This is a genomic window from Mycobacterium sp. GA-1841 (assembly GCF_001954135.1).
Taxonomy (GTDB): Bacteria; Actinomycetota; Actinomycetes; order Mycobacteriales; family Mycobacteriaceae; genus Mycobacterium.
The window spans coordinates 1-56,283 of the sequence record NZ_MBEQ01000053.1 but is presented as its reverse complement, the minus strand read 5'-3'; the positions used below and the strand labels follow the sequence as shown (position 1 = coordinate 56,283).

At 67.0% G+C, this 56,283-nt stretch carries 59 protein-coding genes, 1 tRNA gene and 1 pseudogene (1 of these 61 only partly in view); 42 read left to right on the top strand and 19 right to left on the bottom strand.

Annotated elements, in window-relative coordinates; genetic code table 11:
• The 3 genes from A5740_RS12355 to A5740_RS12345 all read left to right on the top strand — a co-directional run.
• On the top strand, positions 1-146 hold the 3' end of the coding sequence (locus A5740_RS12355) for a glycosyltransferase family 1 protein (protein ID WP_076194420.1). The gene continues 2,476 nt to the left of window position 1, outside the view; the window shows 146 of its 2,622 coding nt (coding positions 2,477-2,622); the start codon falls outside the window, past its left edge; the stop codon is at positions 144-146.
• A 65-nt stretch (positions 147-211) separates the two neighbouring features.
• Positions 212-991, top strand: coding sequence for a virginiamycin B lyase (locus tag A5740_RS12350; RefSeq protein ID WP_254849165.1), 780 nt, complete (start codon positions 212-214; stop codon positions 989-991).
• A gap of 152 nt (positions 992-1,143) precedes the next feature.
• Entirely contained in the window at positions 1,144-1,821 is a 678-nt protein-coding gene (locus A5740_RS12345; RefSeq protein ID WP_083654081.1) for an MspA family porin, read from the top strand.
• A gap of 39 nt (positions 1,822-1,860) precedes the next feature.
• On the opposite strand, the gene A5740_RS12340 is transcribed toward A5740_RS12345, so the two are convergent.
• The 3 genes from A5740_RS12340 to A5740_RS12330 all read right to left on the bottom strand — a co-directional run bounded on the left by A5740_RS12340 (position 1,861) and on the right by A5740_RS12330 (position 6,743).
• A complete protein-coding gene (locus tag A5740_RS12340; RefSeq protein ID WP_076194425.1) occupies positions 1,861-3,303 on the bottom strand; it encodes a neutral zinc metallopeptidase in 1,443 nt (480 codons plus the stop codon).
• A 90-nt stretch (positions 3,304-3,393) separates the two neighbouring features.
• Positions 3,394-5,436, bottom strand: coding sequence for an ATP-dependent DNA helicase (locus tag A5740_RS12335; protein ID WP_076194417.1), 2,043 nt, complete (start codon positions 5,434-5,436; stop codon positions 3,394-3,396).
• Entirely contained in the window at positions 5,433-6,743 is a 1,311-nt protein-coding gene (locus A5740_RS12330) for a nicotinate phosphoribosyltransferase (RefSeq protein ID WP_076194416.1), read from the bottom strand. The genes A5740_RS12335 and A5740_RS12330 overlap by 4 nt, the downstream gene beginning before the upstream one ends.
• A 64-nt stretch (positions 6,744-6,807) precedes the next feature.
• On the opposite strand from A5740_RS12330, the gene clpS reads away from it, so the two are divergent.
• The 11 genes from clpS (at position 6,808) to rdgB (ending at position 14,169) form a co-directional block, all read left to right on the top strand.
• A complete protein-coding gene (gene clpS / locus A5740_RS12325) occupies positions 6,808-7,122 on the top strand; it encodes an ATP-dependent Clp protease adapter ClpS (protein ID WP_076194415.1) in 315 nt (104 codons plus the stop codon).
• Positions 7,123-7,128: 6 nt separating this feature from the next.
• Complete coding sequence (locus A5740_RS12320) at positions 7,129-7,707, top strand: DUF2017 domain-containing protein (protein WP_076194414.1); 579 nt, start codon at positions 7,129-7,131, stop codon at positions 7,705-7,707.
• 5 nt (positions 7,708-7,712) lie between these two features.
• A complete protein-coding gene (locus A5740_RS12315; RefSeq protein ID WP_076194413.1) occupies positions 7,713-8,732 on the top strand; it encodes a P1 family peptidase in 1,020 nt (339 codons plus the stop codon).
• A 12-nt stretch (positions 8,733-8,744) separates the two neighbouring features.
• A complete protein-coding gene (locus tag A5740_RS12310; protein WP_076194411.1) occupies positions 8,745-9,161 on the top strand; it encodes a Mov34/MPN/PAD-1 family protein in 417 nt (138 codons plus the stop codon).
• Between the two features lie 11 nt (positions 9,162-9,172).
• On the top strand, positions 9,173-9,445 hold the full coding sequence (locus A5740_RS12305) for a MoaD/ThiS family protein (protein WP_076194410.1): 273 nt from the start codon (positions 9,173-9,175) through the stop codon (positions 9,443-9,445).
• 2 nt (positions 9,446-9,447) lie between these two features.
• Positions 9,448-10,419 (top strand): cysteine synthase, encoded by a 972-nt coding sequence (locus A5740_RS12300; protein WP_076194408.1) that lies wholly within the window; start codon positions 9,448-9,450, stop codon positions 10,417-10,419.
• Positions 10,420-10,429: 10 nt separating this feature from the next.
• Entirely contained in the window at positions 10,430-11,104 is a 675-nt protein-coding gene (locus tag A5740_RS12295; protein ID WP_076194406.1) for a rhomboid family intramembrane serine protease, read from the top strand.
• Entirely contained in the window at positions 11,101-11,925 is an 825-nt protein-coding gene (gene murI, locus A5740_RS12290; RefSeq protein WP_076194404.1) for a glutamate racemase, read from the top strand. The genes A5740_RS12295 and murI overlap by 4 nt, the downstream gene beginning before the upstream one ends.
• 64 nt (positions 11,926-11,989) lie before the next feature.
• Positions 11,990-12,757, top strand: coding sequence for a cyclic nucleotide-degrading phosphodiesterase (locus A5740_RS12285; protein WP_076194403.1), 768 nt, complete (start codon positions 11,990-11,992; stop codon positions 12,755-12,757).
• A 17-nt stretch (positions 12,758-12,774) separates the two neighbouring features.
• Entirely contained in the window at positions 12,775-13,554 is a 780-nt protein-coding gene (gene rph, locus A5740_RS12280) for a ribonuclease PH (RefSeq protein ID WP_003880216.1), read from the top strand.
• Positions 13,555-14,169 carry an RdgB/HAM1 family non-canonical purine NTP pyrophosphatase gene (gene rdgB / locus A5740_RS12275; protein ID WP_076194401.1) on the top strand — a complete coding sequence of 205 codons (615 nt, stop codon included), beginning with the start codon at positions 13,555-13,557 and terminating at the stop codon, positions 14,167-14,169. It begins immediately after the preceding gene.
• Between the two features lie 200 nt (positions 14,170-14,369).
• On the opposite strand, the gene A5740_RS12270 is transcribed toward rdgB, so the two are convergent.
• On the bottom strand, positions 14,370-15,593 hold the full coding sequence (locus tag A5740_RS12270) for a multidrug effflux MFS transporter (protein ID WP_076194400.1): 1,224 nt from the start codon (positions 15,591-15,593) through the stop codon (positions 14,370-14,372).
• Positions 15,594-15,640: 47 nt separating this feature from the next.
• Here A5740_RS12270 and A5740_RS12265 point away from each other — a divergent pair, with 47 nt between their 5' ends.
• Positions 15,641-16,108: a MarR family winged helix-turn-helix transcriptional regulator gene (locus A5740_RS12265; RefSeq protein ID WP_254849162.1), complete on the top strand. Its 468-nt coding sequence runs from the start codon at positions 15,641-15,643 to the stop codon at positions 16,106-16,108.
• Here A5740_RS12265 and A5740_RS12260 read toward each other — a convergent pair.
• From A5740_RS12260 to A5740_RS29085, 3 genes are read right to left on the bottom strand one after another with little or no spacing between them, the layout of a single operon-like run.
• Positions 16,105-16,446: a DUF3817 domain-containing protein gene (locus tag A5740_RS12260; RefSeq protein WP_076194397.1), complete on the bottom strand. Its 342-nt coding sequence runs from the start codon at positions 16,444-16,446 to the stop codon at positions 16,105-16,107. The two genes, A5740_RS12265 and A5740_RS12260, sit on opposite strands and share 4 nt — an antisense overlap.
• Positions 16,443-16,826 carry a hypothetical protein gene (locus A5740_RS12255; protein ID WP_076194395.1) on the bottom strand — a complete coding sequence of 128 codons (384 nt, stop codon included), beginning with the start codon at positions 16,824-16,826 and terminating at the stop codon, positions 16,443-16,445. The genes A5740_RS12260 and A5740_RS12255 overlap by 4 nt, the downstream gene beginning before the upstream one ends.
• Before the next feature lie 42 nt (positions 16,827-16,868).
• The gene (locus A5740_RS29085) at positions 16,869-17,063 is read right to left on the bottom strand and encodes a hypothetical protein (RefSeq protein WP_254849161.1); all 195 of its coding nucleotides are present in this window, start codon (positions 17,061-17,063) and stop codon (positions 16,869-16,871) included.
• A gap of 503 nt (positions 17,064-17,566) precedes the next feature.
• Between A5740_RS29085 and A5740_RS12245 the strand changes: the two genes are divergently transcribed.
• Positions 17,567-17,649: transfer RNA gene (locus A5740_RS12245), tRNA-Leu, on the top strand.
• A 10-nt stretch (positions 17,650-17,659) separates the two neighbouring features.
• Here the strand turns inward: A5740_RS12245 and A5740_RS12240 are convergent.
• Positions 17,660-18,400: a potassium channel family protein gene (locus A5740_RS12240; protein WP_076194423.1), complete on the bottom strand. Its 741-nt coding sequence runs from the start codon at positions 18,398-18,400 to the stop codon at positions 17,660-17,662.
• A gap of 221 nt (positions 18,401-18,621) precedes the next feature.
• Here A5740_RS12240 and A5740_RS12235 point away from each other — a divergent pair, with 221 nt between their 5' ends.
• Positions 18,622-18,990 (top strand): STAS/SEC14 domain-containing protein, encoded by a 369-nt coding sequence (locus tag A5740_RS12235; RefSeq protein ID WP_076194387.1) that lies wholly within the window; start codon positions 18,622-18,624, stop codon positions 18,988-18,990.
• Positions 18,991-19,046: 56 nt separating this feature from the next.
• Here A5740_RS12235 and A5740_RS12230 read toward each other — a convergent pair whose 3' ends face one another.
• The 3 genes from A5740_RS12230 to A5740_RS12220 all read right to left on the bottom strand — a co-directional run bounded on the left by A5740_RS12230 (position 19,047) and on the right by A5740_RS12220 (position 22,956).
• Positions 19,047-20,870, bottom strand: a complete 1,824-nt coding sequence (locus A5740_RS12230; protein WP_076194386.1) for a fatty acyl-AMP ligase — start codon at positions 20,868-20,870, stop codon at positions 19,047-19,049.
• A 102-nt stretch (positions 20,871-20,972) separates the two neighbouring features.
• A complete protein-coding gene (locus tag A5740_RS29080; RefSeq protein ID WP_254849160.1) occupies positions 20,973-21,497 on the bottom strand; it encodes a DUF4333 domain-containing protein in 525 nt (174 codons plus the stop codon).
• A 19-nt stretch (positions 21,498-21,516) separates the two neighbouring features.
• Positions 21,517-22,956, bottom strand: a complete 1,440-nt coding sequence (locus A5740_RS12220) for a peptidase (protein WP_076194384.1) — start codon at positions 22,954-22,956, stop codon at positions 21,517-21,519.
• A 111-nt stretch (positions 22,957-23,067) separates the two neighbouring features.
• On the opposite strand from A5740_RS12220, the gene A5740_RS12215 reads away from it, so the two are divergent.
• From A5740_RS12215 to A5740_RS12190, 6 genes are all read left to right on the top strand, one after another.
• A complete protein-coding gene (locus tag A5740_RS12215) occupies positions 23,068-23,736 on the top strand; it encodes a nucleoside/nucleotide kinase family protein (RefSeq protein ID WP_076194382.1) in 669 nt (222 codons plus the stop codon).
• Positions 23,737-23,786: 50 nt separating this feature from the next.
• Complete coding sequence (locus tag A5740_RS12210) at positions 23,787-25,130, top strand: MFS transporter (RefSeq protein ID WP_076194380.1); 1,344 nt, start codon at positions 23,787-23,789, stop codon at positions 25,128-25,130.
• An 83-nt stretch (positions 25,131-25,213) separates the two neighbouring features.
• Positions 25,214-26,164: a LacI family DNA-binding transcriptional regulator gene (locus A5740_RS12205; protein WP_076194379.1), complete on the top strand. Its 951-nt coding sequence runs from the start codon at positions 25,214-25,216 to the stop codon at positions 26,162-26,164.
• A 114-nt stretch (positions 26,165-26,278) separates the two neighbouring features.
• A complete protein-coding gene (locus A5740_RS12200; protein WP_076194377.1) occupies positions 26,279-27,481 on the top strand; it encodes a cytochrome P450 in 1,203 nt (400 codons plus the stop codon).
• On the top strand, positions 27,478-28,554 hold the full coding sequence (locus tag A5740_RS12195) for a phosphotransferase (protein ID WP_076194376.1): 1,077 nt from the start codon (positions 27,478-27,480) through the stop codon (positions 28,552-28,554). Before A5740_RS12200 ends, A5740_RS12195 begins: the two co-directional genes overlap by 4 nt.
• Before the next feature lie 54 nt (positions 28,555-28,608).
• Entirely contained in the window at positions 28,609-29,346 is a 738-nt protein-coding gene (locus A5740_RS12190) for an SDR family NAD(P)-dependent oxidoreductase (protein WP_076194374.1), read from the top strand.
• Between the two features lie 72 nt (positions 29,347-29,418).
• Here A5740_RS12190 and A5740_RS12185 read toward each other — a convergent pair whose 3' ends face one another.
• From A5740_RS12185 to A5740_RS12175, 3 genes are read right to left on the bottom strand one after another with little or no spacing between them, the layout of a single operon-like run.
• Positions 29,419-29,721 carry a hypothetical protein gene (locus A5740_RS12185; RefSeq protein ID WP_076194372.1) on the bottom strand — a complete coding sequence of 101 codons (303 nt, stop codon included), beginning with the start codon at positions 29,719-29,721 and terminating at the stop codon, positions 29,419-29,421.
• Between the two features lie 25 nt (positions 29,722-29,746).
• Positions 29,747-31,237, bottom strand: coding sequence for a class I adenylate-forming enzyme family protein (locus tag A5740_RS12180; protein ID WP_076194370.1), 1,491 nt, complete (start codon positions 31,235-31,237; stop codon positions 29,747-29,749).
• Entirely contained in the window at positions 31,234-32,082 is an 849-nt protein-coding gene (locus tag A5740_RS12175; protein ID WP_076194369.1) for an NAD(P)-dependent oxidoreductase, read from the bottom strand. Before A5740_RS12175 ends, A5740_RS12180 begins: the two co-directional genes overlap by 4 nt.
• 268 nt (positions 32,083-32,350) lie before the next feature.
• On the opposite strand from A5740_RS12175, the gene A5740_RS12170 reads away from it, so the two are divergent.
• From A5740_RS12170 to A5740_RS12155, 4 genes are read left to right on the top strand one after another with little or no spacing between them, the layout of a single operon-like run.
• Positions 32,351-33,952: a methylmalonyl-CoA mutase family protein gene (locus tag A5740_RS12170; RefSeq protein ID WP_076194368.1), complete on the top strand. Its 1,602-nt coding sequence runs from the start codon at positions 32,351-32,353 to the stop codon at positions 33,950-33,952.
• Positions 33,953-33,985: 33 nt separating this feature from the next.
• Positions 33,986-34,387: a cobalamin B12-binding domain-containing protein gene (locus A5740_RS12165; protein WP_076194366.1), complete on the top strand. Its 402-nt coding sequence runs from the start codon at positions 33,986-33,988 to the stop codon at positions 34,385-34,387.
• The gene (locus A5740_RS12160) at positions 34,384-35,340 is read left to right on the top strand and encodes an LLM class F420-dependent oxidoreductase (RefSeq protein ID WP_076194364.1); all 957 of its coding nucleotides are present in this window, start codon (positions 34,384-34,386) and stop codon (positions 35,338-35,340) included. Before A5740_RS12165 ends, A5740_RS12160 begins: the two co-directional genes overlap by 4 nt.
• The gene (locus A5740_RS12155; protein WP_076194363.1) at positions 35,337-36,407 is read left to right on the top strand and encodes a CaiB/BaiF CoA-transferase family protein; all 1,071 of its coding nucleotides are present in this window, start codon (positions 35,337-35,339) and stop codon (positions 36,405-36,407) included. Before A5740_RS12160 ends, A5740_RS12155 begins: the two co-directional genes overlap by 4 nt.
• Here A5740_RS12155 and A5740_RS12150 read toward each other — a convergent pair.
• Positions 36,392-36,703 carry a 2Fe-2S iron-sulfur cluster-binding protein gene (locus tag A5740_RS12150; RefSeq protein WP_076194361.1) on the bottom strand — a complete coding sequence of 104 codons (312 nt, stop codon included), beginning with the start codon at positions 36,701-36,703 and terminating at the stop codon, positions 36,392-36,394. The genes A5740_RS12155 and A5740_RS12150 overlap by 16 nt on opposite strands.
• Positions 36,704-36,939: 236 nt before the next feature.
• Between A5740_RS12150 and A5740_RS12145 the strand changes: the two genes are divergently transcribed.
• Genes A5740_RS12145 through A5740_RS12130 form a run of 4 tightly spaced genes read left to right on the top strand, consistent with a single transcriptional unit; the run spans position 36,940 to position 40,905 of the window.
• The gene (locus tag A5740_RS12145) at positions 36,940-38,235 is read left to right on the top strand and encodes a class I adenylate-forming enzyme family protein (protein WP_371454749.1); all 1,296 of its coding nucleotides are present in this window, start codon (positions 36,940-36,942) and stop codon (positions 38,233-38,235) included.
• Entirely contained in the window at positions 38,213-39,058 is an 846-nt protein-coding gene (locus A5740_RS12140; RefSeq protein ID WP_076194358.1) for an acyl-CoA dehydrogenase family protein, read from the top strand. The genes A5740_RS12145 and A5740_RS12140 overlap by 23 nt, the downstream gene beginning before the upstream one ends.
• A complete protein-coding gene (locus A5740_RS12135; protein WP_076194356.1) occupies positions 39,045-40,136 on the top strand; it encodes an acyl-CoA dehydrogenase family protein in 1,092 nt (363 codons plus the stop codon). The genes A5740_RS12140 and A5740_RS12135 overlap by 14 nt, the downstream gene beginning before the upstream one ends.
• A 4-nt stretch (positions 40,137-40,140) precedes the next feature.
• The gene (locus A5740_RS12130) at positions 40,141-40,905 is read left to right on the top strand and encodes an enoyl-CoA hydratase/isomerase family protein (RefSeq protein WP_076194354.1); all 765 of its coding nucleotides are present in this window, start codon (positions 40,141-40,143) and stop codon (positions 40,903-40,905) included.
• Positions 40,906-40,980: 75 nt separating this feature from the next.
• Here A5740_RS12130 and A5740_RS12125 read toward each other — a convergent pair whose 3' ends face one another.
• Positions 40,981-41,721 carry an SDR family NAD(P)-dependent oxidoreductase gene (locus A5740_RS12125; RefSeq protein WP_076194352.1) on the bottom strand — a complete coding sequence of 247 codons (741 nt, stop codon included), beginning with the start codon at positions 41,719-41,721 and terminating at the stop codon, positions 40,981-40,983.
• Between the two features lie 12 nt (positions 41,722-41,733).
• Positions 41,734-42,498 carry an SDR family NAD(P)-dependent oxidoreductase gene (locus tag A5740_RS12120; RefSeq protein WP_076194351.1) on the bottom strand — a complete coding sequence of 255 codons (765 nt, stop codon included), beginning with the start codon at positions 42,496-42,498 and terminating at the stop codon, positions 41,734-41,736.
• A gap of 80 nt (positions 42,499-42,578) precedes the next feature.
• Between A5740_RS12120 and A5740_RS12115 the strand changes: the two genes are divergently transcribed.
• Positions 42,579-43,739 (top strand): thiolase family protein, encoded by a 1,161-nt coding sequence (locus tag A5740_RS12115; protein WP_076194349.1) that lies wholly within the window; start codon positions 42,579-42,581, stop codon positions 43,737-43,739.
• A gap of 11 nt (positions 43,740-43,750) precedes the next feature.
• Positions 43,751-44,620, top strand: coding sequence for a methylmalonyl Co-A mutase-associated GTPase MeaB (gene meaB / locus A5740_RS12110; RefSeq protein WP_076194421.1), 870 nt, complete (start codon positions 43,751-43,753; stop codon positions 44,618-44,620).
• An 8-nt stretch (positions 44,621-44,628) separates the two neighbouring features.
• On the opposite strand, the gene A5740_RS12105 is transcribed toward meaB, so the two are convergent.
• Positions 44,629-46,242 carry an FAD-dependent oxidoreductase gene (locus tag A5740_RS12105; RefSeq protein ID WP_076194347.1) on the bottom strand — a complete coding sequence of 538 codons (1,614 nt, stop codon included), beginning with the start codon at positions 46,240-46,242 and terminating at the stop codon, positions 44,629-44,631.
• A gap of 14 nt (positions 46,243-46,256) precedes the next feature.
• A complete protein-coding gene (locus tag A5740_RS12100) occupies positions 46,257-46,982 on the bottom strand; it encodes an IclR family transcriptional regulator (RefSeq protein ID WP_076194346.1) in 726 nt (241 codons plus the stop codon).
• A 130-nt stretch (positions 46,983-47,112) separates the two neighbouring features.
• Here A5740_RS12100 and A5740_RS12095 point away from each other — a divergent pair, with 130 nt between their 5' ends.
• From A5740_RS12095 to A5740_RS29075, 9 genes and pseudogenes are all read left to right on the top strand, one after another.
• Positions 47,113-48,024, top strand: a complete 912-nt coding sequence (locus A5740_RS12095; RefSeq protein ID WP_076194344.1) for an alpha/beta fold hydrolase — start codon at positions 47,113-47,115, stop codon at positions 48,022-48,024.
• On the top strand, positions 48,021-49,694 hold the full coding sequence (locus A5740_RS12090; protein WP_076194342.1) for a bifunctional 3-(3-hydroxy-phenyl)propionate/3-hydroxycinnamic acid hydroxylase: 1,674 nt from the start codon (positions 48,021-48,023) through the stop codon (positions 49,692-49,694). Before A5740_RS12095 ends, A5740_RS12090 begins: the two co-directional genes overlap by 4 nt.
• Positions 49,651-50,574: a 3-carboxyethylcatechol 2,3-dioxygenase gene (locus A5740_RS12085; RefSeq protein WP_254849159.1), complete on the top strand. Its 924-nt coding sequence runs from the start codon at positions 49,651-49,653 to the stop codon at positions 50,572-50,574. The genes A5740_RS12090 and A5740_RS12085 overlap by 44 nt, the downstream gene beginning before the upstream one ends.
• Positions 50,571-52,334, top strand: a complete 1,764-nt coding sequence (locus A5740_RS12080; RefSeq protein WP_076194339.1) for an FAD-binding protein — start codon at positions 50,571-50,573, stop codon at positions 52,332-52,334. Before A5740_RS12085 ends, A5740_RS12080 begins: the two co-directional genes overlap by 4 nt.
• On the top strand, positions 52,331-53,638 hold the full coding sequence (locus A5740_RS12075; protein WP_076194337.1) for an LLM class flavin-dependent oxidoreductase: 1,308 nt from the start codon (positions 52,331-52,333) through the stop codon (positions 53,636-53,638). Before A5740_RS12080 ends, A5740_RS12075 begins: the two co-directional genes overlap by 4 nt.
• 1 nt (position 53,639) lies before the next feature.
• Entirely contained in the window at positions 53,640-54,473 is an 834-nt protein-coding gene (locus A5740_RS12070) for a coniferyl-alcohol dehydrogenase (protein WP_076194335.1), read from the top strand.
• A 14-nt stretch (positions 54,474-54,487) separates the two neighbouring features.
• Entirely contained in the window at positions 54,488-55,474 is a 987-nt protein-coding gene (locus A5740_RS12065; RefSeq protein WP_139335089.1) for a cyclase family protein, read from the top strand.
• A gap of 6 nt (positions 55,475-55,480) precedes the next feature.
• On the top strand, positions 55,481-56,059 hold the full coding sequence (locus tag A5740_RS12060) for an NADPH-dependent FMN reductase (RefSeq protein WP_076194332.1): 579 nt from the start codon (positions 55,481-55,483) through the stop codon (positions 56,057-56,059).
• Positions 56,056-56,283: pseudogene (locus A5740_RS29075) on the top strand (alpha/beta hydrolase); the annotation flags it as partial. The gene A5740_RS12060 and the pseudogene A5740_RS29075, both read left to right, overlap by 4 nt.

The window sequence follows — 56,283 nt, the reverse complement described above, 5'->3', positions numbered from 1 at the left end:
TCGACTCGGCCGAGGGCGGTGCGGAGGTGTTCTCGACCACTACTCCGCTGCCGGTGGCCGGGCCGGTGGGCTACACCGTGCGGGTCCTGCCACACCACCGGTTGTTGACCGCCGACAACGAGCTCGGCCTGGTGGCACTGGCTTGAGTAAGGCGCTCAAAGTTGGGCTCGACGGCGGCCCGTATGCCTTGGCTGCCGGAAGCGACGGTGCCATGTGGGTGACCCTGGTGCACAGCGGCGCGGTGGCCAGGGTGTCGGCCACCGGTGAGGTTTCCACGTATCCGGTCGGGCAGGACTCGCGGCCGACGATCATCGCGGCCGGACCGGATGGGGCCCTGTGGTTCACCCGGTACGGCGACGACCGGATCGGCCGCGTCACCACCGCCGGAGAGCTGAGTTCTTTCGAACTGCCCTCGGGCAGTGGGCCATACGGCATCACCACCGGACCCGATGACGCGTTGTGGTTCACCACGACGTCGTCGGGTGAGATCGGCAGGATCGGCACGGACGGCGAGATCACCACCCAGGCCGTGGTCGGCGGGATGCCGTCGATGATCACCAAAGGGCCTGACGACGCGTTGTGGTTCACCCTCAACGAGTCCGGTTCGGTGGGCCGATTGACGGTCGAGGGGAAGCTCACCGTGCGCGAATTGCCCACTGCCGCAGCCGGTCCGGTGGGTATCGCGGCCACTCACGACGACGCGGTGTGGTTCACCGAGATACGGGCCGACAAAGTGGGCCGGATCCCGGTGCACGACGCCATCCAGGAGCTCGACCTGCCGGGCAAGCCGCATGCCGTGGTCGCCGATCCGACCGACGGCGTGTGGGTCAGCTTGTGGGGCGCCGACCAGATCGCCCGTATCAGCGGTGACGGCGAGGTGGTGACCATCGACCTACCGGCCGGCAGTGAGCCGCACGGACTGGCGATCGGCCCCGACGGTGCCTGCTGGGTGGCGCTGGAATGTGGGTTCGTTTTGAAAATGCCGACCTGAGTGATCGGGCGTGACGAGGTTCGGGTAAGTAGTTAGGCATTCTTGTTCCCGACGGAACGTGGCGATACGTTTCCGTCCGGAACTGTAACGAGAGGCCGCCCGTGTTGATTCGCTCGTTCGGACTGCTCGCCGCGGTGTCGTTGGCCTGTTTGATGTCGGAGGCCGCGGCGAAGGCCGAGCCCGTCATCGCCCCGGACAGCGAGGTGGCCGCCGGCATCGTGCCCACGCCAGGTGAACCCGGCCCTGCCGACCTTGTCGAGTCGACCCCACCGGCTGTCCTCACGACGCCCGACGGTTGGGAGCTGACCGTGTCGGCCGGCGACGAGACGCAGGCCGCGGTGCCGCCACTGACCACCGCGGTGTCGTCCCGGGAATACGTCGTCGGCGGAACCTATCGCGGTGCGATGACCGGGCCCGATACCGGTGAGGAACCGCGCGGCACGTTGAAGGCCGGCTACCAGATCGGTTGCGGCATCGACATGAGTACGTCCAACGGTGTTGCGTTGACCGGCACCGCCGGGCTCAACAGTTCGATCGGAGTGCTCGGCACCGACGTGATCTCACCCTGGCCCGAGGGCATCCTGCCGGGGGTCGGCGCGAACATCGGCGGCGGCATCACGATCGGGCTCAAACCGGGTCTGATCAACCTCGTCCCGGTGGTGGAAAAGGAGTTCAAGGGCACCGAGCCGTGGGTGATGATCAGTAACTTCCGGGTGAAGATCGACGGTTGTGTCGGGCAGTCGTTCATCCGGTCCTACGCCGTGCTGACCCGTTCGACCGATGAATCCGAGGCGGTGCTGGCCTGGTACGGAACGACGAAGGTGGTGTGAGCCGCACGCGGCGAGCGGGAGACGGCCGCGCAGGCAGCGTCAGGCGAACCGCTTGAGGCAGCGCTCCTCGTCGCCGAGTATGCCGACCCGGAAGGCGTCGATACGGGCGAAGCCCGAGGGCACCGATTCGCCGTTGACGTCACTGGCCGCCAGCCCGTTGGTGAGAATGCCCGACACCGCCTCGTCGACGTCGCCGGCGGTCAACAGAATCGTGTCGCCGTTGGGCAGTCGCACCGGCTTGATCATCTTGGCCGTGGCCACCCCGGTCAGGCAGGCGGTGCGCAGGGCGGCCTCCGCGTTGTCGAGCACGAGCCCGCGGGCGTGTTGCAGGGCCACCATGTAGCGCGAGATCAGCACCGAGTAGGCGTTGTTGTCACCGCCGGCCAGCCCGCCGGAACCGAAGTCGTCCGGTGGCGCGGCCAACACCTGCAGTTCGGCCAGGTCGATCACGAGGGCGTTGGTGTCCGGACAGTAGGAGACCGGGGGGCTGGGCCGCGCGCTCGGGCAGTCGACGGCGGCATCGGCCTGGAAATCGAGCGTCGGCGGCACGGCCGGTTCGAAGACGATGTTGAGGGCGTCGACCATCGAGCGGACCCACCGTTCGGTGATGTCCAAATCGCCACTCTGATTCTCGGGCAACAGGACCGGGAGATCGCCGCGCCGCTGGTCGATCTCCTTGACGTCGATCGCCGCACAGGCCGCGGGCCCGTCGGTGAAGCCGAACTGGAACGCCGAGACCCGTTCGAACGCCGACCCGTGCTCGTCGATGCCGTATCGGGCCTCCGCCTCGGTGAGCAACGGATCGCGGAACGCGATCACGGCGGCCAGCAGGTTGTTGAGCCCGTCGCCGGTGTTGAGTGTGAACCGGGGGGAATCGCCCTGGGCCACCCACCGCATGTAGGCGCCGGCCAGGCAGTCGGCCTGCTGTTCGGCGACCAGGGTGGGGGTGGTGCGGTTGGTCAGGCCGGCCTGTTGCCCGATCGCGTGCCCGTATTCGTGCGCCAGCACCATGACGGCGCCCATATCGCCGTTCTGCCGGCGCAGGCCCGGGATCAGCACGCCGCGATCCCAGCCGATGGTGCGGTCCGGCTTGCAGAACGCGGCGTTGACCAGCCCGTAGGTCTCCATGCCGCAGAAGTCGCCGTCGAAACTCTCGGCGTCCCAGGAGATCAGGGCACGCGCCGGTTGGAACTCGCCATCGAATGCCTCCGAGTAGGAGGCGGACCAGAACTCTTCGAGATCGCTGACGGCGCTGGCGGCCAGCTCGTCCATCGGGCCGCCGTCGGTGTTCTTCACCGTCCGGGTGGGCTCCGCGGCATCGGGACGCAGCCCACTGGCGCCGTCGGTGGCAGGCATGCCGGCCACCGAGAACGGATCGCTGAACACCGATACCGGCGCGCCGGCCACCAGCGCGGAACAACCGGCCAGCGTCAGCACCATGCCCCCCGCGAGAGCGATGGCGGCCAGTGCGCGTCTGCTCATCTCGCTGCCTTCCGGTGCACTCGGGCGGCCGCAACCGTCCGCGCGGGTCATTGCCGCACAGACTAGTTAACCGAGCGTGGAGAAGTTGGGTTATCCGGCCGCGCCGCGCAGCCGCCGCAGTGACTGACGGACCCGGTCGGAGTCGGTGGTGGACCAGAACGGGGGCAGCGACGATCGCAGATAGCCGCCGTAACGTGCGGTCGCCAACCGGGAGTCCAACACGGCGATCACGCCGCGATCATCGGTGTGGCGCAACAGCCGCCCGGTGCCCTGGGCGAGCAGCAGCGCGGCATGGTTGGCGGCGACCGACATGAAGCCGTTGCCGCCGTGTGCACTGATCGCCCGTTGCCGGGCGGTCAGCAATGGGTCGTCGGGGCGGGGGAACGGAATCCGGTCGATCAGTACCAGCGACAACGACGGGCCCGGCACATCCACCCCCTGCCACAGCGACAGGGTGCCGAACAGTGACGTCTCGGGATCATCGGAAAACTGTTGCACCAGAGCCGATGTGGTGTCCTCACCCTGGCAGAGCACCGGGGTGGACAGTCGGGTGCGCATCACCTCGGCGGCCGCTCTGGCCGCGCGCATCGAGGAGAACAGGCCCAGGGTGCGGCCGCCGGCCGCGGTGATCAGTCCCTCGATCTCGTCCAAGGTGCGGGTGTCGGTACCGTCCCGTCCCGGCGGCGGTAAATGCTTGGCCACGTACAGGATTGCCGATTTGGCGTGGTCGAACGGTGAGCCGACATCCAGGCCGCGCCAGCCCGGTTTTGCGGATTCGTCATCGTCGTAACCGCCCAAACCCCAGTTGCGGGCCATGGCGTCGAAGTTGCCGCCCAGGGTCAGGGTGGCGGAGGTCAACACCGCGGTGGTGTTGGCGAACAGCCGGGTGCGCAATAGCCCCGAGACCGACATCGGGGCCACCCGCATCACGGTGCGCGCCCCGGCGCGCGGGGTGTTCCCGGCGGCCGGGGGATCGGGCTGTTCCACCCAGACCACGTCGAGGCGGTCGGGGATCGGTGGGACGAACGACGTGAGGATGCGGGTGGCGGTGTCGCTGACGTCGCTGAGCGCGGTGACCGCTTCGGTGCGTGCCGAGGCCGCCTGAGGATCACTGGGTGTGGTGTCGATGGCGGTGCGCGCCGCGTTGGCCGCATCGCGTAGTGCGGTCAGGTAAGTGCCCAACTCGTCGTCGAGCACGTCGATGCGGCCGGCGTCGACCTCGTGCAGCAGTGAGGAAAGCGTGGCGACGGTGGCCTCGAAGCGTTGGGCCAGTTCGTCATCCACCAACCGGGCCATCCGTCGGTGGGCCACCGCCATGGACGTCGGCGACAACTCGCCGGTGGCCACTCCGGTGACCCGGTCGGCCAGTTCGTGCGCCTCGTCGACCACCAGCAGCTCGTACTCGGGCAGCACCGAGAAGTCCGACAGCGCATCGATCGCCAGCAAGGCGTGATTGGTGACGACGACATCGGCGGCCCCGGCCTTTTCCCGCGCCCGCTCGGCGAAGCAGTCGGTGCCGAACGGACACCGCGACACCCCGATGCATTCCCGGGCCGAGACGCTGACCTGAGACCAGGACCGGTCCGGTACCCCGGGGACGAGTTCGTCGCGGTCACCGGTCTCGGTGTCCGAGGACCACTCGGTCAGCCGCTGGACGTCGCGGCCCATGGCACTGACCGCCATGGGGGAGAACAGCTCGTCCTGGGGAAGGGTGTCGGACGGCTCCGCGGCCGCGCCGCTGTGGATCTTGTTCAGGCACAGGTAATTTCCACGACCCTTGAGCAGGGCGAAGGTGGGTTTGCGGGGCAGCGCGTCGGCCAGCGAGTTCACCAGCCGCGGCAGATCACGATCGACGAGCTGACGCTGCAGCGCGATGGTGGCCGTCGACACCACCACGGGCTGCTCGGTCTGCAATGCCCGCGCGATCGAGGGCACCAGGTAGGCCAGTGACTTGCCGGTCCCGGTACCGGCCTGCACGGCCAGGTGTTGGCCGGTCTCGAAGGCGTTGGCGACGGCCTCGGCCATCTGGACCTGCCCTGGGCGGCTGGCTCCGCCGAGACCCTTGACAGCGATCTTGAGCAGGTTGGTCACCACGTTGGCCACCTGAGGCGATGGCTTCGATTTGGTCGTCATGGTTTGGGGGGCACGACCCGCGTGGGGATGGCGGGTTCTCCGCGGGAGAGTTTGAGTCCATCCCACGGCAGGCTGTGCAATCCGGTGGCAACGCGCTCGCGCGCGGCGGCCAGGGCTGTGGCGGGATCGTGTCCGTCGACGGGCACGCCGCCGGTCACCAGCGGCACGGTGAGCGGACGTACGGTGAGATCAGTGGGTTCAGCCGGCACCTGCCCGTAGGGGTAGACCACTTCTTCGACGATCGTGCCCGAGGCCTTGGCCAGTCGCAGCGCCTGTTTGCGACCACCATGGGATTCCTTGCGGCTGCTGCGTTTGGCCACCGGAATCCCGTCGACCTCGACCAGTTTGTAGACCATGCCTGCCGTCGGAGCGCCCGATCCGGTGACCACCGAGGTGCCGACACCGTAACTGTCGACGGGCTCGGCGCGCAGCGCCGCGATGGCGAACTCGTCCAGATCTCCCGACACCACGATCTGGGTGCCGGTGGCGCCCAGTTCGTCGAGTTGCCGGCGGACCTGGCGGGCCAGCACGCCCAGATCTCCCGAGTCGATGCGCACCGCGCCCAGCTGTGGGCCGGCCGCGGCGATCGCGTTGGCCACTCCCGCGGTGATGTCGTAGGTGTCCACCAACAAGGTGGTGTCGATGCCGAGGGCTTCCACCTGGCCGCGGAACGCCGCCTGCTCGTCGGGTCCGGACAGGGTCGTGTGCAGCAGGGTGTAGGCGTGCGCGGCGGTCCCCAGTGCGGGCACGCCGTAACGCTGCTGGGCCGCCAGGTTGGACGATCCGCTGAAGCCGGCGAGATAGGCCGCCCGCGCTGCGGCGACCGCCGCCGCCTCGTGTGTGCGGCGCGAACCCATCTCGATCATCGGCCGACCCTGCGCCGCGCCGGCCATGCGGGCCGCGGCCGAGGCGATCGCGGTGTCGTGGTTGAGGATTGACAGCACGAGGGTCTCGAGCACCACACACTCGGCGAAGGTGCCGTGCACCGAGAGAACCGGCGAGCCCGGAAAGTACAGCTCGCCCTCGGCGTAGCCGTCGACGTCGCCGCTGAACCGGTAACCGGCCAAGAAATCCAGTGTCGTCGGATCCAAGAAGTCCGACAGGGTATCGAGCTCACGGGACGTGAACGTGAACTCTGCCAACGCTTCCACAAACCGGCCCGTGCCCGCGACCACGCCGTAGCGACGCCCTTCGGGCAGCCGCCGGGCGAACACCTCGAACGTCGTGCGGCGGTGTGCCGTGCCATCGCGCAACGCGGCGGCGAGCATCGTCAGCTCGTACTTGTCGGTGAGCAACGCGACGGTCACACCAGCAACCGTAGCTGTTCACGGCTGTGTGAAGATCGCGCACCCCAGCCGGTATTGTGGGCCCATGGTTACACCGGCGAAGGCCCGACCGGGGACCCGCGAGGAACGCAGCGTCGGGACGGCGTCACGGGAAGATTCGGCCGGCGAAACTCCGTGGGTCACCATCGTCTGGGACGATCCGGTCAACCTGATGACCTACGTCACCTACGTGCTCCAGAAATTGTTCGGATACAGCGAACCGCACGCCACCAAGCTCATGCTGCAGGTGCACAACGAGGGCAAGGCCGTGGTGTCCGCCGGCAGCCGCGAGTCGATGGAAACCGATGTGTCCAAACTGCACGCCGCCGGCCTGTGGGCCACGATGCAACAGGACCGCTGATCGACTGTGCGCAAATGGAAAAGGATCGAGACCTCCGACGGTCTGCGGTTCCGCTCGGCCTTGGAAGCCCATGAGGCGGCCCTGCTCTCCAGCTTGAGCCTCTCGATGCTCGGGATGCTCGACGAGCGCGGATCATCTGGGCCCACAGATGAACTCGAGATGATCACCGGTATGAAGACCGGCAATCCAGAGCCACCCGAGGACGCCACGATGAGGCGTCTGCTTCCCGACTTCTACCGGCCGCAGACCGAGCATCCGGCCGGTTCGGGAACCGCCGAGAGCCTCAACAGCGCGCTGCGCGGACTGCATGAGCCGGCCATCATCGAAGCCAAACGTCAAGCCGCCCAACGTTTGTCGAACACAATTCCCGACGGCGGGGGCAAGTTCGAGCTCACCGAGGACGATGCAGAGGCCTGGGCGGCTGCGGTCAACGACATCCGGCTGGCCCTGGGGACGATGCTCGACATCGGCCCGCAGGGGGCGGATCAGCTGCCCGCCGAGCACCCCATGGCCGGGCATCTCGACGTCTACCAGTGGCTGACGGTGCTGCAGGAGTACCTCGTACTGGGCCTGATGGGGAAGTGAGTGCAATGGGTTCGATCACCGACGTCGGCGGCATCCTGGTCGGCCATCATCACCGCATCGACCCGGACGTGTCGTTGGGATCGGGGTGGGCGTCGGGGTCGACCGTCGTACTGGCCCCACCCGGAACCGTCGGGGCCGTGGACGGGCGTGGCGGCGCGCCGGGCACCCGCGAGACCGACCTGCTCGATCCGATCAACACCGTGCGTCACGTGGATGCGGTGGTGCTCACCGGCGGCAGTGCCTACGGTCTGGCGGCCGCCGACGGCGTCATGACCTGGCTGGAGGAACAGGGTCGCGGGGTGGCGATGGACGGCGGTGTGGTGCCGATCGTGCCCGCCGCGGTGATCTTCGACCTGCCGGTGGGCGGCTGGGCCAACCGGCCGACCGCCGAATTCGGCTACGCGGCGGCGCAGGCAGCCGGCCGGGACTTCGCGCTGGGCACCGTCGGCGGCGGGGTCGGGGCGCGTGCCGGGGTGTTCAAGGGTGGCGTGGGCACCGCGTCTGTGACGCTCGACTGCGGTGTCACCGTGGGAGCGTTGGTGGTGCTCAACGCCGCCGGCGATGTGGTGGACCCGGCCACCGGTCTGCCGTGGATGGCCGCGCTGATAGAGGAGTTCGGTCTCGTCGCGCCCCCGGGAGATCAACTCGCCGGCTATGCCGCCCGGCATCGCGAACTCGGTCCGTTGAACACCACGATCGCCGTGGTCGCCACCGATGCCGCGCTGAGCCCGGCGGGGTGCCGTCGCGTGGCGGTCGCCGCGCACGACGGGCTGGCCAGGACCATCTCGCCGTGTCACACCCCGCTGGATGGCGATACGGTGTTTGCGCTGGCGACCGGCGCTGTCACCGTCGAGCCGGACGAGAAGACGCCGGTGGCGATGTCACCGGAGACGGCGTTGGTCACCCGGGTCGGGGCGGCCGCGGCGGACTGTTTGGCCCGCGCTGTGCTGGTCGGGCTGATGGCCGCCGAGTCGGTGGCCGGAATACCGACCTACCGTGACATGTTGCCCGGAGCGTTCGAGTGAGAGGTGTGAGCAGTGCTGGTGATCCGGCGGGATCTGGTCGAGGCCATGGTGGCGCACGCCCGCGCCGACCATCCTGACGAGGCATGCGGCGTGATCGCCGGCCCGGACGGGTCCGATCGCCCCGAGCGGTTCATCGCGATGGTCAACGCCGAACGGTCGCCGACCTTCTACCGGTTCGATTCGATGGAGCAGTTGCGGGTGTGGCGGGCGATGGACGAGGCCGACGAGGTGCCCGTCGTCATCTACCACTCGCATACCGGCACCGAGGCCTACCCGAGCCGCACCGACGTCGCGATCGCCGCAGAACCCGATGCGCACTACGTGCTGATCTCCACGCGCGACCCGCAAGAGCACGAGCTGCGCAGTTACCGCATCATCGACGGGGTCGTCACGGAGGAACCCGTCACTATCGTTGAGCAGTACAGCTAAGGAGCTTTGACATGGCAGTCACCGTTTCGATTCCGACCATCCTGCGTCCGCACACCGGCGGGCAGAAGCGGGTCACCGCGTCCGGCGACACACTGGCCGCGGTGATCGGCGACCTGGAGGCCAACTACTCCGGCATCTCCGACCGGCTGGTGGATAACGGCAAGCTGCACCGCTTCGTCAACATCTACGTCAACGACGAGGATGTGCGGTTCTCCGGCGGCCTGGACACCACGCTGTCCGACGGTGATTCGGTCACCATCCTGCCCGCGGTTGCCGGCGGATAAGAATGACCCGGCACGACTCACTGCTGCAGGCCCTGGGCAACACCCCGCTGGTCGGGCTGCAGAACCTCTCGCCGCGTTGGGACGATGGTGAGGACGGGCCGCACGTGCGGTTGTGGGCCAAGCTCGAAGATCGCAACCCCACCGGCTCGATCAAGGACCGGCCGGCGCTGCGCATGATCGAGCAGGCCGAGCGTGACGGACTGCTCAGTCCGGGCGCCACCATCCTGGAGCCCACCAGCGGCAACACCGGCATCTCGCTGGCGATGGCGGCAATGCTCAAGGGCTACAACATGATCTGCGTGATGCCCGAGAACACCTCCATCGAGCGTCGGCAGATCCTGGAACTCTACGGCGCGAGGATCATCTTCAGCGCCGCCGAAGGCGGATCAAACACCGCCGTGGCGACCGCGAAAGAGCTTGCCGCGGAAAACCCTTCGTGGGTGATGCTGTATCAGTACGGCAACCCGGCCAATACCGACGCGCACTACTACGGCACCGGCCCCGAGTTGCTGGCAGACCTGCCCGAGATCACCCACTTCGTCGCCGGTCTGGGTACCACCGGCACCCTGATGGGCACCGGGCGGTTCCTCCGCGAGAACGTGCCGGGGGTGCAGATCGTGGCCGCCGAGCCGCGTTACGGCGAGGGCGTGTACGCACTGCGCAACATCGACGAGGGGTTCATCCCCGAGCTGTATGACCCCGACGTGTTGACCACCCGGTTCTCGGTGGGCTCCTACGACGCGGTCAAACGCACCCGTGATCTGGTGACCCGCGAAGGCATCTTCGCCGGCATCTCCACCGGCGCGGTGCTGCACGCGGCGCTGGGCATGGCGGCCAAGGCCGTCAAGGCCGGAGAGCGCGCCGACATCGCGTTCGTCGTGGCCGACGCCGGTTGGAAGTATCTGTCGACCGGTGCCTACGCCGGTAGCCTGGATGACGCCGAAGACGCGTTGGAAGGGCAGCTATGGGCGTGAGCGGTCGGATATGACGAATCCTGGTCAGCTTCCGGGGGCCGGCCCGAAAAAGCGGCCGGCCTGGATCGTCGGCGGTCTGACGATCATCAGCTTCATCGTGTTGTTGTATGCGATCGAGATCGTCGACACCGCGATGGGGCACCGGCTCGACCAGGACGGCATCCGTCCGCTGCAGACCGATGGGCTGTGGGGCATCTTGTGGGCGCCGCTGCTGCACGGCGGCTGGCCACACCTGATCGCCAACACCGTGCCCGCGTTGGTGCTCGGCTTCTTGATGACGTTGGCGGGGATGGGGCGGTTCATCGCCGCGACGGCCATCATCTGGTTTCTCGGCGGCTTCGGCACCTGGCTGATCGGCAACATCGGCCTGCACTGTCCCTATGTGAACGTGCAGTGCACGAGCACGCACATCGGCGCCTCGGGCCTGATCTTCGGCTGGCTGGCCTTCCTCATCGTGTTCGGCTTCTTCACCCGCAAGGCGTGGGAGATCGTCGTCGGCGTGGTCGTGTTGTTCGTCTACGGCGGTGTCCTGCTCGGCGTGCTGCCGGGCAATCCAGGGGTGTCCTGGCAGGGTCATCTCAGTGGGGCCGTAGCCGGTGTGGTGGCGGCATACCTTTTGTCCGGGCCGGAACGCAAGGCGCGGGAAGTCAAGAACCGGCCCGCTGCGCCGCGTCTGACGGCGTGAACGACCAACTCGCGCCGGTCGGCGTCTTCGACTCCGGCGTCGGCGGGCTCACCGTGGCCCGGGCGATCATCGATCAGCTGCCCGACGAGGACATCATCTATGTCGGAGACACCGGCAACGGCCCGTACGGGCCGTTGAGCATCCCCGAGATCCGGGCCCACTCCCTGGCCATCGGTGACGACCTGGTGGCCCGCGGGGTCAAGGCCCTCGTGATCGCCTGCAACACCGCGTCGTCGGCCTGCCTGCGTGACGCCCGCGAACGCTACTCTCCAGTGCCGGTGGTCGAGGTGATCCTGCCCGCGGTGCGGCGTGCGGTGGCCGCCACCCGCAACGGCCGCATCGGGGTGATCGGCACCGCCGCCACCATCGCCTCGGGCGCCTATCAGGACGCGTTCGCCGCCGCGCGTGACACCGAGGTGTTCGGGGTGGCCTGCCCCCGGTTCGTCGACTTCGTGGAACGCGGGGTGACCAGTGGACGTCAGGTCCTCGGACTGGCCGAGGGATATCTGGAACCGTTGCAGCGCGCTGAAGTGGACACGCTGGTGCTGGGCTGCACCCACTACCCGATGCTGTCGGGGCTCATCCAGTTGGCCATGGGGGACAACGTCACGCTGGTGTCCTCGGCCGAGGAGACCGCCAAGGACCTTCTGCGGGTGCTCACCGAACTCGATTTGCTGAAACCCCACGAATCCGGCCCGGCCCGACGGGTGTTCGAGGCCACCGGAGATCCGGAGGCGTTCACCACCTTGGCCGCGCGATTCCTGGGTCCGGGGCTGGACGGGGCGCGTCAGGTTCGGCGTCACGCGGCGGCGGGAAAATGATCTGCGTCGCCCAAAGCGGCGATGTCTTGGCAACGCGCACATCGGGCATGGCAAGCTAGACACTGTGCGATTGACGATCCTGGGATGCTCCGGCAGCGTTGTCGGCCCGGACTCGGCAGCCTCTGGCTATCTCGTCACCGCACCTGACACGGTCCCGATGGTGGTCGACTTCGGTGGCGGCGTCCTGGGTGCACTGCAGCGCTACGCCGATCCGAACTCCGTCAACGTGTTGCTGTCCCATCTCCATGCCGACCATTGCCTGGATCTGCCCGGCCTGTTCGTCTGGCGCCGCTACCACCCCAGCCCGGCCACCGAACGTGGCCTGATGTACGGCCCCGCCAACACCTGGTCGCGCCTGGGTGCGGCATCCTCGCCCGAGGGCGGGGAGATCGACGACTTCACCGACATCTTCGAGGTGCGGCACTGGGAGGATCGCGCCCCGGTGCAGCTGGGTGCGCTCACGATCACGCCGCGCCTGGTGTGTCACCCGACCGAGTCCTACGGCATGCGGTTCACCGATCCGTCCGGAGCCGTCCTCGTCTACAGCGGTGACACCGGATACTGCGATGCGCTGGTGGAGTTGGCCCGCGGGGCGGACCTGTTCCTGTGCGAGGCGTCGTGGACCGACGATCCGTCACGACCGCCGAAGCTGCACCTGTCCGGCACCGAGGCCGGCCGCGCGGCACGCGAGGCGGGGGTGCGTGAGCTGTTGCTCACCCACATTCCACCGTGGACCTCGCGCGAGGATGTGATCAGCGAAGCCAAGGCCGAGTTCGACGGCCCCGTCCACGCCGTGGTGTGCGGCGAGACCTTCGACGTCACGCGCGACTGACCCGCTAGGGTTGGCGGGTGTCCAAGCGAGAAGACGGCCGTCTCGACGACGAGCTGCGTCCGGTAACCATCACCCGCGGTTTCACCTCACATCCCGCCGGCTCGGTACTGGTGGAGTTCGGCCAGACCCGCGTCATGTGCACCGCCTCGGTCACCGAAGGTGTGCCGCGCTGGCGGAAGGGATCCGGCCAGGGCTGGCTGACCGCTGAATACGCCATGCTGCCGGCCGCCACCCATGACCGCTCGGACCGTGAATCGGTCAAGGGGCGCGTGGGTGGACGGACTCAGGAGATCAGCCGGCTGGTCGGGCGCTCGCTGCGGGCGTGCATCGATCTGGGTGCGCTGGGGGAGAACACCATCGCGATCGACTGCGACGTGCTGCAGGCCGACGGCGGCACCCGCACCGCGGCCATCACCGGTGCGTACGTGGCGCTGTCCGATGCGGTCACGTATCTCGCTGCGGCCGGGCGGCTCTCCGATCCGCGCCCGCTGTCATGCGCCATCGCGGCGGTGTCGGTGGGCGTGGTCGACGGGCGCGTCCGCGTCGACCTGCCTTATGTCGAGGACTCCCGCGCCGAGGTGGACATGAACGTCGTCGCCACCGACACCGGCACCCTGGTGGAGATCCAGGGCACCGGCGAGGGCGCGACGTTCCCCCGCTCCACGCTGGACAAGATGCTCGACGCCGCGCTCGGCGCCTGTGAGCAACTGTTCGTGATCCAACGCGAGGCGCTGGAGCTGCCGTATCCCGGCGTGCTGCCCGAGGGGCCGGCACCCAAGAAAGCGTTTGGAAGCTGAGTGCCCTCCCTTCTGGTTGCCAGCCGTAACGCCAAGAAGCTGGCCGAGCTGCGGCGGGTGCTCGACGCTGCCGGCATCGTCGGTTTGGAGTTGTTGTCGCTGGCCGACGTGGCTCCCTACGACGAGGCACCCGAGACCGGGGCGACCTTCGAGGAGAACGCGCTGGCCAAGGCTCAGGACGGGTTCAGGGCCACCGGAATCGCTTGTGTGGCAGACGATTCCGGGATATCGGTGGATGCGCTGAACGGGATGCCCGGGGTGCTGTCGGCCCGCTGGTCCGGTGTGCACGGCGACGACGCGGCCAACACCGCGTTGCTGCTGGCCCAACTGGGCGATGTGCCCGACGAGCGGCGCGGCGCGGCCTTCGTCTCGGCGTGTGCGTTGGTCTACGGTGCCGGCGCCGAAAAAAGTGTTGTGGTGCGCGGCGAGTGGCCCGGCACGGTTGTCCGGGAGCCCCGCGGTGAGGGTGGATTCGGGTATGACCCGGTGTTCCTGCCTTCCGGGTCTTCGTCGACCGCGGCCGAGCTGACACCGGAACAGAAAGACGCGGCGTCACACCGTGGCCGGGCGCTGGCGTTGCTGGTGCCTGCGTTGCGGGAATTGGCCGAGTCTTAGTCGTTCAGCGTCTTAGCCCGCGGTTGTCAGGGCCCCGCCATTGTCACGCTGGAGTGGCGATCGAGCCCGAGCGTCACGCTAGCGTGCGTGAAATCCTTTGCCGCCTCGCCATTGTCATGCTGGAGTGGCAGTCAAGCTCGCGCGTCACTCCAGCGTGACAATCGCGGTCGGTCAAGTGACGACGGCGGGCGCAGGCAGTGTCAAGCGGTGGCGTAGGCCGCACTCCGACGGGTCAGCAGCAGCGCCGCCGCGGCGACGACGGCACTGACCACCATGGCCACCGCCATGGGCAGTGCGGTGTGATCACCGCCGAGCCCTACGATCGGCGACACCACTGCGGCCAGGCCGAACTGCAGGGCGCCCAGCACCGCGGAACCGGTGCCGGCGGCGTGGCGAACTTCGTCGAGCGCCAATGACGTCGCATTGGCAGCGACCAGGCCGAGGCTGGCGACGGCGCCCCACAGCAGCACCAGAGATGCCCACAACACCGGGCCGAGCAGTGCGTCGATCACCAACAGTGCCGAGAGCAGCACGAGCAGACCGATGCCCAGGTGCATCAGGCGACGCTGACCGAACCGGCCCACGATCCTGGCGTTCACGGCATTCACGATCACGATGCCCGCCGCGTTGGCGGCGAACGCGAAGGAGTAGTGCAGCGGCGAGAGCCCGAGCACATTCTGGAGCACGAACGGCGACGCCGAGATGTAGGCGAACATCACGGTGAACCCGAATGCGAAGGCCAGCGTGTAGCCGATGTACCCGCGATTGGTCAGCACGGATCGGGCGTCACGCAACATCGCGGCGACGCCGCCGGTGTTGCGGTTGTCTTTTGGGTGGGTTTCGGGCAGCACGAGGGCGACCCCGATGAACATCGCCGCGGCGAGCCCGGTGAGAATCCAGAAGACGCCACGCCAACCGATCACACCCATCAGTGATCCGCCGATCAGGGGTGCGAGCACCGGGGCGGCGCCGTTGATGATCATCATCAAACTGAAGGCCCGCGCGGCTACCGCGCCGTGTGCGCGATCGGCGACCACGGCTCGGCTCAGCACCACACCGGCCGCTCCGCTGAAACCCTGCACGAAGCGAAAAGCCGTCAGCAGGGCGATATTTGGTGCCAGGGCACACGCGATTCCGGCCAGTACGCACACCAACGTGCCGGCGAGCATCAACGGCCGTCGGCCGAACCGGTCGGAGAGCGGACCGATGATCAACTGCCCGCTGGCCAGCCCGATCATGAACGACGTCAGCGTGAACTGGATGGCCGACGCGGAGGTCCCGAACTCATCGGCCATCGCCGGGAAGGCCGGCAGGTACATGTCGATCGACAGCGGTGCGACGGCGGTAAGCAGGGCAAGGACACCGAGCCAACTCATGGGCAGGGCCGGCGCCTGGGTCGGGTTATTGATCGTTCGAGTGCTCATTCACGCCTTAACGGTTTAGGTATAAATTTATAGGTAATATAGCCGATGTGACGCCGCCTCGAGTACCCAAAGCGACGCGTGATGTGCATGACATCGCCACCGCGGTGCGCACACTTGCCTGGTCGTTGCGGCGCTTCGGTGAAAAACAGGTGGGGCTGGAACCGTTGCCGCACTCAGAGTTCGAAGTGATCCGCACGGTCGGCGATCATCCCGGTATCAGTGTGTCCGAGGTGGCTCACGCCCTGGGTCTGCAGCCCAGCAACGTCAGTACGACGGTGCGAAAACTGGTGGAGCGTGGCTTGGTTGACCGCGTGCCCGACGCACGCGACCGGCGCTGCATTCGGTTGCACCTGACCGCCAGGGCTGCCGAGCACAAGAAGATGATCGACGCGGCGTGGACCGCCGGGGTTCGCGATCAGCTGGCGGCGATGACCGAGGACGAGGTCGCGACGTTGGTCAAAGCCGGGCCGCTGCTTCTGCGGCTCGCGTCGATGGGGCAGCCGGCTGAGCCTTAAATGCCGAAGCGTTCCTTGATGTCGCGCGTGTTGAAGTGCTCGGCGATGATGCCGACCAGCGGGATCGTGCCGGCCAGCAGGACGCCGATGGTCTTGCCGATGGGCCAGCGGATCTTGACGGCGAGGTTGGCCGTGAACAGCAGGTAGATGAAGTACACCCAGCCGTGCACGACGCCGATCCAGCCCGGCGGGTTGTCCACCTGCACGATGTACTTGAGCACCATCTCGTAGCACAGCGCGATGAGCCAGAGACCGGTCGTCCACGCCAGCACGCGGTAGCCCAACAACGCCTTGCGGATGGTCTCCTTGGGCGTGGTGACGGCCTGCGGTTCGGTCATCTGTCGGTCCTGTCTTTCTTCTCGGGCTGGGCATCGGACTTGGCCAGCTCGGCAAGGTAGGCGTTGTACTCGGCGAGCGTCTGGTCACCGTCATCGTGGGCTGCCGCTCTGGGCCGTTCCGGGAGCAAGCCCGCGGGGATCTCGGTGACCTCATCCTTCGGCGACTCCGGCGGCGCTTCTTCGAAGCGGACGAACTTGTAGTACGCGTAGAAGCAGAAGCCGGCGAACATCGGCCACTGCAGCGCATAGCCCAGGTTCTGGAAGGTGCCCGAGGCCGATTCATAACGCGTCCACTGCCACCAGGCCAGTGCCAGGCAGCCGGCGGCGCCGAGAATCACCAGCAGGATGAGCGCTGGTCTCCTACGCCGTGTAGTGGACATTCGTCCATGGTACGGCGAGGTGCTTCCGGCCAGCTCACGGCACTAGATCTTGGGGCCGATGAACTCATCGAGGCGAGCAGTGGCGGCCTTGCGGTAGATCGAGACCACGTACTTGGTGGAACGTGTCCACGGGATGGCCAGATGGTCCAGCGCGCCGGTGAACAGGTTGAGGATGTCCTCTGAGTGATTCGTGAAGTGGTAACGGACGCTCTTGACGCCGCGGTCGTTTGCGACCACTCGGCAGCCGTCGCTGTGGATAAGGCCGCGCACGAAGTCCTCGGTGGCTTGGCCACGAGACCTGCGTGTTGACCAGGCATAACCGACTCGATTGCCCGGCGACATTGGTCGATTATTTCTGGATACTTTTTGTCGAGCGTGATTCGCAAGCGCCAGACCCGTTTGTTACGCGATATGTCGCCGTCTCCCAGATAGAGGCCAAGGACATACGAATATGCGGAGATGGGTAGCGCACCGAAGTCATGGTCTACGCCGCATGGTGACGACGCCGATGTCTGCAATCGCTTTGGTGGTTGGCTGCGCCAGTCTCGCACGGTTGAACGAGGTATGCCCGTTTGCCGAGCGATCTCGCAGTCGTTGATGCCAGCGGTGATGAGCTCCTGAGCCTTGTTGAACTCGTCTGCCGACCGCATGACGCACCCCTCTCGACGGGCGATGCCTCGACGATATTGATGGCCACCGACAGACTCGGCCACTTGCAGACCGGTAGGATCAGGACCCTTGCGGGCGTGATGGAACGGCAGACATGCCGGCTTTAGGTGCCGGTGCTCGAGAGAGCGTGTGGGTTCGAATCCCACCGCCCGCACTCTTTAAGGTCAGCGATCGGCTCCCGAGTCTTCGGCTGTCGGCACCCGCCGCAATTCCTCGCGGAGCGACGCGATCTCGGCACGCAGCTCGTTGATGTGCGCGGCGGTCACGGCCGCGGACGCAGCGTCGTCCACGGCCACGCTCTGCACGATCCACGACGCGATCGTCGCGGTGATCGAACCGACCAGGCTGATCCCGCCGATCATCAACAGCGCCGCGATGACTCGTCCGGTCGTGGTAACCGGGTACATGTCGCCGTAGCCGACCGTGGTGATGGTGGTGATCGCCCACCAGACCGCGTCGCCGAAGTCGGTGATGTGTGCGTCGGGCTGACCACGCTCGGCCTGCAGCACGGCCAGCGACGCGACGTACACCAGCAGGACCGCGCCCGAGATCGTGTACAGCACGACTTTGCCGCGGATCGCATGTCCGACGGCTTTCTGGATGACGCCGATCAGCACGATGAGACGCAGCAGACGCAAGGGTCGCAGCAGCGGCAAGACCACGATCGCCAGGTCCACGAGGTGGGTGCGGAACCAGTGCATGCGGTTGTCGGCCAGATACAGCCTGGCCACATAGTCCGCGGTGAACACGGCCCAGGTGAGCAGGGTCGCGAGCTCGACGATTCGGGCCGCCAACCCGTGGGGCTGGATCAGCACCTCCACCGAGTAAGCGGCCAGGAACACCGCTGCCACCGAGGCCAGCGGCCACTCGGCGCGGGCCTCCCATCTGTCGAGGCGCTGCTGCATGGTCACCGCAAAAGTGTGCGGCACCACTGCGCGAAGCGTCAGGCCACCCCGTCAATCCGTTTGGATGACGCCGGTCTCCGGGCACACATCATGCCGCAGTCGCGTCGGTAACGCTGTGGCGTGGGTTGGCGCTCAAAACCGCCACAGCGTTACTTACGCGAGTGCGCCTGGCTCGGCGCACACTGGGTGTGAAGTGATCACTCACGTCGGAAGGAGAACCGATGATCGATGTCCTTCCTGATATGCCCAACGGCGTGTTCGGGATTCGGGTGGCCGGGCGCATTCGTGGGGACGATCTCAAAGAGTTCCGACCGACGATGGATGAGTTGCTGAACAGCGGTGAGATCCGGATTGTCGAGGTCATCGCGCCGGATTACGAGGGTTTTGGACCGGGTGGGCTTGTCGAGGATTTGAAGCTCGGCCTCGGCTCATTGCTGCGTCATCACTCGGCGTTCAAGCGAATCGCGGTCGTATCCGACATGGAGTGGGTTGCCGACGCCATACATGCTTTTGCGTGGATGGTTCCCGGTGAGCTCAAGGTGTTCGGGCTTGGTGAACTCGAGGCCGCGAAGGAGTGGGCCGCGGGTTGATCTCGGCGCACAATCGCGCCATGCCGGCGAGAACCAAACCGCCCCGACACCAACCCCTACTTGTCGAACTTCCCACTCAAATACTCAGCACGGCAGGCATTCCGGGCCAGTTTGCCGCTCGTCGTGCGGGGGATGACGCCGGCGGCGACCATGCGCACATCGGAGACCCGTACCTGATGGTGACGCGACACCGCTGATCGGATGGCCTCGACGATCGGCCCGGGTTCGGCGCGGCCGGCACCCGCAGCCCGTTCGGCCACGACCACCAGCTCCTCACCGCGTTCACCGGGCACCGAGAAGGCGGCGACGTAGCCGGAGCGCACCGCGCGCGAGGCCAGGCTGACCGTGGTCTCGATGTCGGTGGGGTAGTGGTTGCGGCCGTCGATGATGATCATGTCTTTGATCCGGCCGGTCACGTACAGATGGCCGTCGAGGTAGACCCCGAGATCGCCGGTGGCCAACCACAATCCATCGTCTCCCACCCCCTCGGCGTGGCTGCCTGATTCGAGGCGGGTCTGCAGCTTGTTGCCGAAGACTCGTTGGGATTCGTCGGGACGGCCGAAGTAGCCGCGGCCGACGTTGTTGCCGTGCAGCCAGATTTCTCCGACCTCGCCGTCGGCCCGCTCGCCGCCATCGGAGCCCGCGATCACGACCCATTGGTTGGGGATCGCGCGGCCGCATGACACGTGTGCCACGGCGCCCTCGGCGTTCGCGTCGACGATGACGGCGTGCCCGGCATTGAGCTGTTCGCGGTCCAGATGGATGACGCTGGCGGTCTCGTTCGGGGCGATGCTGGCCACCGACAGTGTTGCCTCGGCCATGCCATAGGACGGTTTGACGGTGGTGGCAGGCAGTCCGTACGGGGCGAACGCCGTCGTGAATTCCTCGATCGAGGACATGGTCACCGGTTCGGATCCGTTGAGCAGCGTGACGACGTTGCTCAGGTCGATCGATTCGCCTTTTGGCGGCAGGCCGCGTTGCGCGCACAGCTCGAAGGCAAAGTTCGGCGCGGCCGCCAGCGTCGGCCCGGTCGCGGACTCCTCGGCGAGGCGCTTGATCCAGCGGTAGGGCCGGCGCACGAACGCCATCGGGTCCATGAGGGTGATGTGGTTGCCGCACAGGGCCGGGAACATGATCATGATCAGACCCATGTCGTGGTACAGCGGCAGCCAGCTCACGCCGCGGATACCCAGCTCGAGATCGCCGGCCAAAATCATCTGCAGCACGTTGGTGCACACGTTGCGATGGGTGATCTCCACCCCGGCCGGGATACGCGTCGATCCGGACGTGTACTGCAGGTAGGCGATGTCGTCGGTGGCGCGTGCCACGTCGGTGAACATCGGCGCGAGCGAATCCGGGACCGCGTCGACGGCGATCATGCGTGGCCGCTCGGTGGCCGGCAGCGTGCGCAGGAAACTGCGTACCGATTCGGATGCTGCGGTCGTCGTCAACACCACCGTCGGTTTGGCGTCGTTCAGCACCGCGGCCAGCCGTTCGGCATGGCCGGCCAGGCTCGGCGCGAACAGCGGCACCGCGATGTTGCCGGCGTGGACGGCGGCGAAGAACGCCGAGACGTACTCGACACCTTGGGGCGCGAGGATCGCCACGCGGTCGCCGGGAGCGGTCACCTGCTGCAGCCGGGCACCCACCGAGCGCACCTGCGTCCACAGCGCGTTCCAGCTGAGTTCGACCACGCGGCCGTCGGAATCCGACGAGTAGTCCACGAAGCGGTAGGACGGTGCCTCGCCGAACCTCGCCCGGTTCTGATCGAGGAACGACGTCAGTGTGATGCCGTCAGGCACGACGATGGTGCCGTCGGAGTTGACATAGTCCCCAATGTTGGACTCAACGGCAGTGTTACCCAAGGCATCCCGACCCATAGCACAGACTCTAATAGCGGTGCTAAGTAACCAGGGAACCGGAGTGGGATGACAGTTCTCACTGCCGTGGGTCAATGTGATCTTGATCGCATTTGGCGAAGGTTATCGCGGGCCGTCCACGGCGTATGTGCCGTCGTCGTCGGTGAACTCGACGATCACCCTTCGCAGCGTGTAGTTGATCTCCACCGCACATTCGAACGTCGCGCCTGTGCGTACGACCGGATTGTCGCCGTTGTTGCAGGCCACCGCCGCGATGCGGTTGGCCCCGTACCCGTTGATCGGATCCGACAGGATCTGGGCGACGCCGGCCTCGGCCTGACGGACATCAAGGTGGGTGCCGTTGCGGTCGGCGCTGCTCCAGGCCCACAGCGCCGCGCCGATCACCGCGACGACCACCACGGCGACGGCGCCGAGGAGAAGTCGCCGGTCGATCGAGCGCGGTTGCGGCGGCACCGGCGGGCGCGGAGGCGGCTGAGGCGGGCGTGGGGGCCGCGGTGCCGGTGCGCGTCGGGCCTGATGCGGCGGCGGAGGCCCCGGCGGCGGCGTCCATGCCCGCCGCGCTCGGCTCGCGCCTGGTGGCGGCGCGCCCCCCGGGCGCACCCACCACGGCTGCTCGGGCCCGCTCATCGGCTCTCCTTCACCGGGCTCATGGCTCACGGAACCGTTGGTAGCACTGCGTGTCATCGCCTTGAAGGCCGGAGCGGTAGGCCAGGATCCGGGTGAATCCGGCCGGCAACACCCTGCCGTTGACGTCGCTGGCCGCCAGCCCGTTGGTCAGCAGGCCGCTGATCGCCTCGTCGGTGTCCCCGGCCGACAGCGTGATCGGCTGATTGGGTTCGGCCATTCTCGCCTGGCCGACGCCGGTCAGGCAGCCGGTGCGCATGGCGGCCACCGGCGTATCGAGGGGCAGGCCTTTCTCGTGTTGTACCGCCAGTGCGTATCGAGAAGTCAGCACCGAGATCGCGGAGTTGTCGCCTTGGAGGAGCTCGCGCTCGTCGTTCTCATTCCTGCTCTCGCCCAGGGCTTTCATTCCGTCCAGATCGACCACGATCGTGTTGGTCGCCGGACAGTAGGAGGCCGGAGGGGACGGGCCGGCATCGGGGCACGGGGCAGGCTCGGTGCTCAGGCTCGGGGGATCGGTGGGTGCGTAGATACGCCGTAGGGACTGCATCGTCGTGTCCAGCAGATCGGCGGTGACGGTGCTGTCGCCACGCTGCGTGCCGCTGAAGAGGTCGAGGAATTTGGGGAGGTCGCCGCGGCGCTTCGTGATCTCCTCGGAGTCCATGGCCGCGCACTGGTCGACATTGCCGCTGAAGCCGATCTGAAACGCGCTGACCCGGTCGAGTGCCGAGCCGTGTTCATTCCCGGTCAGGGTCGCGTCCAGCCGCGTCATCAGGGGATCGCGGATGTAGATGAGCCCGGCCAGAACGTGGTTGAGCCCATCTGACGTGCTCAATTCGAACCGTGGGGAGTTACCCGCGGCCACCCACCGCAGGTACACCCCGGCCAGGCAATCGGCCTGTTGTTCGGCAACCAGTACCGGCGTGCTTTCGTTGACCAGGCGGGCCTGTTGCTGGACGGCGTGGCCGTACTCATGGGCCATCACCCCGACCACGCCCATCTGGCCGAAGTATTGGGCGGCAACAGGAATCGCCACACCGCGATCCCAGGCCAACACGTCGCTCTTGAAGCAGTAGAAGGCGTTGGTCAATCCGACCGTGCTTTCGCCGCAGAGCTCAAGGCCGGGGGATACGTCGGAGTTGAACGACACCACTCGCGACACGGGAGTGAAGGTCCCTGGCAATGAGCCGCCGCTGTAGTTCTGCGACCAGAAGTCTTCGATGTCGTCGATCGCAAGCAGCGCCAGATCGTCGAGTTGGCCGCCGTCGGTGTTCTCGGCATGACGCTTCGGTGCGGGAGCGTCAGGACGGGTACCGCTGTGGCCGTCGGTCACCGGCAGGCCGCCGACCCGGTCGGGCAGGAACAACATCGAGGTGGCCCGACCGCCGATCACCGTGGCATCCCCGCACCCCGCCAGCAGCACCGCACAGCAGGCCAGGCCGATCCACCAGCGAATTCTCGCCAATTGCGCCGCCTTCCGTGCGATACACCTGGTGAAAGTTCTACCCCGTCGGGCCGACGTTGGGCACCTGCCGCCGTAGAACCCGGAGACGGTTCGCGCGACAATGGCACCGCTATGCCCACGTTCGACGAACTCCTGGCCCGGGTGTCGGCCCGCGCGGCTGCGCCGGGGACTTCCATCGTGGGGATCGCCGGGGCGCCCGGCGCCGGCAAGTCCACTCTGGCTGCAGCGCTCACTGTCGCCGCCCGGACCCGGTTGGGTGAGGCCGCGGTGGCACACGTCCCGATGGACGGCTTCCACCTGGCCGATGTTGAACTGCGCCGGTTGGGACGGCTGGAGCGCAAGGGCGCACCCGACACGTTCGACGTTGCCGGCTACGCGGCGCTGCTGCGCCGGATCCGGACCACGACGGAGGTCGTCTACGCGCCGGGCTTCGAGCGCGAGATCGAGCAACCGATCGCCGGCGCGATCCCGGTGTTCCCGCACACGGCGGTGGTGCTCACCGAGGGCAATTACCTCCTGCTCGACGATCCGGCGTGGTCGACGGTTGCCGCAGAGATCGACGAAATTTGGTACTGCGCAATCGAAGACGACGAGCGGATCGCGCGCCTGATCGCCCGCCACGTCGCCTTCGGCAAGTCGGAGGAGGCGGCCCGACGTTGGGTCGACGAGGTCGACGAAGCCAACGCACGGTTGGTGGCGGCGACGGCGGTTCGGGCTGATCTGGTGGTCACTTCGGCGACCGCGGCGACCGAGCCTCGAGAAAGAGACTTACGCGCATAACCGAACAGATAAACTCGCCTCTCGCGATCCGAGAGGCGAGTTTTCTGTTGATGTCACCGAACAGCGGCACCACCGGCTCCCATTTCAGCCCGGCCGTGCGCAAGGCGATCACCGGCGCGTCCATAGGCAACGCGGTGGAGTGGTTCGACTTCGCGATCTACGGCTTCCTGGCGACCTACATCGCCACGAACTTCTTCCCGGCCGGCAACGAAACGGCTGCGCTGCTCAACACTTTCGCCATCTTCGCGGCCGCGTTCTTCATGCGTCCGCTCGGCGGATTCGTGTTCGGCCCGCTGGGGGACCGGCTCGGGCGCCAGCGCGTCCTCGCCGTGGTGATCCTGTTGATGTCGGCCGCCACGCTCGGCATCGGGGTACTGCCCACCTACGCCACCATCGGGGTGGCCGCGCCGTTGCTGCTGCTCTTGCTGCGCTGCCTGCAGGGGTTCTCCGCCGGTGGCGAATACGGCGGCGGCGCAGTCTATCTCGCCGAATATGCGACGGATCGGCGGCGCGGTCTGACCGTCACCTTCATCGCATGGTCAGGGGTGCTGGGCTTCTTGCTCGGCTCGGTCACCGTCACGCTGCTGCAGGCACTCCTGCCGTCCGACGCGATGGAGAGCTACGGCTGGCGCATCCCATTCCTGGTGGCCGCGCCGCTGGGCCTGGTCGGGCTCTACATCCGGCTGCGGCTCGACGACACTCCCGAGTTCGCCAAACTCGATGACGCCGATCGGGTGGCCGCCTCACCGCTGCGTGAAGCGATGGGGACCGCGCGTCGCGCGATCCTGCAGGTGATCGGCCTGTTCATCGTCTTCAACGTCGGCTACTACGTCGTCTTCACCTTCCTGCCGACGTACTTCATCAAGACGTTGCACTTCAGTAAGACCCAAGCATTCGTCTCGATCACCTTGGCCAGCCTGGTGGCGTTGATCCTGATCCTGCCGCTGGCCGCGCTTTCCGATCGGGTCGGACGTAAGCCGCTGCTGATCGCCGGATCGTCAGGGTTCGCCGTGATGGCGTATCCCCTGTTCCTGCTGATGAATTCGGGTTCGGTGGCGGCGGCCATCGCCGGACATTGCCTGCTGGCTGCGATCGAGTCGGTGTATGTCGCCACGGCGGTCACCGCCGGCGTCGAGCTGTTCGCCACCCGCGTGCGCTACAGCGGGTTCTCGGTCGGCTACAACATCGCGGTGGCCGTGTTCGGCGGGACCACGCCCTATGTCGTCACCTGGCTCACCGCGGCGACCGGCAACGCCCTGGCCCCGGCGTTGTATCTGGTCGCCGCCGGCGTCGTCTCGGTGCTCACCGTCCTGACCTTGCCGGAGAACGCCGGACGGTCCCTGTCCGGTGTGGATGAGCCCGACGGCCGGCAACGTGCCACGATGGGATCGTGAGCACCACACGAGGCCGTCCGGCGGGATCGAAAGTCGGGCGCCCGACACGATCGAAGGTCGGGCTCCGGCCAACGAAAGCCGACGTGGCCAGACTGGCCAACGTCTCCACGGCGACCGTCAGTTATGTGCTCAACAATGTGGAAGGGCAACGGATCTCGGAGCAGACCCAGGCGGCGGTGCGCAAGGCTGCGGCCGATCTCGGTTACCGGCCCAACCTGGCGGCACGCAACCTCGCGGTCGGCGGCAGCGGTGTGGTGCTCTACATCGTGCCGCGCACCGACCTCGGCGAGTTGCCTCTCGAGGTCGGCAGTCGGCTGACCACGGCGCTCGGCCGGCACGGCATCGTGCTGTCGATGCAGCTCGAAACGGACGACGGTCAGAACATCGTCGACGCGGTGGCCAACCTCAACCCCGTCGCGGTGGCCGGCGTGTTTCCGTTGACCGGCGCTGCCGCCGCGGCGGTCGAGTCCGCGAAGATCCCGCAGATCTACCTCGGCAGCGAGAAGCTGCGTGCGCTCGGGTCACTGCATCTGACCGTCGGAGCGATGCGGGTGGAGCACCTCATGTCGCGCGGGCACACCCGCCTGGCCTTCGCCTATTCCGGCGCCGAGGTCCTGCGGCCGCTCGGCGATTACTGGTTGTCCGGTCTGCGGGTGGCCGCAGCCGAGCACGGTCTGCCCGAGATCGAGGTGGGCAGCGTGGCCACCGATGGATCCGATGCGGCCGGCGTCGTGGCGACATGGGTGTCGGCCGGCGTGACGGCCGTGTGCGCGCAGAGTGACGAGACCGCGTTCGTGGTGCTGCACGGGCTGCGCGAGGCCGGCCTGAGGTGCCCGGATGATCTCGCGGTCATGGGGGTGGACGCGATACCGCTGGGTGCGGTGAGCTCTCCGCCGCTGACGTCCGTCGTGTTCGACGCCAAGACGATTGTCGACGCCGCAGTGCCGGCAATGATGGCCGAGCTCGGATATCCCACCGTGGGTGACGCCGACGGCAGCGACCCTGCCGCACTCATCGTGCGCGACAGCACCTGAGCATTACAGGCGAACGGTAAACCGTAAGCGCATGGGGCCTTGGCAGGCGCTTGTCCCGGCGTGTAACTTACGCGGGTAAGTAACTCTCCGCAGCCCTCAGAGAGGTGGACCGCCGTGAGCGTGAGCACCACCAGTGACGTGTACTTCGACCCGTACGACGTCGAGATCAACGCCAACCCGTATCCGACGTTCGCCCGGCTCCGCGAGGAGTCGCCGCTGTATTACAACGAGCAACACGACTTCTACGCCTTGAGCCGGTTCGCCGACGTCAACAAGGGCCTGGTCGACCATGAGACCTTCAGCTCGGCTCGCGGCGCGATCATCGAACTGATCAAGGCCAACATCGACATCCCATCGGGCGCTTTGATTTTCGAGGATCCGCCGATCCACACCGTGCACCGCAAGCTGCTGTCCCGGATGTTCACCCCGCGCAAGATCAATGCGCTGGAACCCAAGATCCGGGAGTTCTGCGCGCAGTCGCTGGACCCACTGGTCGGTACCGGCAAGATCGACTTCATCAAGGATTTCGGCGCGATCATGCCGATGCGGGTGATCAGCGCGCTCCTGGGCATTCCCGAAGAGGATCAGGAGAAGATCCGCGACCACGGCAATGCGCAGATGCGTACCGAGGCCGGAAAGCCGATGGCGGCGGCGCAGGACGGTCTGGTCGACGGCTCGATCTTCGAGGCCTACATCGACTGGCGCAAGGACAATCCGTCCGACGACATCATGACGGATCTGCTCAACGTCGAGTTCACCGACGAGCACGGTGTCACCCGCAAGCTCACCCGCGAAGAACTGCTGATCTACATCAACGTGGTGGCCGGAGCGGGTAACGAGACCACCACACGGCTGATCGGGTGGGCGGCAAAGGTTCTCGCCGAGCACCCCGACCAGCGTCGACAACTGGTGGAGAACCCCGCGCTGATCCCGCAGGCGATCGAGGAACTCCTGCGGTTCGAGCCGCCGGCGCCGCATGTCGCCCGCTACGTGACCCGCGATGTCGAGCTCCACGGCCAGACGGTTCCCGAGGGCAGTGTGATGATGATGCTGATCGGTGCGGCCGTGCGGGACAGCCGCCAGTTCCCGCCTGACGGTGAAATTTTCGACATCCACCGCGAACAACGTCAGCACCTGGCGTTCAGTGTGGGCACCCACTACTGCCTGGGCTCGGCCTTGGCGCGGCTGGAGGGGCGGATCGCCCTGGAAGAGATGCTCAAGCGCTTTCCCGAGTGGGACGTCGATCTCGAAAATGCGGTGTTGTCGCCGACTTCGACTGTCCGCGGCTGGGATTCGATGCCGGCGTTCGTCCGGTGACCACCGCGCTGACGGTCCCCAAGGACTGGGCCGAGGTCACGCCGGACTGGTTGACGGCAGCGCTGGCCGACCACCATCCCGATGCGGTGGTGGAACGCGTGTCCGTGGACATGCGCGACGACGGGACCAACCGTCGTGCGCGCCTGTCGGTCACGTACAAGCCAGGCCCGGCTGGTCCGTCGACGGTGTTCGCCAAGGCCGTCGATCCCGGCCACAAGGAGATGATCAAGTACACCAGCGGGCTGCTGCACGAGCCCAGGCTGTTCAACTCCAAAGTCGAGCTGCCGCTTGAACATCCGACGGTGTACGCCGCCCCGATCGACGAGGGGGACGACGACTTCGTGCTGGTCATGGAGGACCTCACCGCTCGTGCCGCCGACCCGCGGGATGCCACCAGGCCGTTGACTGTGGAGCAGGCCGCGCATGGGGTGCGCGGGCTGGCCCGGTTGCACGGGGCGTTCTGGGGCGAGCGGGTACGCCGGCCGGGTTTGGAGTGGCTGGAGCCGTTCGAGCCGTGGGACGGCATGCAGTGGGCTCCGCTGCCTGCGGCGCTGGAGCGTCTCGGTGACGATGCTCCCGCCTCGGTGCATGCGCTGAGCATCGATCAGCTGGTGGAGGGCACCTGGAAGCCTTTCATCCGGACGCTCACCACACCCGGCACCTCGCAGACCCTGTTGCACGGCGACCCGCACATCGGCAACACCTATGTGGTGCCCGACGGCGATGTCGGCTTCCTGGATTGGCAGGTGGCCCGTCGCGGCAATTTCTCGTTGGATCTCGGCTATTTCCTGCAGGGCGCGCTGACCACCGAGGACCGCCGGGTCGCCGAGCGTCAGCTCCTCGAGGAGTACCGCGACGCGCTCGGGCTGCCGGCCGACGAGCTCCCGTCGCCCGACGAGATCTGGTTGCGGTACCGCGCCTCGGTCGCCCACGGGTTGATGACCTGGCTGGCCACCGCGAGCGCGGGGGAGTTGTGGCAACGCCCGGACATCGCGCTGGCGCTGGCACAGCGGTACTCGGCGGCCTATGAGGATCTGCAGACCGCGCAGGCGCTGGCCGATCTCGTCGATTAGCCCGTATAAGCAAAATCGCCCGCGACGGGCTGCGGTGCCCCTAACCTGTCCGCCATGACAGGTGTGGTGGTGACGGGTGCGGCGTCAGGGATCGGGCGGGCCAGTGCGGAGGCGCTGATCGCGGACGGCCGACGGGTTGCGTTGTGGGACATAGCTTCCGAGGTTCGTGATGTGGCCGAAGGCCTGGGTATGCCCGCGACGGTGATCGACGTGTGCGACACGAGCGCGCTGTCGGTCGCCGTCGAGGAGGCGGCCCAGGTGCTCGACGGGATCGACGGACTGGTGCACGCAGCGGGCAGGGTGCTTCCCGAACCGGTGGGCGCCTATACCGAGGAATCCTGGGACGCCGTGCTCGATGTGAACCTGCGGGCGCAGGCGCTGCTGATGCAGTTGCTGTTGCCTCATCTGGAGAAGGCGGCGGCCGACGGCGGATCACCCGCGGTGGTCGGCATCTCGAGCATCGAAGGTCTGGCCGCCAACCCGTTCATCCCGGCCTACTGCGCGTCCAAGGCGGGGCTGCTCGGCATGACCCGGTCGATGGCTGCTCAGTTGGGCCCATTGGGTATTCGCGTCAACGCGGTGTGCCCCGGTTTCATCCACACCCCGATGCTCCAGATCGCGCTTGATGTGGAGGAGATTCGGGCGGGCTTCGAGCAGGCCGCGCCGCTGGGCCGGCTCGGCCGGCCTGAGGAGGTGGCGGCCGCGGTGGCCTTCCTGATGTCGCCGAAGGCGTCGTTCGTCACCGGCACGCAATTGGTGGTCGACGGCGGAGTGACCAGCCGTCACCCCTGACCGCGAGCAGACGCGGAGGTACCCAAAACCACGTGAAATGGCGTACTTCCGCGTCTGTTCGCGGAGGAAAAGTCAGTCGCTGGCGGGCAGCGGCTTGGCTTCTTTGAGGCTGAGCGCGGTGTCCCCGACCGACAGGGTGCCGGCCCCGGCCTTGGTGACCAGGACCTCGGCGCCACCGTCGTCGACGTAGCGCTTGCCCATCAGATTGCCGTCGGAGAACGCCGCATCAATCGTTGCGCTCGAATCCTTCTCGGCGTCCAGGGCGATCATCGCCACGCCGCCCGCGCGCAGGTCGTCGAGGCTGTCGGCGCTGCGCACGACGATCACCTGGGTGTCGCACACCTGGCTCTGCAGGCGGGTGCCGTTCTTGATCACGATGCTGACTCCTTACGGGGTGGGGCTATGAGATGGGGGCGAGTTCGTCGACGAGTTGCCGGCGCAGCACCTTACCGGTCGGGTTGGTGGGCAGCTCGTCGCGGAACACCACCCGGTCCGGGGTGCGGGAACCGCGCAGCTGCTTGCGCACATGTTCCCGCAACGCGTCGGGATCGGGGGAGGTGCCTTCGACGGGTACCACGACCGCCACGATGATCTGTCCCCACTGGGGATCTTCGGGGCCGACGACCGCGACGTCGCGCACCTCGGGATGTTCGACGAGCACGTCCTCGATCTCGGCGGGGGCGATGTTCTCCCCGCCGCGGATGATGGTGTCGTCGGAACGACCACCGATGAACAGATAGCCGGCCTCGTCGAGCATGGCGACGTCCTTGGTGGGGAACCAGCCTTCGGCGTCGAGCACCGATCCGATGTCGGTGTAGCGACCCGACACCTGCTCGCCGCGCACGAACAGTTCACCGGTCTCGCCGGCGCCCAGCACGGTGCCGTCCTCGGCCCGGATCTGCACCTCGATACCCGGCACCACCTGGCCGACCGAGCCGAGCCGTCGGGCGGCGGCTGCGTCTTCGGCGGCCAGCGCCTCACGATGATCGTCGGGGCCGAGAACTGCGATGGTGGAGCTGGTTTCGGTCAAACCATAGGCGTTGACGAAGCCGACGTTCGGCAGCAGCTGCAGCGCCTTGCGGACCAGGGGCAACGCCACCTTCGAGCCGCCGTAGGCGAGATTGCGCAGGGAGGGCAGTTGGGCGCCGGCAGCCTCGAGGGCGGTGACGATGCGGTCGAGCATCGTCGGCACGACGGTGGCTGAGGTGACGCCTTCGGTGCGGACCAGTTCCACCCACCGGTCGGCGTCGAAGTGCCGCAGATACACCATCTTTCGCCCGGCGTACAGGTTCGACATCGCTGCGCTGACACCGGCGATGTGATAGGGCGGCACGCAGATCAGCGCTGCGTCTTCCTCTGCTGCCGAGGCGAATTCGACGGTGCCGGTGATGTAGCTGGTCAGGTTGTTGTGGGTGAGCTCGACGGCCTTGGGGCGTGAGGTGGTCCCCGAGGTGAACAGCACTACCGCGACGGCGTCGGGATCGGCGAACTCGGCTGCAGGTTCAGCAGTTCGGGCGGAAGCCAGGAACTCTTCGGACGTGACGACCTGCTTGCCCACTCCGGCGACGACGTCGGCGTACTCGGCATCGGCGACCACCAGGGGCTCGGGCAGGCGCTCGATCAGCTCGTGCAGGCCGTCCTTGCTGAGCCGGTAGTTCAGCGGCGTGAACGGCACAGCAGCACGCGCCGAGGCGAACAGCAGCAGTGGCAGGAGCGCGCCGCCGGTGCCCACGTAGGCCACATGCGCGGCCCCGGAGGCGGCGATGACGCCGGCGCCGCCGTCGGCCAGGGTGCTGAGTTCCTCGGTGGTCAGCCGCAAATCGTCGGACACCACGGCGGTGCGGTCGGCCCCGCCCGAGACCGCCATTTCCAGCAGCAGCGAGATACTCACAGGCCCTGTCCCGGCGCGTCGATGAAGATGTCGATGATCGGATCGTCCCCGCCGCCGTAGCGCGACAGGTCGGTGACGCCGGAGCCGGTGAGCACCTCGGAGTCGATGAAGGTCTTGCCGTTCACCTCGGCGGCCGGGCGGGACAGGATCTCCACCGCCGCGTCGGCCATGATCTCGGGCTTGCGGGACGACTGCGCCAGGTTCTGCCCGTCGGCCAGGTTCGTGACCGCGGAGGTGACGATGTAGGTCTCGGGCCACAGACAGCTGAATCCGATCCCCGCATCGGCATATTCGGACGCCCAGCCCAGCGACAGCAGCGTCATGCCGTACTTGGACAAGGTGTAGGACGGATGGGCGCCCAGCCAGTACGGGTTCATGTTCATCGGCGGGGCCAGCGTCAGGACCTGCCCGTTGGTGGACTTGCGCAGGTACGGCAGCGCGGCCTTGGTGAGCAGGAACGTGCCGCGGACGTTGATGTCCATCATCAGGTCGAACTTCTTGGCCGACAGGGCCTCGGTGGGTTCGGTCGAGATGGCGCTGGCGTTGTTGATCACGATGTCGACGCCGCCGAAGTGCTCGACGGCAGTTTCGACGGCGCGGACCACGTCCTCTTCTTTGCGTACGTCGCCCACCACCGCGACGCCCTTACCGCCGGCGGCCTCGACCTCGGCGACGGCGGTGTGCACGGTGCCGGGAAGCTTCGGATGGGGCTCGGCGGTCTTGGCCAGCAGCACCACGTTCGCCCCGCGGCGGGCCGCGCCGAGCGCGATGGCCAGGCCGATTCCGCGGCTCCCACCGGACACGACCAGCGTGCGGTCGGTGAATGACTCTTGCTGGCTGGACATGGTCCTCCTCGTCGAGCGCAGCAATCCGCTGTTGCGCCGTCGTCAACGGTACTGTCAACCGTACCCAAATGGTATTGGCATTCTCATTTTTAGCAAGTCTCGTAATCGGATGACGCAGTGCCCGCGGAACCGTCGCTCACCACATCGGTTCGGAGGCGACGCCATGGGTCCTCGGTGCGCAGGTCGCAACGCTCCCGGCCAGTACACGGCCCACATTTCCACCCGGCGGTATTGGCATTCTCATTTTTAGCAAGTACGTTATCCACTGATGAGCGAGCAACCTGTCCCTCCGGTAGAGACTCCGTCCGGCATCCCGCTGGAACCGGTCTACGGCCCGAGTGACCGTGCGGTCGAGCCGCCGGCGCCCGGGACGTATCCCTTCACCCGCGGCAATTTCGCCTCCGGCTACCGCGGGAAGACCTGGACGTTCCGGCAGTACTCGGGTTTCGGTACCGCTGAGGAATCCAACCGCCGGTACCGCTATCTGCTCGATCAGGGCGGCACGGGCCTGTCGGTGGCGCTGGACCTGCCCACCCAGTGCGGCTACGACTCCGATGACGAGGAGTACGGCGAAGAGGTCGGTCGCGTCGGCGTCGCCGTCGACACCCTGGCCGACGCCGAGATCCTGTTCGACGGCATCCCGCTGGACAAGATCAGCACCAGCTTCACCATCAACGGCACCGCGGCCATCCTGCTGGCGTTCTATGTCGCGGCCGCGGAGAAGAAGGGCGTGCCGCGCGAGAAGCTCACCGGCACGATCCAGAACGACATCCTCAAGGAGTACGCGTCCCGCGGCACGTGGATCTGGCCGCCCGAGCCGTCGCTGCGCCTGATCGCCGACACCATCGAGTTCTGCGCCGCCGAGGTGCCGCGGTTCAACGCGATCTCGGTGGCCGGCGCGCACTTCCGCGACGCCGGCGCCAACGCCATCCAGGAGATGTCGTTCACGCTCGCTGACGGCGTCACCTACTGCGACACCGTTGTCGAGCGTGGGCGAATGACGATCGACAAGTTCGCCCCGCAGATCTCGTTCTTCTTCTACACCCACGGCGACTTCTTCGAGGAGATCGCCAAGTATCGGGCCGGCCGTCGTCGCTGGGCCACGATCGTGCGGGAGCGCTACGGCGCCACCACCGACAAGGCCTCGATGTTCCGGTTCGGCTGTGTGGCCGGCGGCGCGTCGCTGTACGCGCCCCAGGCGCAGAACAATCTGGTGCGCGTCGCGTACGAGGCCATGGCTGCCGTCCTCGGCGGGGTGCAGTCGATGTTCACCGCAGCCTGGGACGAGCCGTTCGCACTGCCGTCCGAGGAGTCGGCCACGCTGGCCCTGCGTACCCAGCAGATCCTGGCCTACGAGACCGGCGTGACGAAGGTGGCCGATCCGCTCGGCGGGTCGTACTTCGTCGAGGCGCTCACCGATGCCACCGAGGCCAAGATCATCGAGATCATGGACGACCTGGAGAAACACGGCGGCATGGTCCGGTGCATCGAGGACGGCTACCTGCAGGGCCTGATCGCCGACGAGGCGTTCAAGATCCATCGGGAGACCGAGTCCGGGGTCCGGCCCGTGGTCGGGGTGAACAAGTTCGTCGTCGACGAGCCCGCACCGGACATCGCGACGTACGAACTCGACGCCGAGGGGCGCGATCTGCAGCTCAAGCGACTGTCGAAGGTCAAGGCCGAGCGTGACGACGTGGCGGTCAAAGAGACATTGGCTGCATTGGCCAGAGGAGCCGAAGGCAGTGGACCGGGGGCAGACAACCTCATGCACCGGTTGATCGACTGCGCCAATGCGTATTGCACAGTGGGAGAAATGGTGTCGACGTTGAAGTCGGTGTGGGGCGAGTTCCAGCAGCCGGTGGTGTTCTGATGAGCGCTTGCGCGAAGAAGCGAGGGCTTTGAGATGGCCACCCGCGTACTTGTCGCAAAGCCGGGCCTGGACGGTCATGACCGCGGCGCCAAGATCGTCGCGCGCACCCTGCGTGACGCCGGATTCGAGGTCATCTACACCGGCATCCGCCAGCGTATCGAGGACATCGTGTCGATCGCATTGCAGGAAGACGTGGCCCTGGTCGGACTGTCGATCCTCTCGGGTGCGCACGTCGCGCTGACGGCGCGCACCGTCGAGGCGTTGCGGGCCGCCGATGCCGGTGACATCGCCGTCGTCGTCGGCGGCACCATTCCACAGTCCGACGTGCAGAAGCTGCTGGATGCCGGTGCGGCAGCGGTGTTCCCGACGGGTACGTCGCTCGACACCTTGGTGACCGACGTTCGCGCACTGACGGAAAAGGCGGCCAACGCATGAGACTGGGCGTGATGATCGGGGCCGAGCGGGGCGACATGGCCCGTAAGGTCTCCAAGCTGGTCTCCGACATCCAGTGGGCCGAGTCGGCCGGACTGGACAGTGCGTGGATGCCGCAGGTGCCCAACGACTTCGACTTGCTCACCATGGTGGCGTTGATGGCGTCGAACACGTCGCGGATCGAACTCGGCACCGCGGTGGTGCCGTTGCAGGCACAACACCCGATCGCGCTGGCACGCCAAGCGCTGTCGGTGCACGCCATCTCGGGCGGGCGGCTGGTCCTGGGTGTCGGGCCGAGCCATCACTGGATCGTGCAGGACATGCTGGGCCTGCCCTATGACAAGCCGGCTGCCTACACCCGGGACTACCTCGAGGTGCTGAACGCGGCCATCTCCGGGCCCGGAGATGTTGACGTGGAGAACGATTCGTTCACCGTGCACAACCCGACGGTGTTGGGCGCCGACACTCCGATGCCGGTGCTGGTGTCGGCGCTCGGCCCGGTGATGTTGCAGATCGCCGGCGAGCACGCCGACGGCACCTCGCTGTGGATGGCTGATGAGAAGGCGATCGGCGAGCACATCGCCCCGAAGATCAACAAGGCCGCCGCCGACGCGGGTAAGCCCGCTCCGCGGATCGTTGCCGGCATCCCGGTCACGCTGTGCGCCAACTCCGAGATCGACGAAGCCAAGGACCGGGCCAACCGTGTGCTCGCCGAGGCCGAGACCTCGCCCAACTACCAGCGATTGCTGGACCGGGGCGAGGCCCGCAACGTCGGCGATCTGCTCGCCGCGGGCGACGAGGAATCAATCCTCAAGCGGTTCAAGCAGTTCGCCGACGCCGGGGTGACCGATCTGTCGGTGCGGTTGCTGCCGATCGGGGACACCCGCGACGAGCTGATTGCGTCGAAGTACCGGACCCGTGAGGTGATCGCCGAGCTCGCCAAGGCAGTCAGGTGACTTCGAACGGCCCTTTGGCGGGAATCCGCATCGTCGAGGTCGGCGTCATGCTGGCCGGGCCCTATGCCACCATGATGCTGGCCGATCTCGGCGCTGAGGTGATCAAGGTCGAGCCGCCCGGCGGGGAGATCTCCCGTCAGGTCAGTGACAGCTACTTCGCCAGCCTCAACCGGGGCAAGCGCAGCATCTGCCTGGACCTGGCCTCGGAGGCCGGGCAGGCGAGACTGCATGAGTTGGTGGCGGATTCGCATGCGTTGCTGGTGAACATGAAGCCATCGGTGATCCGCCGCCTCGGCCTCACCTACGAGCATCTGAGTCGTTTCAACCCCAAGCTGGTCTGTGTCGCGATGACCGGTTTCGGCCTGGACGGGGGAGATGACCCGGCCTTCGACTACGTCATCCAGGCGGCCACGGGAGTGGCGGCGATGACCGGAGATCCGGACGGTCCGCCCACGCTGCCGGGCTACTCGTCGGCGGACAACTCGACCGGATTGACCGCCGCGCTGGGCTTGTTGGCGATGATCGTCTCGGGCGAGGGTGGCCAGGTGGATGTCTCGTTGCGCGATGTCATGCTCTCGCAGCTGAACTACCGGGCGTCGGCTTACCTCAATGACGGTGCCGAGCCACGTCGTCACCCGTTCGGTGCGCACTCGTATTACGTTCCCGCTCAATTGTTCCCGACTGCCGACGGTTACCTTGCGCTGTTCATCACCCACGACGGGTTCTGGAAGTCGTTCGCCGGAGAAGCCGGGATCGAGGGTTTCAAGACCATGGCCGAACGGGCCGCGCGTCGCGACGAGGTCCTCGACGTGGTGACGGCGGCGTTGGCCACCGATACCGCCGCCGGCTGGGAGTCGCGGCTCAAGCCACTGGGTATCCCGACGGCTGCGGTGCGGACGCTGCCGCAGGCCCTGGAGGCAACACCGGAAATGCTGGCGATTGCGGGAGATTTCCGCCTGGTGGGGTCGCCGGTACACGTCGCCGGATACACGCCCGACTACCGGCCCGCGCCGGAGTTCGACGAATACGGGCCGACGGTTCAGTCCCCGGCTCAATCCTCGTCGTAGGAAACCGTCACCGCGTCGCAGTCCGGGACGGCCTGGCAGGTCAGGACATAGCCGTCGGCCACCTCGTCGTCATCGAGAGCGTCGTTGACCCGCATGGTGGCGGTGCCCTCCAGGAGCTTGGCCATGCAGGTGCCGCAGTTGCCGGCCTCGCACGAGAACGGTGGTGTCATACCGGCTCGGCGCGCGCTCTCCAGCAGGGTTTCGCCCGGCCTCCGTGGCACGGACAACTGCTCGCGGTCGAACACGATGGTGACCTTGCCGTCCGCGTTGCTGCCGGCCATCGGTTCTGCGGTCATGTGACTCCCCTGTGCACTATCATTCTGACTTAGCGAGAATACCATTCTCCATAAATGATAGTATCCTCTCAACCCGGCCGAGGCGCTCGCCGGGACTCACTTGGCAGTCTTCACGGAAAGGTCGGTGCGATGTGCCAGCGGGGTCGAATTCGGTGACTGTCACCGATACCGGCGCCGTGCTCGCGTTCGACGACCGCGAGTACACATTGGCCGATCTCGACGCGCTGACCAGCGGGATGGCGACCGCGCTGGAAGAACGAGGGGTGCGCGCCGGCGATCGGGTCGCGATCATGTCGTCCAACCGTCCGGAGTTCGTCGTGGCGTTGCGGGCGATCTGGGGCCTGGGGGCGACGGCCGTGCTGATCAGCCCGGCTTGGAAGGGCGCCGAGGTGGGCCATGTCCTGGCCCTCACGCAACCCGCTCACGCGGTGGGCGACCACGAGGTGCTGGCGTCGCACATGCCGATGCTGCACCTGGACGAGCCGATCACCCCGGGTCTCCGGCAGTTCGACGCACCTGATCCGGACTCCGACGCGTTGTTCGTCTTCAGCTCGGGTACCACCGGCCTGCCGAAGGCGGTCCGGCATACCCATCGTGGCTTCGCCGCGGCCATCGACCATTGGCGCGACGCCCTGGGCTTCACCCGCGACGACCGGATGCAGATCATGACGCCGCCGTCGCACATTCTCGGATTGCTCAACATCGCCATGGTGCTCGACACCGGCGCGTGGATGCGGCTACACCGCCGCTTCGACGTCGAGACCATGCTGCGGCACATCGAATCCGACCGGATCACGATCGAAATGGCCGTGGCGCCAATCGCTTTGGCGCTGGCTGGACACCCCCAGCTGGAGAACCACGACCTGTCCTCGCTGCGTTACGTGATGTGGTGTGCCACGCCGGTGACCCGCAGTGTCGCCGAGACCGTCACCGCGCGGGCCGGGGTGCGCTGGCTGACCGCATACGGCACCACCGAGCTTCCGGTGATCGCCTGTAATCCGCTGGATGACACGCGGATCGACACCGTCGGCACCCCCGTGCGGGGCGTGTGCGTCCGTATCGGCGAGAACGGTGAGATTCAGGTGCGGTCGGATTCGGTGATGGCCGGGTATCTACCGAAGGACGCGACCGCGGGGGCCGTCTGCGACGGCTGGTACCGCACCGGCGACATCGGCTACCTCGATGGCGACGGCTATCTGCACATCACCGACCGCTCCAAGGAGATGGTCAAGGTGCGCGGTTTCCAGGTCGCGCCCGCCGAAGTCGAAGCCGTGCTGCACGGGCATCCTTCGGTCGACGACTGCGCCGTGTTCGGCGTTCCCGATGCGGCTGACGGCGAGGCCGTGGTGGCCGCCGTGTCGACCAGTTCTGCCGTGTCGGCCGAAGAACTCATCGATCTGGTCGGTGAGCGGCTGGCCTCGTACAAGCGGCCCAGCCGCGTGGAGTTCGTAACCGAGATACCGCGGTTACCTTCCGGAAAGGTATTGCGACGAGTGCTGAAGGAGCGGCATGGACGTTCGTCTGACGTCTGAACAGCAGCAGCTGCGAGAGGCCGCAGCGAAACTGGCCGACGACCTCGGACCGGATGCGGTCGGGGAATTGTCGGATGAGGGCCGGATCTCCCGGCTGGAAAGCACGGTCGCCGCAACAGAATGGCGCACCTTGCGGTCCGACGGGGCCTCTGGCGTGGAAGTGGCGATCATCGCCGAGGAGTTCGCCCGCGGGTTGGTTGACGTGCCGTTCCTCGGGCCGGTGCTCGCCGACGATCTGGCCCAGCGGCTCGGTCGTGAGGTGACGGTTGGCTCGGGGCAGTCCGGCGCGGTCGAAGCCGCCACTGCCGGCGTCGATCTGACCCGTAGCACGGTGGGCGTGGTCGAGTCGCCGGCCGGACTCGCCGAACTGTCGGCCGACGATGCTTTGCGCTGGCAGGCTTTGGCGTTGGCCGCCACCAGCGCCGATCTGGTCGGGGCCGCCCGCGGCGCCCATGCGCTGGCTGTCGACTACGCGAAAGTCCGTGAGCAGTACGGCTCGACGATCGGCTCGTATCAGGCCATCGCGCACCTGCTGGCCGAGGGGCTCGCGTTGATAGAGGGGTCGATCAGCGTGCTGCGCCACGCGGCGTGGGCCGTTGACGAGCTGCCGGCCGAGGAAGCCGTGCGGGCCGGCAAGATCGCGAAGGTCTACTGCGCTCGAGCCGCGCGCACGGTGTGCGAGACCGCGATCCAGGTACACGGCGGTATCGGCAACACCTGGGAATGCCTGGCGCACGTATACCTGCGCCGGGTGCTGACCGCTACTGAACTGTGGTCCGTGAAGCTGGAGGACTTGGAGGTTACCGATCTTGGACTTTCGTGACTCAACCGAGGAAGCTGCCTTCCGGGACCGGCTGCGGTCCTGGCTGACCGACAACGTCGCGTCCTTCAAGGCCTCCGGCGACGATTACTGGACCCGGATGGGGGAGTGGCATCAAGCCCTCTATGCCGCAGGGTTTTTCGGTACCTCGTGGCCCAAGGAGTTCGGCGGCCAGGACCTGCCACCGGTCTATGACGTCATCGTCGACGAGGAGTTGGCCCGGGCCGGCGCCCCACCGCGTCCGAGCCTCGGCTACCTGGTCGTCGGCCTGGGTCACCACGGCAGCAAGGAACTGCAGCAGCGGTTCCTGCCGGGGATGATCAACGGCACCGAGCGCTGGTGCCAGGGCTTTTCGGAGCCGGGCGCGGGCTCGGATCTGGCGTCGTTGACCACAACCGCTGTCCGCGACGGCGACAACTACATCATCACCGGGCACAAGATCTGGACCAGCTACTCCGATGTGGCGGACTGGTGTCTGGTGCTGGCTCGCACCGACAAGGATGTGGCCAAGCACAAAGGCATTTCGGCGTTCATCGTGTCGATGCACCAGGACACCATCGAACAGCGGCCGCTGCAGATGATCAACGGTGTGACGACCGAGTTCGGTCAGGTGGCCTTCGACGGCGCCGTCGTGCCGGCCTCGAACATGGTCGGTGAGCCGGGCGACGGGTGGCGACTCGCCATGACCGTGGTCAGCCATGAGCGGGAACCGTCGACGCTGGGGTACTCGGCCCGTTACGGAAAGCTGGTGCGCGAGATGGCGTCCCGCGTCGGTGATGCCAAGGCGCCGGAGGACCTGGCGTGGGCCGGGGTACAAGCCGAGATGTTGCGGCTACACGTGCGCCGACGGTTGTCCGAACAGCTCGACGGCATCACCCACGGCCCGAATGGTTCGCTGGACAAGCTGCTGATGACCTGGGTCGAGCAGTCCGTCGGGCACGCTGCGCTTTCGGTGACGGGGACGACGGACCCCGAGCTGCTGGAGGCCTATCTGTACAGCCGGGCGCAGAGCGTCATGGGCGGCACGTCGCAGATCCAGAAAAACATCATCGCTTCTCGAATCCTCGGACTGGGGGTCTGACCACATGTACGGAATGCCAGACGAAATCGACGTGCAGGCCGACGGTGCCCTGCGCATCATCACGCTGAACCGCCCGGACGCGCTCAACGCGGTCAACGACAACCTGCATGTCGGGCTCGCGAAGATCTGGGAGGAGCTCAACGAGGACGCTGACGCGCGGGCCGCGGTGATCACCGGTGCCGGGCGGGCGTTCTCGGCCGGTGGCGACTTCAACTACCTCGACGAGCTGCGGCGCGACGAAGCGTTGCGGCAGAAGACGATCAAGCACGGTCGGGACCTCGTCATCGGCATGGTGCGCTGCCGCATCCCGGTGATCGCGGCGGTCAACGGTCCGGCGGTCGGGCTGGGCTGCAGCCTGGCCGCGCTGTCCGACGTCGTCTACATGGCCGAGACTGCGCACTTCGCCGATCCGCACGTGCAGATCGGCCTGGTGGCCGCCGACGGCGGTCCGCTGGTGTGGGGTTCGCAGATCAGTTTGTTGCAGGCCAAGGAATTCGCGCTGACCGGCGTGCGGATCAAAGCGCAACGGGCGCTGGAGCTCGGTCTGGCCAACCACGTCGTCGAAGACCCGCTCTCCGAGGCGATCGCCTGCGCCAAGAAACTGATCGACCTGCCCAAGCAGGCGGTCGAGGCCACCAAGCGGTTGATGAACATCCAGCTCGAGCAGCAGGTGATGGCGTCACTGGATTACGCCAACCTCGCCGAGTACGTGTCGTTCGGCACGGCTGACTTCAACCGGATCGTCGATGGCCTGATCGCCAAGAACTGATCCCCTTTCCACCGCGAGCAGACACAAAACTGCCCATTTCCGCTGGGAAATGGGCAGTTTTGCGTCTGCTCGGCGTCAGAAGGTGAGGGCCTCGGAGCGCTGGACGGTACCCGTGACGCCGCCGGCATCTTGACCGGCCAGGCGTACTGCGGCCAGCCCCATCGCTTCGGGCGGCTCGACCATCTCCGACGGGATCTGCAAACCGTTGCCGCCGGCCTGCCAGCCTTCGGTCAGCACGACGCGTGACGGGCTCAGGCAGTTGACCGCGATGTTGTCACCGCGCAGATCCGCGGCCAGGCCCAGGTAGAGACGTTCGGCGGCGGACTTGGACACCCAGTAGGCGTTCGCGCCGTGTTCGATCATGTCGACGCCGGTGGTGGTGATCGCGATGAGCGAGCCGCCGCCGCGTTTGCGTACCTCGGGGATGACGGCCTTGGTCACCAGGAACACCCCGGTCAGGTTGACGTCGAGGCACAATTGCCAGCGCTTGAGTGGTGTGTTCTCGATCGGTCCCAGCCACAGCACGCCGGCATTGGCCACCAGGATGTCGATGCCGCCGAACTCCGAAACCGCCGTGGCAACAGCCTTGTTCACCGATTGTTCGTCGGTGACGTCGCAGCTGACCGGCAGCGCGCGACCGCCCGAATCATTGATCGCCGCGGCCACCGATCCGATGGTGCCGGGCAACTTTCCGGGTTGTTCGGAACGGGCGGCCACGGCCACGGCAGCACCTTCGGCGGCCAGCGCCGCGGCGATGGTGGCGCCGATGCCGCGGCTGGCGCCCGCCACGAAGGCAACCTTTCCGGCCAGGTTCATCGCGACAGACTATTACTTCGGCGGGAAGCGCAACGCCCCGTCGAGGCGGATGATCTCACCGTTGAGGTAGTCGTTCTCGATGATGCTCTGTGCCAGCTGCGCGTACTCGGTCGAGCGGCCCATGCGCTTGGGGAACGGCACCTGCGGACCCCAGTACTGCTCCAGTTGATCGGCGGCCTTGCCGTAGGCGGGGGTGTTGATCGTGCCGGGGGCGATGGTGCACACCCGGATACCCAGCGGCGACAGATCGCGTGCGGCCACCAGCGTCATGCCGAGTACGCCACCTTTGGCGGCGGAGTAGGGCAGCTGGCCGATCTGGCCCTCGTAACCGGCGATCGAGGCCGTGTTCACGATGACGCCACGACCGCCTTCCTCCAGCGGCTCGGATTTGGCGATCGCCGCGGCCGACAACCGCATGACGTTGAACACGGCGGTCAAGTAGAACTCGATCGTCTTCTTGAAACCGTCGAGTTCCAGCGGGGATCCGTCCTTGCCGACCAACCGGCCACCGCTGGCGGGCCCACCGTGGGTGTCCACCGAGATCCTCAGGGGGCCAAGGGCTTCAGCCTCGGCGATGGCGGCGAGCACGGATTCCTCGGAGGTGGCGTCGGTGCTCACGTACCGCACGCCGAGCTCCTTCTCCAGGGCCGCGCCCTTCTCGTCGGCGAGATCCGCGACGACGACCTTCGCGCCTGCGGCCTGGAGGCGACGGACGGTTGCTTCACCCAGGCCACCCGCTCCGCCGACGACGAGCGCGGAACTACCGGCGATCTGCATATTGCTCCCCTTCTTGCAACACGGACTCTCTGGCTGAGAGAATAACATTCTCATATCGTGCAAACCAGGGAGCCAGATCAATGCCCGAAGCCGTCATCGTGTCCGCATTACGTACTCCCATCGGCACCGCCAAGAAGGGCACGCTGCGCGATACGGACGCCTACGCGCTGGCCGATCACGTGGTGCGGGCGGCGCTGGACACCATCCCCGCCGAGTTCACCGACACGATCGACGACCTCATCCTGGGTGAGGGGCTTTATGGCGGTGGCGTCATCGCCCGCCATGCGGCCATCACCGCGGGGTTGACCACGGTGCCGGGCCTGGCCAACAACCGGCACTGCGCTGCGGGGCAGGCTTCCGTGCAGAGTGCGGCCGCCGGTATCCGGGCCGGAATGGACCAGTTGGTCCTGGCCGGTGGGGTGAACTCAGCGTCTACCTCACCGCGCTTTGTCCGTGCCGCGAGCAGCGCCAAGGATGCCGAGTGGGTGAACTGGTTCCCGCCCACGCACCCGGACCGGCCGGATGCACCGAACATGGACATGTCGATCACGGTCGGCTGGAACGCGGCGGTCAAGGCCGGGGTGAGCCGTGCAGAGATGGACGAGTGGGCGTTGGGTTCACACCGGAAGGCCCTCGCGGCGATCGACGAAGGCCGGTTCAAAGAGGAGATCGTCGCGATCGAGACTCCCCATGGCCTGTTCGACACCGATGAGCACCCCCGCCGTGACACCACCTTGGAGAAACTGGCCGCGCTCAAGCCGCTGCACCCCGAGATCGAGGGATTCTCGATCACCGCGGGCAATGCATGTGGCGCGAACGACGCCGCCGCACTGCTGACCATCGCCAGCGACGAGCTGGGCCTGCCGGCCCTGGCCACCATCAGATCCTGGGCCTCGGTCGGTGTCGACCCCGCCTCCACCGGTCTGGCGCCCGTCGAAGCGATCACGAAAGCGCTTGGCCGGGCCGGGCTTTCGCTGTCGGATGTCGATCTCTTCGAGATCAACGAGGCGTTCGCCTCGATGTGCGTGGCCACCGTCAAACTGCTCGACATCGACCCCGAGATCGTCAACGTCAGCGGTAGCGGGTGTTCCCTCGGCCATCCGGTGGCGGCCACCGGTGCGCGGATGCTGGCCACCATGGTCCACGAACTGCGCCGGCGCGGTGGCGGTATCGGCGTGGCCGCTATGTGCGCCGGGGGCGGCATGGGCTCGGCGACGGTCATCGAGGTGCCTTCGTCGTAGTGTCGACCGTGATGCCGAAACACAACATCGAAGAGCTCATCACCGCCGCGCGCGGCGGGTCCCAACGCGCCGTCGGGAGATTGCTGAGCCTGGTCGAAAGCGACCGTCGCGACGAGGTTCTCGCGGTGCTGGGCTCGGCTGCTCCGCGTGTCATCGGCGTCACCGGACCGCCAGGGGCCGGCAAGTCGACGACGGTCGGGGCGCTCGTCGGGGCCTATCGCGAGCGCGGTCTGCGGGTCGCGGTGCTCGCCGTGGATCCGTCCTCGCCGTACAGCGGCGGCGCCCTGCTGGGCGATCGGATCCGGATGGCCGCCCACATCAACGACCCTGACGTGCTGATCCGGTCGGTGGCCACCCGCGGACATCTCGGTGGTCTGGCCGCGGCCGTGCCCGCGGCGATCCGCCTGCTGGCTGCGCTGTCCTATGACCTGATCGTACTGGAGACGGTGGGTGTGGGGCAGTCGGAGATCGAGATCGCCGCGATCGCCGACCCGACGGTGGTGATCCTCAACCCCGGTGCCGGTGACGCGGTGCAGGCCGCCAAGGCAGGGTTGCTGGAGGTCGCCGATCTGGTGGTGGTCAACAAGGCCGACCGAGACGGCGCCGATCAGACCGTCCGCGACTTGCGGGCCGAGGCTACGGTACCGGTGCTCAAACTCGTTGCGGCACAAGGTGAGGGCTTGACCGAGCTGGTCGAGGCCATCGACGCGCATCACCGCGCGGACACCGGGCAGCGACGCACCGCGAGGGCCCGCACCCAGATCTTGTCGCTGGCACAGACCTTGTTGCGCAACCACTCTGAGTTGGATCGGTTGGCCGCGGCCGTGGCGGACGGCAGCACCGACCCCTACACCGCTGCCGAGCAGTTGTTCGCCGACTGACCGGCGGCTCAGCCGACCGACTTGCCGGTCGCCGCGGTGTATCCGCTGCGGTAGCCGAAGACCATCGCCGGCCCCAGGGTGCCGCCGGCGCCGCCGTAGGCCTTGCCGGTCACCCCGCCCATGGCGTTGCCCGCGGCGAACAGGCCCGGTATCGGCTCGCCGTTGACGTGCAGCACGCGGCCATCCCGGTCGGTGCGCGGTCCGCCCTTGGTACCCATGGCGCCGACCTTGACCGGCACCGCGTAGTACGGTGCGGTGTCGAGCGGGCCGAGCGTCTGGCCGGCCGGTGTGGTAGCCGAATTGTCGCCCCAGTAGCCGTCATAGGCGCTGGATCCGCGCCCGAAGTCGGGGTCCACCTCGCGTGAGACATTGTCGTTCCAGCGCTGCAGCGTGGCGGCCAGGCCATCGGGGTCGATACCGGTTTTCGCGCCGAGCTCGGCGAGTGAGGCCGATTCGCAGAACCAGTCCGGTACCGCGCCACCGGGTTCCACACCGAGGAAGCCGTAGCGCTGCAGGTGCACGGAGTCGAACACGATCCAGGCCGGGTCGTTGGCATAGCCGAGTTTGGGGTCGAGGTACTGGAAGGCGCCGGCCATGGAGTTGTATTCGCCTGCCTCGTTGAGGAACCGCTTGCCGGCCCGGTTGACGATGACGCTGCGCGGCCGGGTTCGTTCCAGCCGCACGCTGCGGCTGCGGGGGTGCCCGTCGATGGTGTCGCCGGGGATCTGCACGATCGGCACCCACCACGCTTCACCCATGTTCGCCAGGTCGGCGCCGTGTGCCATGGCCATCCGCAACCCGTCACCGGTGTTGTTCGGCGGAGACACCGCGCCGCGCATGGGACCGCGCAGATAGGCCTCCACCAGGGTGGCGTCCCATTCGAAGCCGCCGGTGGCCAGTACGACGCCGCTGCGGGCGCGAACCCGGACGTCGGCACCGTCGACCGACAGGCGTACCCCGGTGATACCGGTGGCGTCACCGATCAGCTCGACCGCCCGAGACTCGGTGACCGGTTGTACGCCTCGGTCGAGCAGGCCGCGCAGCAGACCGGCGATCAGTGCGGTACCGGCCACGCAGAGGTCGGCATCGGGGTCGTCGTAGACGGCGTGGATGCGGGCGCGGGTCTCCGCGTCGATCCCGACGTTGCTGAAATCCGCTGGGAACGAGGTGATCCGGTCTTTCCAGACCCCCAGCTTGGCCTGGTCCACCGGCCCGGCGCTCAGTGAGCGACCACCACCGGGCCGCCCCCCGGGCAGTTCGGGTTTGTAGTCGGGAAAGCCCTCGGCGACGGCAAAGCGCAGTTCACTGTGTTCCTCGACGAAGTCGAGCATCACCGGACCGCTGCGCACGAAGGTGTCCACCAGGTCGGCATCCATGTAGCCCAGCGATTGGGCTTGCAGATACTCCACGGCGTCCGATACGGGCAGCGGCCCGTCGGCACTGCGGTCGTGGGCCGGGATCCACACGATGCCGCCGGACACTGCGGTGGTGCCGCCGACGGTGGGCGCCTTCTCGTAGATCGCGACGGATGCGCCGTTGACCGAAGCGGTCAACGCGGCGGTGAGGCCGGCGCCACCGCTGCCCAGTACCGCCACGTCGACCTGGTCGTCCCAATCAATCATTGGTTCAAGCCCTTTCAGTACAGGATCGCCGATAGTTCTTTTGCGGCGCGGACCACTGCGTCCTTGCCGCTGCGCACGACGTCTTCACGGTGGGAGATGAGGTTGATGCAGGTGGGCGGCGACGGCGGACGCCGCCGCACCGGTACCGCCAAGCCGTAGGTGTTCGGTTCGATCTCGCCGTGGGTGATCACCCAGCCCTGTTCACGGGTCTGGTGGACCAGTTCCCGTTCGCCGGGCCGCGGCGGCATGCTCGCCAGCAACGCCACGCCGGCCGCGCCGCGGTCGAGGGGGTGGCGGCTGCCCTCGTGGAAGGACAGTTGGTAGAACACCTGGGTCGGGACGATGACCGCGACGGCGACCTGCTGGTCACCCTCGGCCACCAGCAGCGACACCGTGCTGCCGAGCTCGTCGGCGAGCGCGCGCAGGGTCGGGACGCTGAGTTGGCGCATGTTGTTGTCGAAAGACGAGCCGAGCGCGGCCAACCCGGCGCCCGGCCGGTAGCGGCCATCCTCGCCCTTTGTCACGTAACGAAATTGGCTCAGCGTGGCGAGCAACCGGTAGGCGATCGTTCGGTGGGCCCCGACGTGGTCGGCGACCTGCTGCACGGTGAGCCCGGTCGGCGCCGCGGCGATGGCCGCCAGCGCGCTCAGGCCGCGCGCCAACGTCTGCGAACCCGGCGCCCCGGTGGGGGTGCCGTCGGTCTTCGATGGGTCCTGCGGCTGGCTTGCCTTGGCCGGCATCGCGCCCCTCCTTGACAGATAGAACCGCGAGAGTGATGCTCTGATAATAATGCACGTCGATGTGCGCTATATGAGCAAAGTGCTTACAAATTCGGAGAACATCATTCTCGCAACCTCCGGAGAGGGGATCATGACCAGCACTGCCGCCGGGCCGGCATCCGGTTCCGTTTCGGCCACCGAGCACGAGAGCGTCTGGAGCGATCTGCAGGGCGTGGCGTTCTCGCAGGGCTACCTCGATGTGGGTGGCGTTCGGACCCGTTATCTGCATGCCGGCGACTCGAAACTGCCTGTGCTGGTTCTACTGCACGGGTCGGGCGGTCATGCCGAGGCGTATGTGCGCAACCTGGAATCGCATGCCGAGCACTTCTCGACGTGGTCGATCGACATGCTCGGACACGGTTACACCGACAAGCCCGGACACCCGTTGGAGGTGGCGCACTACGTCGATCACCTGATCGGTTTTCTCGACACGATCGGTGCGCAGAGCGCCCACATCTCGGGCGAGTCGTTGGGAGGGTGGGTGGCCGCGCGGGCCGCCGCCGATCATCCCGACCGTGTCGAAAAGTTGGTGCTCAACACCGCCGGTGGTTCACAGGCCGACCCCGAGGTGATGAAACGGATCATCACGCTGTCGATGGCGGCTGCGGAGAACCCGACGTGGGACACCGTGCAGGCCCGCATCAAATGGTTGATGGCCGACAAGACAAAGGATTACGACGACATCGTGGCCAGTCGGCAGGCTGTGTACCGCCAGCCCGGCTTCGTCGCCGCGATGAGCGACATCATGGCGCTGCAGGACCCGGAGATCCGGGCCCGGAACCTGCTGGGGGAGAAGGAATACGGCTCGATCACTGCGCCCACCCTGGTGTTGTGGACCAGTGACGATCCGACCGCCGACGTCAGTGAGGGCCGCCGCATCGCTTCGATGATCCCGGGTGCCCGGTTCGAGGTGATGCCCGATTGCGGGCACTGGCCGCAGTACGAGGATCCCGAGACGTTCAACCGGTTGCATCTGGACTTCCTGCTGGGGCGCGTCTCGTGACCGACCAACAGGTCGACGTCCTCATCGTCGGGGCCGGTCCGGTCGGGCTGACCCTGGCCAACATCCTTGGCATTCAAGGTGTTCGGACTCTGGTGGTGGAGGAGCGTGACTCCCTGATCGACTACCCGCGCGGGGTCGGTCTCGACGACGAGTCGCTGCGTACCTTCCAGTCCATCGGATTGGTGGAGGCCATCCTGCCGCACACCGTGCCCAACCAGATCCTGCGGTTCTACGACGGCAATCGCCGGCTGCTGGCGGAGATGGCGCCTCCGGACGCGCGATTCGGCTGGCCCAAGCGCAACGGGTTCGTCCAACCGCTGGTCGACGCGCAACTGCTGGTCGGCCTGGACCGGTTCGAGCATGTGCAGGTGGCGTGGGGACGGCGGATGGAGTCGGCCGCCGAGACCGTCGACGGCGTGAGGGTCGAGTTCGGTCCGGACGTGCCTGCGGTGCAGGCCCGGTACGTCGTCGGGTGCGACGGCGGCCGCAGTGCCACCCGCCGCATCATGGGGGTGTCGTTCGACGGCACCACCTCGGCCACCCGCTGGGTGGTCGTCGATCTGGCCAACGACCCGCTCGGTCATCCCAACAGCGAGGTCGGTGCCGATCCCGACCGGCCGTACGCCTCCATCTCGATCGCGCACGGAATACGGCGGTTCGAGTTCATGATCCATGCTGACGAAACCGACGAGCAGGCCGAAGATCCCGCATTCGTCGCTCGTCTGTTGGCTCCGTTCGTGCCCTATCCGGACAAGGTGGACGTCATCCGCCGCCGGGTCTATACCCACCATTCCCGCATCGCCGGCAACTTCCGCAGGGGCCGGTTCCTCCTGGCCGGTGACGCGGCGCACCTGATGCCGGTGTGGCAGGGCCAGGGTTACAACAGCGGAATCCGGGATGCGGCCAATCTCGGCTGGAAGCTGGCTGCCGTGATCAACGGCCAGGCCGGTGACGCCCTGCTCGACAGCTACGACACCGAGCGGCGCAAGCACGCCCGGGCGATGATCGATCTGTCCACTTTGGTGGGTCGGGTCATCTCGCCGACCAACCGCAGAATCGCGGTATTGCGCGACAAGCTCATTCGCGGTGCCTCGGTGGTGCCGGCGCTCAAGCGATATGTGCTGGAGATGCGGTTCAAGCCCATGCCGCGGTACGACCAGGGTGCGGTCTACCACCCGACACCGCCGACGGCGGCCTCGCCCGCGGGTACGTTGTTCATCCAGCCGCGGGTGGATACCCGTGAGCAGTCCGATGTGTTGCTCGACGACGTGATCGGGCTGAACTTCGCGGTGCTGTGCTGGAACAACAATCCCCGCGCGCTACTGGGTGAGGAGACGTTCCAGCGGTGGAAAGCGTTGGGCGCGAGGTTCATCGCCGCCCGCCCGCAGACCCAGTTGTTCTGGACCGGACACGACCCCGACAGCGAGGACGTGGTCATCGTCGGCGACCGCACGGGCGCGCTCAAATCCTGGTTCGACGTGCACACCGAATCGGTACTGGTGCTGCGGCCGGACCGGTGCATCGCCGGGGCCGACATCGCCCAGCGCGCCCCTGAACTCAGTGCCGCGCTGTTCGACGTTCTGCACGTGGAGGGAGGAGTGAACGGTGCCAGTAGCCCTGTGCTGTATGTCCCACAGCCCACTGCTGAATCTTCCGGGACCGTCGGCTGACCTCCTCGATGAGATCGCAGCAGCGGTCGCCAGTGCTCGCAAGTTTGTTGCCGACTATGACCCCGAGCTGGTGGTCACCTTCTCGCCCGATCACTACAACGGGTTCTTCTACCGGCTGATGCCGCCGTTCTGCATCGGCACCGCCGCGACCGGGGTCGGCGATTACGGGACATATGAAGGCGCGCTCGACGTCGCCGGTGACATCGCCCAGCAATGCGCTGAGGCGGTGTGGGAGAGCGGGGTCGACATCGCGATCTCGACGAGCATGGATGTCGACCACGGCACCGTGCAGCCGTTGCAGGAACTGTTCGGCGCGGCGACCGCGCGCCCGATCGTGCCGATCTTCATCAACTCGGTGGCCACCCCACTCGGTCCGCTGTCGCGATCCCGCGCGCTCGGCGCAGCCGTCGGCGCCTATCTGGCCACGCTCGACAAACGGGTATTGGTACTGGGTTCCGGTGGCCTGTCGCACGATCCACCGGTGCCGACGTTAGCCACGGCGCCGCCGGCCGCGCTGGACCGCATCGTGCACGGCGTCCCGATGACCAGCGAGCAACGGATGGCCCGCCAGACCGCGGTGAGCCAGGCTGCACGCGACTTCGCCCACGGCGAGAGTTCGTTGCGGCCGCTGAACCCCGAGTGGGACCAGGGGCTGCTGGAGATCTTCGACGAAGGCCGGTTGACCGACCTGGATGGCTGGTCCAACAGCTTCATCGCCGGCGAAGGGGGCAATTCGGCCCACGAAATCCGGACCTGGGTGGCCGCCTTCGCGGCACTCGCAGCCAACGGGCCGTACCGGACCGGAAACCACTTCTACCGGGCGGCACCGGAATTGATCGCAGGATTCGCAATCAGGACGGCGGTAGGAAACGCAGGATGACCTCAGACACCAAGACGTTTGACGTAACGGTCGACGTGCTCGTCGTCGGTTCCGGAGGCGGCGGGATGACCGCCGCGCTGACCGCCGACGCGGCGGGGCTCGATACGCTCGTGGTCGAAAAGTCCTCTCACTTCGGGGGTTCCACCGCCCTGTCGGGCGGTGGGATCTGGGTGCCCGGGGCACCGTCGCAGCGTCGGGCCGGTTATGTGCCGTCCCCGGACGGGGTGTTCGACTACCTCAAGCAGATCACCGAGGGCACCGTCAGCGACGCTCGGTTACGCAAGTACGTCGAGGCCGCTCCGGAGATGATGGACTTTCTCGAGCGCAACAGCGATTGGTTCGAGTTCGTCTGGAAGCCCGGCTATGCCGACTACTATCCCGAACTGCCCGGTGGTTCCCCGCAAGGCAGCACGATCAATGTCCCGGCCATCGACCTGCGCAAGCTCGGCGAGCACGAACAGGAACTGCTCGCCCCGCTGGCCTTGGCGCCCAAGGGCATCTGGTTCGCGCCCAAGGACCTTCGGCTCTTTTACCAGGTCAGGCAGAACTGGCGCGGCAAGGCAGTGCTGCTGAAACTGATCTGGCGGATGGTGCGGGCCCGGGTGTTCGGTGACCGGATGGCGGCCATCGGCCAGTCCCTGGCGGCCCGGATGCGGCTGGCGCTCAAGCAACATGACATCCCGCTGTGGCTGGATGCCCCGATGACCTCTCTGATCACCGATCCCGACGGGGCAGTGATCGGCGCGGTCGTCGAAAAGGGCGGGCGTCCGGTCAGAGTCCGGGCCACCGGCGGTGTGATCCTGGCCTCCGGCGGCTTCGACCATGACATGGCATGGCGCAAGGAGCACCTGCCGGTGCTGGAGAAGGACTGGAGTTTCGGCAACCCGGCGGCCACCGGTGACGGTATCCGAGCCGGCGAAAAGGCCGGCGGTGCCACCGAATTGCTCGACGAGGCGTGGTGGTTCCCGGCGATCTGCTGGCCCGACGGCCGGCTGCAGTTCATGCTCAACGAGCGCATGATGCCCTCACAGTTCGTGGTCAACGGGGACGGTAAGCGGTTCATCAACGAGGCCGCCCCGTACATGGATTTTGCGCACGCCATGATCGAAGGTCAGCAATCGGGCACCACTCACATCCCGTGCTGGCTGATCACCGACATCGACTCGTTCCACCGCTACGTGGTGGCCGGGCACCTGCCCATCCCGAAGATTCCGTTCGCGCCGGTCCCCACCGGCCGCAAAGTGCCTGCGGCCTGGCTGGATTCCGGTGTCGTGGTCGAGGCGCACAGCTGGGAGGAGCTGGCCGGAAAGATCGGCGTACCGGCGCAGAATCTGCAGTCCACGGCCGAACGGTTCAACCAGTTGGCGCACGCCGGCCACGATGACGACTTCAACCGCGGCGACAGTGCGTACGACAACTATTACGGCGACCCGACTTTGCCGAATCCCAACCTGCGTCCGCTCGGCAAGCCGCCGTACTACGCGTTCCAGATCATTCTCGGCGATCTCGGTACGTCAGGCGGCCTGCGCACCGATGAGCAGGCCCGGGTACTGCGCGCCGACGAAACCGTGATCAGTGGGCTCTATGCGGTGGGCAACGTCTCGGCAGCGGTGCTGGGCCGCAGCTATGCCGGTGCCGGGGCCACGATCGGCCCGGCCATGACATTCGGGTACGTGGCAGCCCGCCACATCGCCGGTCAGACCGCCGACACCCAACACGTCCAGGACACCGTCAGCAACCCCTCAGGAGGAAACCGATGAAGATTTCGCTGTTCTACGAGTTCCCGCTGCCCCGGCCGTGGTCGGAGGACGACGAACATCAGCTGTTCCAGCACGGCCTGACCGAGGTGGAGGCTGCCGACAAGGCCGGATTCTCCACCGTCTGGCTCACCGAGCATCACTTCCTCGAGGAGTACTGCCACTCGACTGCGCCGGAGATGTTCCTGGCCGCGGCCAGCCAGCGCACCAAGGACATTCGCCTCGGTTTCGGTGTCATGCACCTGCCGCCGCCGATCAACCACCCCGCCCGCATCGCCGAGCGGGTCGCCACCCTGGACCATCTGTCCAACGGGCGCGTCGAATTCGGCACGGGGGAGGGCTCCTCGGTGGCCGAGCTGGGGGGCTTCGACATCGACCCGGCCGACAAGCGCACGATGTGGGAAGAAGCCCTTGAGGTTTCGATCCGCTGTATGACCGAGGCGCCGTTCACGGGTTTCAAGGGTGAGCATGTCGAGATGCCGGCCCGCAATGTGATCCCCAAGCCGCTGCAGAAGCCGCACCCGCCGGTCTGGGTGGCCTGCACCCGTCCGTCGTCGGTGCAGATGGCTGCGCAGAAGGCGATCGGTGCCTTGAGCTTCGCCTACACCGGGCCCGAAGCGCTCAAGGAGCGGGTCGAGGGCTACTACAAGGAATTCGAAGAGCAGGGCGCCCCCGTCACCCCGGCGATCAATCCCAACATCCTGGCCATCGGTGGTGACCTGTCGATGATGGTGGCCAAGTCCGACGACGAGGCGCTGAAGCGCCTGGGCAAGGGCGGCGGCTTCTTCTCGTTCGGGATCATGCACTACTACCTGACCGGGATGCACACCCCCGGCCGCACCAAGGTGTGGGAGCGGTACCTGGAGGCCGTCAAGGAGGATCCGACACTGGCCTACGGTCCCGGCCGCGGCGCCATCGGCTCGCCCGACACCGTGCGCGAGTTCCTGCGCGCCTATGAGGCCAGTGGGGTCGACGAGATCATCTTGCTGCTCAACCCGCGCAGCCACGAGGGCACGATGGAGTCCATCGAGATCATGGGCAAAGAGGTCCTGCCCGAGTTCATCGAGCGGGATGCAAAAGCGGTGGCGGACAAGGCCAAGCGGTTGGAGCCGGTGATCGAGAAGGTCGAATCCCGGCGCCGTCCGTCCGATGCTCCGCTGTTCGACGAGACCTACGCCTTCGGTGGCCTGCCCACCGGCCGCGACAAGTTCACCGCCGGTGAGATCCCCGAGGCGATGGCCGAGATCAACGAAGGCCGGGTCAAAGCGGCACAGGCGGAGAAGGCGTCCCGAGAATCTGCCGGCTGACGTGGCCCTGCTGAGCGAGCTGGTGCGCTACGACGGTAAACACGTTGTGGTCACCGGCTGCGGGTCGGGCATCGGCGCCGAGGTCACCCGTGCCCTGGGTCAGCTCGGCGCCCGGGTGACCGGTCTGGACCTCCGGGCTCCCGATCGCCTGCCCGATACGTTCATCGAATTGGACCTGGCCGATCCGGATTCCGTCGACCGCGCCGCCGGTGCCGTCGACGGACCGGTGGACGCACTGTTCAACGTGGCCGGGGTGTCCTCGGGTATCGGCGATCCGCTGCTGGTCGTGCGGATCAACTTCCTGGGCACCCGGCAATTCACCGTGGCCGTCGAAGACCGCATCGTCTCCGGCGGATCGATCACCTCGGTCTCCTCGCTGGCGGCCTCGGGCTACCGCGACAACCTCGCCGTCACAGCGGGCCTGGTGAAGACGGCGTCGGTCGAGGAGGGGTTGCAGTGGTGTGCCGAGCATCCCGAGGCGCTCGCCGACGGTGGCTACCGGTTGTCCAAGGAGGCGATGATCCTCTACGGGATGAGCCGCGTCAGCGCACTCGGTGCGCGGGGAATCCGGATCAACTGCACCGCGCCCGGAGTGACCGATACGCCGATTCTCGACCAGTTGCGTTCGGCCTATGGACAGCAGTACCTCGATTCCTTCACCACCCCGCTCGGCCGTAATTCCGAAGCGGCCGAGCAGGCGTCGCTGCTGGTCTTTTTGGGCAGCGCGGCAGCCAGTTACGTGACCGGGCAGGTGATCTGGGCCGATGGCGGCATTCTGGCCCAACGGCAGGCCGATCTGTTCAATGCTGTAGTCGACACCGAGCAGAGGAGCTGAACGTGGCCGGGACCATGAGCGACTTCCGCAAGATCGCCGATGATGTGCGCAACTGGGGCCGCTGGGGTTCCGACGACGAACTCGGGACGCTGAACCTGATCACCGCGGACAAGGTCGCCGAGGGGGCGTCACTGGTCAAGCAGGGAAAGGTCTTCGCGCTCGGCGGTGACTTCAGCTCGGCCGGGCCGCAGGGGGCGTTCCAGTTCCGGCAGAACCCGACGCATGTGATGACGGTCGACGGCGGGGACGCCAACACGTTGGCGCAGTACGGCCCGCAGTGGCTGCGCAATTCGGTGGCCCATCAGGTCAGCGAGTTCTTCGTGGACAACCCGTTTCGGTTCAACGACGACATGATCGTGATGCCGCTGCAGGCCGCCACGCAGTGGGATGCGCTGTCGCACGTCTATTACGAGGACAAGCTCTACAACGGTTTCCCGGCCGATTCGGTGACCAGCTTCGGGGCCTTCCACTGCGGCATCGACAAGGTGGACGGCAAGGGCATCACCTCCCGCGGCGTGCTGCTGGATGTGGTCCGTCACCGCGGCGCCGAACAGTTCCTGGAACCGGGCAACCCGATCACCCCGGGCGAGCTCGACGACGTGGCGAAGGCGCAGGGGGTGAACATCACCGCGGGTGACATCGTGGTGGTGCATACCGGTTGGTGGACAAGGTTTCTGACGAGCGGGGACGGCACCGAGCCGGGGTCCGGGCTGGACTGGCACTGTGCGTCGTGGCTGCACGACCATCAGGTGGCCGCCGTGGCCGCCGACAATCTGATGGTCGAGGATCCCGACCCGGGCAACGGGGTCGAGGGCACATTCCTGCCGATGCACATGCTCTGCCTGCGGGACATGGGCCTGATGCTCGGCGAATACTGGGATCTCGGTGCCCTGGCGGCTGACTGTGCGGCCGACGGGGTGTATGAGTTCCAGCTCGTCGCCCCGCCGCTGCGGGTCACCGGAGCAGTGGGCTCGCCGGTGAATCCCATTGCGATCAAATGAGGAAGTATGACGTCAACTGACAAAGTGCCCTTCGTCGTCGGGCTCGGCGGCACCCTGCGTGCGAATTCGTCGACCGAGCGGGCCGTGCGGTACTGCCTGGAATCAGTGCAGCGGCAAGGTGGTCGGACCCGGATGTTCGCCGGGCCCGACCTCGACCTGCCGATGTATGCACCGCATTCGTTGGAGCGCACGCCGGCCGCACTCGAATTCGTCTCCGCGCTGCGCGACGCCGACGCGGTGGTGGTCGGCTCGCCCGGCTATCACGGCGCCATCTCCGGTCTGGTGAAAAACGCGCTGGACTACATCGAGGACCTGCGGGAGGATCCGCGGGTCTATCTGGACAACACGCCCTGGGGGTGTATCAGTTGCGCGTATGGCTGGCAGGCGGCGGTGGGCACGCTGGGACAGTTGCGCTCCATCGGCCATGCGCTTCGGGCCTGGCCCACCCCGCTGGGCGTGGCGATCAACTCCGCCGACCAGATCTGGGACGAGTCGGGCGCATTGGCCGACGGGCCGGTGCGCAGCCAACTCGACATGTTGGCCACACAGTTGCTGACGTTCGGGCGGTCGGGAGCGGCGCAGTGACGGCTGCCCGTGCGTTCACCCGCAAGACCATTGACGTCGACGGTCTCACCACCAGCTACCTCGAAGCCGGGCACGGTGACCCTGTCGTCCTCCTACATGGTGGCGAGTTCGGCGCCGGCGCCCCCACCGGGGGGGGGGGGGGGGGGGCGCCCCAAAACCGGGGGGGGGCCCGGGGAATTTTTGGGTGGGGGTGTGTGGCAACGTGGTGGCATTTAAACAACGGC

Bases quoted from the DNA above. Each gene is read 5' to 3' on its own strand.
- A5740_RS12230 (WP_076194386.1), bottom strand. From the start codon at position 20,870: ATGGGTCGGGATGCCTTGGGTAACACTGCCGTTGAGTCCAACATTGGG.
- A5740_RS12235 (WP_076194387.1), top strand. From the start codon at position 18,622: ATGATCGATGTCCTTCCTGATATGCCCAACGGCGTGTTCGGGATTCGG.
- A5740_RS12295 (WP_076194406.1), top strand. From the start codon at position 10,430: ATGACGAATCCTGGTCAGCTTCCGGGGGCCGGCCCGAAAAAGCGGCCG.
- A5740_RS12125 (WP_076194352.1), bottom strand. From the start codon at position 41,721: ATGAACCTGGCCGGAAAGGTTGCCTTCGTGGCGGGCGCCAGCCGCGGC.
- A5740_RS12350 (WP_254849165.1), top strand. From the start codon at position 212: ATGTGGGTGACCCTGGTGCACAGCGGCGCGGTGGCCAGGGTGTCGGCC.
- meaB (WP_076194421.1), top strand. From the start codon at position 43,751: ATGCCGAAACACAACATCGAAGAGCTCATCACCGCCGCGCGCGGCGGG.
- A5740_RS12100 (WP_076194346.1), bottom strand. From the start codon at position 46,982: ATGCCGGCCAAGGCAAGCCAGCCGCAGGACCCATCGAAGACCGACGGC.
- A5740_RS12145 (WP_371454749.1), top strand. From the start codon at position 36,940: ATGGCGACCGCGCTGGAAGAACGAGGGGTGCGCGCCGGCGATCGGGTC.
- A5740_RS12300 (WP_076194408.1), top strand. From the start codon at position 9,448: ATGACCCGGCACGACTCACTGCTGCAGGCCCTGGGCAACACCCCGCTG.
- A5740_RS12165 (WP_076194366.1), top strand. From the start codon at position 33,986: ATGGCCACCCGCGTACTTGTCGCAAAGCCGGGCCTGGACGGTCATGAC.
- A5740_RS12065 (WP_139335089.1), top strand. From the start codon at position 54,488: ATGAGCGACTTCCGCAAGATCGCCGATGATGTGCGCAACTGGGGCCGC.
- A5740_RS12130 (WP_076194354.1), top strand. From the start codon at position 40,141: ATGTACGGAATGCCAGACGAAATCGACGTGCAGGCCGACGGTGCCCTG.
- A5740_RS12175 (WP_076194369.1), bottom strand. From the start codon at position 32,082: ATGTCCAGCCAGCAAGAGTCATTCACCGACCGCACGCTGGTCGTGTCC.
- A5740_RS12095 (WP_076194344.1), top strand. From the start codon at position 47,113: ATGACCAGCACTGCCGCCGGGCCGGCATCCGGTTCCGTTTCGGCCACC.
- A5740_RS12140 (WP_076194358.1), top strand. From the start codon at position 38,213: ATGGACGTTCGTCTGACGTCTGAACAGCAGCAGCTGCGAGAGGCCGCA.
- A5740_RS12115 (WP_076194349.1), top strand. From the start codon at position 42,579: ATGCCCGAAGCCGTCATCGTGTCCGCATTACGTACTCCCATCGGCACC.
- A5740_RS12060 (WP_076194332.1), top strand. From the start codon at position 55,481: ATGACGTCAACTGACAAAGTGCCCTTCGTCGTCGGGCTCGGCGGCACC.
- A5740_RS12105 (WP_076194347.1), bottom strand. From the start codon at position 46,242: ATGATTGATTGGGACGACCAGGTCGACGTGGCGGTACTGGGCAGCGGT.
- A5740_RS12240 (WP_076194423.1), bottom strand. From the start codon at position 18,400: ATGCAGCAGCGCCTCGACAGATGGGAGGCCCGCGCCGAGTGGCCGCTG.
- A5740_RS12340 (WP_076194425.1), bottom strand. From the start codon at position 3,303: ATGAGCAGACGCGCACTGGCCGCCATCGCTCTCGCGGGGGGCATGGTG.
- A5740_RS12260 (WP_076194397.1), bottom strand. From the start codon at position 16,446: ATGACCGAACCGCAGGCCGTCACCACGCCCAAGGAGACCATCCGCAAG.
- A5740_RS12255 (WP_076194395.1), bottom strand. From the start codon at position 16,826: ATGTCCACTACACGGCGTAGGAGACCAGCGCTCATCCTGCTGGTGATT.
- A5740_RS12085 (WP_254849159.1), top strand. From the start codon at position 49,651: ATGTCCCACAGCCCACTGCTGAATCTTCCGGGACCGTCGGCTGACCTC.
- A5740_RS29080 (WP_254849160.1), bottom strand. From the start codon at position 21,497: ATGAGCGGGCCCGAGCAGCCGTGGTGGGTGCGCCCGGGGGGCGCGCCG.
- A5740_RS12075 (WP_076194337.1), top strand. From the start codon at position 52,331: ATGAAGATTTCGCTGTTCTACGAGTTCCCGCTGCCCCGGCCGTGGTCG.
- clpS (WP_076194415.1), top strand. From the start codon at position 6,808: ATGGTTACACCGGCGAAGGCCCGACCGGGGACCCGCGAGGAACGCAGC.
- A5740_RS12315 (WP_076194413.1), top strand. From the start codon at position 7,713: ATGGGTTCGATCACCGACGTCGGCGGCATCCTGGTCGGCCATCATCAC.
- A5740_RS12335 (WP_076194417.1), bottom strand. From the start codon at position 5,436: ATGACGACCAAATCGAAGCCATCGCCTCAGGTGGCCAACGTGGTGACC.
- A5740_RS12215 (WP_076194382.1), top strand. From the start codon at position 23,068: ATGCCCACGTTCGACGAACTCCTGGCCCGGGTGTCGGCCCGCGCGGCT.
- A5740_RS12210 (WP_076194380.1), top strand. From the start codon at position 23,787: ATGTCACCGAACAGCGGCACCACCGGCTCCCATTTCAGCCCGGCCGTG.
- A5740_RS12120 (WP_076194351.1), bottom strand. From the start codon at position 42,498: ATGCAGATCGCCGGTAGTTCCGCGCTCGTCGTCGGCGGAGCGGGTGGC.
- A5740_RS12080 (WP_076194339.1), top strand. From the start codon at position 50,571: ATGACCTCAGACACCAAGACGTTTGACGTAACGGTCGACGTGCTCGTC.
- A5740_RS12150 (WP_076194361.1), bottom strand. From the start codon at position 36,703: ATGACCGCAGAACCGATGGCCGGCAGCAACGCGGACGGCAAGGTCACC.
- A5740_RS12345 (WP_083654081.1), top strand. From the start codon at position 1,144: ATGTCGGAGGCCGCGGCGAAGGCCGAGCCCGTCATCGCCCCGGACAGC.
- A5740_RS12305 (WP_076194410.1), top strand. From the start codon at position 9,173: ATGGCAGTCACCGTTTCGATTCCGACCATCCTGCGTCCGCACACCGGC.
- A5740_RS12160 (WP_076194364.1), top strand. From the start codon at position 34,384: ATGAGACTGGGCGTGATGATCGGGGCCGAGCGGGGCGACATGGCCCGT.
- A5740_RS12170 (WP_076194368.1), top strand. From the start codon at position 32,351: ATGAGCGAGCAACCTGTCCCTCCGGTAGAGACTCCGTCCGGCATCCCG.
- A5740_RS12270 (WP_076194400.1), bottom strand. From the start codon at position 15,593: ATGAGCACTCGAACGATCAATAACCCGACCCAGGCGCCGGCCCTGCCC.
- A5740_RS12190 (WP_076194374.1), top strand. From the start codon at position 28,609: ATGACAGGTGTGGTGGTGACGGGTGCGGCGTCAGGGATCGGGCGGGCC.